Source organism: Marinobacter sp. C1S70 (genome assembly GCF_000475355.1).
Classification (GTDB): Bacteria; Pseudomonadota; Gammaproteobacteria; order Pseudomonadales; family Oleiphilaceae; genus Marinobacter; species Marinobacter nauticus.
This window is the reverse complement of sequence record NZ_AXBW01000028.1, coordinates 1-55957: the sequence shown is the minus strand read 5'-3', so window position 1 is coordinate 55957 and position 55957 is coordinate 1. Positions and strand designations below refer to the sequence as shown.

General features: G+C 56.2%; 64 protein-coding genes (1 of these 64 cut by a window edge). 9 read left to right on the top strand and 55 right to left on the bottom strand.

Features of this window, described 5'->3' with window-relative positions; genetic code table 11:
* The 3 genes in view from Q669_RS09455 to Q669_RS09445 are tightly spaced (each overlapping or abutting the next) and all read left to right on the top strand, a layout consistent with a single transcriptional unit that may run on beyond the window.
* Positions 1-981, top strand: the 3' portion of a protein-coding gene (locus Q669_RS09455) for a WavE lipopolysaccharide synthesis family protein (protein WP_049756919.1). It extends 27 nt beyond the left edge of the window; only the last 981 of its 1008 coding nucleotides appear in the window; its start codon lies beyond the left edge, outside the window; the stop codon is at positions 979-981.
* Positions 978-2225, top strand: a complete 1248-nt coding sequence (locus Q669_RS09450; RefSeq protein ID WP_011784299.1) for an O-antigen ligase family protein — start codon at positions 978-980, stop codon at positions 2223-2225. The genes Q669_RS09455 and Q669_RS09450 overlap by 4 nt, the downstream gene beginning before the upstream one ends.
* Entirely contained in the window at positions 2222-3328 is a 1107-nt protein-coding gene (locus Q669_RS09445; protein ID WP_011784298.1) for a glycosyltransferase family 4 protein, read from the top strand. The genes Q669_RS09450 and Q669_RS09445 overlap by 4 nt, the downstream gene beginning before the upstream one ends.
* Here the strand turns inward: Q669_RS09445 and Q669_RS19300 are convergent.
* The 3 genes from Q669_RS19300 to glnE all read right to left on the bottom strand — a co-directional run bounded on the left by Q669_RS19300 (position 3318) and on the right by glnE (position 8043).
* Entirely contained in the window at positions 3318-4064 is a 747-nt protein-coding gene (locus Q669_RS19300; protein WP_160170555.1) for a 3-deoxy-D-manno-octulosonic acid kinase, read from the bottom strand. The two genes, Q669_RS09445 and Q669_RS19300, sit on opposite strands and share 11 nt — an antisense overlap.
* 75 nt (positions 4065-4139) lie before the next feature.
* Positions 4140-5063 carry a branched-chain amino acid transaminase gene (locus tag Q669_RS09435; protein ID WP_022992054.1) on the bottom strand — a complete coding sequence of 308 codons (924 nt, stop codon included), beginning with the start codon at positions 5061-5063 and terminating at the stop codon, positions 4140-4142.
* A gap of 79 nt (positions 5064-5142) precedes the next feature.
* Positions 5143-8043, bottom strand: coding sequence for a bifunctional [glutamate--ammonia ligase]-adenylyl-L-tyrosine phosphorylase/[glutamate--ammonia-ligase] adenylyltransferase (glnE, locus tag Q669_RS09430; protein WP_022992053.1), 2901 nt, complete (start codon positions 8041-8043; stop codon positions 5143-5145).
* Positions 8044-8123: 80 nt separating this feature from the next.
* Between glnE and Q669_RS09425 the strand changes: the two genes are divergently transcribed.
* Positions 8124-9317: a potassium channel family protein gene (locus Q669_RS09425; protein ID WP_036149312.1), complete on the top strand. Its 1194-nt coding sequence runs from the start codon at positions 8124-8126 to the stop codon at positions 9315-9317.
* On the opposite strand, the gene Q669_RS09420 is transcribed toward Q669_RS09425, so the two are convergent.
* From Q669_RS09420 to typA, 5 genes are all read right to left on the bottom strand, one after another.
* The gene (locus Q669_RS09420; protein ID WP_022992051.1) at positions 9294-10154 is read right to left on the bottom strand and encodes a CYTH domain-containing protein; all 861 of its coding nucleotides are present in this window, start codon (positions 10152-10154) and stop codon (positions 9294-9296) included. The two genes, Q669_RS09425 and Q669_RS09420, sit on opposite strands and share 24 nt — an antisense overlap.
* Positions 10155-10249: 95 nt before the next feature.
* Entirely contained in the window at positions 10250-11257 is a 1008-nt protein-coding gene (locus Q669_RS09415) for a porin (protein WP_022992050.1), read from the bottom strand.
* Between the two features lie 463 nt (positions 11258-11720).
* Positions 11721-12191 carry a D-aminoacyl-tRNA deacylase gene (gene dtd / locus Q669_RS09410; protein WP_022992049.1) on the bottom strand — a complete coding sequence of 157 codons (471 nt, stop codon included), beginning with the start codon at positions 12189-12191 and terminating at the stop codon, positions 11721-11723.
* A 107-nt stretch (positions 12192-12298) separates the two neighbouring features.
* Positions 12299-13261 carry a prolyl aminopeptidase gene (gene pip / locus Q669_RS09405; protein WP_022992048.1) on the bottom strand — a complete coding sequence of 321 codons (963 nt, stop codon included), beginning with the start codon at positions 13259-13261 and terminating at the stop codon, positions 12299-12301.
* Positions 13262-13380: 119 nt separating this feature from the next.
* On the bottom strand, positions 13381-15192 hold the full coding sequence (gene typA, locus Q669_RS09400) for a translational GTPase TypA (protein ID WP_011784289.1): 1812 nt from the start codon (positions 15190-15192) through the stop codon (positions 13381-13383).
* 393 nt (positions 15193-15585) lie between these two features.
* Here typA and glnA point away from each other — a divergent pair, with 393 nt between their 5' ends.
* From glnA to ntrC, 4 genes are all read left to right on the top strand, one after another.
* Positions 15586-16989 carry a glutamate--ammonia ligase gene (glnA, locus tag Q669_RS09395; RefSeq protein ID WP_011784288.1) on the top strand — a complete coding sequence of 468 codons (1404 nt, stop codon included), beginning with the start codon at positions 15586-15588 and terminating at the stop codon, positions 16987-16989.
* Between the two features lie 196 nt (positions 16990-17185).
* The gene (locus Q669_RS09390) at positions 17186-17710 is read left to right on the top strand and encodes a DUF4124 domain-containing protein (RefSeq protein ID WP_031209479.1); all 525 of its coding nucleotides are present in this window, start codon (positions 17186-17188) and stop codon (positions 17708-17710) included.
* 243 nt (positions 17711-17953) lie between these two features.
* On the top strand, positions 17954-19054 hold the full coding sequence (gene glnL / locus Q669_RS09385; protein ID WP_022992046.1) for a nitrogen regulation protein NR(II): 1101 nt from the start codon (positions 17954-17956) through the stop codon (positions 19052-19054).
* A complete protein-coding gene (ntrC, locus tag Q669_RS09380) occupies positions 19051-20484 on the top strand; it encodes a nitrogen regulation protein NR(I) (protein ID WP_011784285.1) in 1434 nt (477 codons plus the stop codon). The genes glnL and ntrC overlap by 4 nt, the downstream gene beginning before the upstream one ends.
* Positions 20485-20503: 19 nt before the next feature.
* Here ntrC and Q669_RS09375 read toward each other — a convergent pair whose 3' ends face one another.
* The 19 genes from Q669_RS09375 to Q669_RS09285 all read right to left on the bottom strand — a co-directional run bounded on the left by Q669_RS09375 (position 20504) and on the right by Q669_RS09285 (position 39065).
* Positions 20504-23722 carry a DUF6701 domain-containing protein gene (locus Q669_RS09375; protein ID WP_264673059.1) on the bottom strand — a complete coding sequence of 1073 codons (3219 nt, stop codon included), beginning with the start codon at positions 23720-23722 and terminating at the stop codon, positions 20504-20506.
* 11 nt (positions 23723-23733) lie between these two features.
* Positions 23734-24147 (bottom strand): MSHA biogenesis protein MshP, encoded by a 414-nt coding sequence (locus Q669_RS09370; RefSeq protein ID WP_022992043.1) that lies wholly within the window; start codon positions 24145-24147, stop codon positions 23734-23736.
* The gene (locus Q669_RS09365; RefSeq protein ID WP_022992042.1) at positions 24137-24922 is read right to left on the bottom strand and encodes a type II secretion system protein J; all 786 of its coding nucleotides are present in this window, start codon (positions 24920-24922) and stop codon (positions 24137-24139) included. The genes Q669_RS09370 and Q669_RS09365 overlap by 11 nt, the downstream gene beginning before the upstream one ends.
* Complete coding sequence (locus Q669_RS09360) at positions 24922-25428, bottom strand: type II secretion system protein (protein WP_022992041.1); 507 nt, start codon at positions 25426-25428, stop codon at positions 24922-24924. The genes Q669_RS09365 and Q669_RS09360 overlap by 1 nt, the downstream gene beginning before the upstream one ends.
* Positions 25425-25868, bottom strand: coding sequence for a type II secretion system protein (locus Q669_RS09355; protein ID WP_022992040.1), 444 nt, complete (start codon positions 25866-25868; stop codon positions 25425-25427). The genes Q669_RS09360 and Q669_RS09355 overlap by 4 nt, the downstream gene beginning before the upstream one ends.
* 70 nt (positions 25869-25938) lie before the next feature.
* Complete coding sequence (locus tag Q669_RS20015; protein WP_022992039.1) at positions 25939-26433, bottom strand: type II secretion system protein; 495 nt, start codon at positions 26431-26433, stop codon at positions 25939-25941.
* Positions 26434-26488: 55 nt separating this feature from the next.
* Positions 26489-27007, bottom strand: a complete 519-nt coding sequence (locus Q669_RS20010) for a prepilin-type N-terminal cleavage/methylation domain-containing protein (RefSeq protein WP_022992038.1) — start codon at positions 27005-27007, stop codon at positions 26489-26491.
* A 36-nt stretch (positions 27008-27043) separates the two neighbouring features.
* Positions 27044-27625 (bottom strand): hypothetical protein, encoded by a 582-nt coding sequence (locus Q669_RS09340; RefSeq protein ID WP_036149308.1) that lies wholly within the window; start codon positions 27623-27625, stop codon positions 27044-27046.
* Complete coding sequence (locus Q669_RS09335) at positions 27626-28855, bottom strand: type II secretion system F family protein (protein ID WP_022992036.1); 1230 nt, start codon at positions 28853-28855, stop codon at positions 27626-27628.
* Positions 28855-30624 carry a GspE/PulE family protein gene (locus Q669_RS09330; protein WP_022992035.1) on the bottom strand — a complete coding sequence of 590 codons (1770 nt, stop codon included), beginning with the start codon at positions 30622-30624 and terminating at the stop codon, positions 28855-28857. The genes Q669_RS09335 and Q669_RS09330 overlap by 1 nt, the downstream gene beginning before the upstream one ends.
* Positions 30621-31772 carry a tetratricopeptide repeat protein gene (locus Q669_RS09325; protein ID WP_022992034.1) on the bottom strand — a complete coding sequence of 384 codons (1152 nt, stop codon included), beginning with the start codon at positions 31770-31772 and terminating at the stop codon, positions 30621-30623. Before Q669_RS09325 ends, Q669_RS09330 begins: the two co-directional genes overlap by 4 nt.
* Positions 31769-32608 (bottom strand): ExeA family protein, encoded by an 840-nt coding sequence (locus Q669_RS09320; protein WP_022992033.1) that lies wholly within the window; start codon positions 32606-32608, stop codon positions 31769-31771. Before Q669_RS09320 ends, Q669_RS09325 begins: the two co-directional genes overlap by 4 nt.
* Positions 32608-34323 (bottom strand): pilus (MSHA type) biogenesis protein MshL, encoded by a 1716-nt coding sequence (gene mshL / locus Q669_RS09315; protein WP_227501079.1) that lies wholly within the window; start codon positions 34321-34323, stop codon positions 32608-32610. Before mshL ends, Q669_RS09320 begins: the two co-directional genes overlap by 1 nt.
* A gap of 17 nt (positions 34324-34340) precedes the next feature.
* Positions 34341-34670, bottom strand: a complete 330-nt coding sequence (locus Q669_RS09310; RefSeq protein ID WP_022992031.1) for a hypothetical protein — start codon at positions 34668-34670, stop codon at positions 34341-34343.
* Between the two features lies 1 nt (position 34671).
* A complete protein-coding gene (locus Q669_RS09305; protein WP_022992030.1) occupies positions 34672-35361 on the bottom strand; it encodes a type II secretion system protein GspM in 690 nt (229 codons plus the stop codon).
* A complete protein-coding gene (locus Q669_RS09300) occupies positions 35358-35975 on the bottom strand; it encodes a PilN domain-containing protein (RefSeq protein WP_022992029.1) in 618 nt (205 codons plus the stop codon). The genes Q669_RS09305 and Q669_RS09300 overlap by 4 nt, the downstream gene beginning before the upstream one ends.
* On the bottom strand, positions 35975-36901 hold the full coding sequence (locus Q669_RS09295) for a hypothetical protein (protein ID WP_022992028.1): 927 nt from the start codon (positions 36899-36901) through the stop codon (positions 35975-35977). The genes Q669_RS09300 and Q669_RS09295 overlap by 1 nt, the downstream gene beginning before the upstream one ends.
* Before the next feature lie 211 nt (positions 36902-37112).
* Complete coding sequence (ssb, locus tag Q669_RS09290; protein WP_036149334.1) at positions 37113-37637, bottom strand: single-stranded DNA-binding protein; 525 nt, start codon at positions 37635-37637, stop codon at positions 37113-37115.
* A 57-nt stretch (positions 37638-37694) separates the two neighbouring features.
* Positions 37695-39065: an MFS transporter gene (locus tag Q669_RS09285; protein ID WP_022992026.1), complete on the bottom strand. Its 1371-nt coding sequence runs from the start codon at positions 39063-39065 to the stop codon at positions 37695-37697.
* 165 nt (positions 39066-39230) lie between these two features.
* On the opposite strand from Q669_RS09285, the gene uvrA reads away from it, so the two are divergent.
* Complete coding sequence (gene uvrA / locus Q669_RS09280; RefSeq protein ID WP_022992025.1) at positions 39231-42053, top strand: excinuclease ABC subunit UvrA; 2823 nt, start codon at positions 39231-39233, stop codon at positions 42051-42053.
* Positions 42054-42125: 72 nt separating this feature from the next.
* Here the strand turns inward: uvrA and rplQ are convergent, their stop codons facing one another.
* The 28 genes from rplQ to rpsJ all read right to left on the bottom strand — a co-directional run bounded on the left by rplQ (position 42126) and on the right by rpsJ (position 55752).
* On the bottom strand, positions 42126-42524 hold the full coding sequence (gene rplQ / locus Q669_RS09275; protein ID WP_022992024.1) for a 50S ribosomal protein L17: 399 nt from the start codon (positions 42522-42524) through the stop codon (positions 42126-42128).
* Between the two features lie 33 nt (positions 42525-42557).
* Positions 42558-43562, bottom strand: coding sequence for a DNA-directed RNA polymerase subunit alpha (locus Q669_RS09270; RefSeq protein ID WP_008174911.1), 1005 nt, complete (start codon positions 43560-43562; stop codon positions 42558-42560).
* 35 nt (positions 43563-43597) lie between these two features.
* Positions 43598-44218 carry a 30S ribosomal protein S4 gene (rpsD, locus tag Q669_RS09265; protein WP_014420494.1) on the bottom strand — a complete coding sequence of 207 codons (621 nt, stop codon included), beginning with the start codon at positions 44216-44218 and terminating at the stop codon, positions 43598-43600.
* An 18-nt stretch (positions 44219-44236) separates the two neighbouring features.
* Positions 44237-44626: a 30S ribosomal protein S11 gene (gene rpsK, locus Q669_RS09260; RefSeq protein ID WP_007153992.1), complete on the bottom strand. Its 390-nt coding sequence runs from the start codon at positions 44624-44626 to the stop codon at positions 44237-44239.
* Positions 44627-44639: 13 nt separating this feature from the next.
* A complete protein-coding gene (rpsM, locus tag Q669_RS09255; RefSeq protein WP_011784262.1) occupies positions 44640-44996 on the bottom strand; it encodes a 30S ribosomal protein S13 in 357 nt (118 codons plus the stop codon).
* 142 nt (positions 44997-45138) lie between these two features.
* Positions 45139-45252 carry a 50S ribosomal protein L36 gene (gene rpmJ, locus Q669_RS19295; protein WP_008174902.1) on the bottom strand — a complete coding sequence of 38 codons (114 nt, stop codon included), beginning with the start codon at positions 45250-45252 and terminating at the stop codon, positions 45139-45141.
* A gap of 33 nt (positions 45253-45285) precedes the next feature.
* The gene (gene secY / locus Q669_RS09250) at positions 45286-46608 is read right to left on the bottom strand and encodes a preprotein translocase subunit SecY (protein ID WP_011784261.1); all 1323 of its coding nucleotides are present in this window, start codon (positions 46606-46608) and stop codon (positions 45286-45288) included.
* Between the two features lie 17 nt (positions 46609-46625).
* Complete coding sequence (gene rplO, locus Q669_RS09245; protein WP_011784260.1) at positions 46626-47060, bottom strand: 50S ribosomal protein L15; 435 nt, start codon at positions 47058-47060, stop codon at positions 46626-46628.
* A gap of 1 nt (position 47061) precedes the next feature.
* The gene (gene rpmD, locus Q669_RS09240) at positions 47062-47250 is read right to left on the bottom strand and encodes a 50S ribosomal protein L30 (RefSeq protein WP_008174894.1); all 189 of its coding nucleotides are present in this window, start codon (positions 47248-47250) and stop codon (positions 47062-47064) included.
* Between the two features lie 4 nt (positions 47251-47254).
* A complete protein-coding gene (gene rpsE, locus Q669_RS09235) occupies positions 47255-47755 on the bottom strand; it encodes a 30S ribosomal protein S5 (RefSeq protein WP_011784259.1) in 501 nt (166 codons plus the stop codon).
* Between the two features lie 12 nt (positions 47756-47767).
* Positions 47768-48115, bottom strand: coding sequence for a 50S ribosomal protein L18 (gene rplR, locus Q669_RS09230; protein WP_011784258.1), 348 nt, complete (start codon positions 48113-48115; stop codon positions 47768-47770).
* A gap of 9 nt (positions 48116-48124) precedes the next feature.
* Positions 48125-48658 (bottom strand): 50S ribosomal protein L6, encoded by a 534-nt coding sequence (gene rplF, locus Q669_RS09225; protein WP_011784257.1) that lies wholly within the window; start codon positions 48656-48658, stop codon positions 48125-48127.
* Between the two features lie 9 nt (positions 48659-48667).
* Positions 48668-49060, bottom strand: a complete 393-nt coding sequence (gene rpsH / locus Q669_RS09220; protein WP_011784256.1) for a 30S ribosomal protein S8 — start codon at positions 49058-49060, stop codon at positions 48668-48670.
* Between the two features lie 88 nt (positions 49061-49148).
* A complete protein-coding gene (gene rpsN, locus Q669_RS09215; protein WP_011784255.1) occupies positions 49149-49454 on the bottom strand; it encodes a 30S ribosomal protein S14 in 306 nt (101 codons plus the stop codon).
* Positions 49455-49466: 12 nt separating this feature from the next.
* The gene (rplE, locus tag Q669_RS09210; protein ID WP_011784254.1) at positions 49467-50006 is read right to left on the bottom strand and encodes a 50S ribosomal protein L5; all 540 of its coding nucleotides are present in this window, start codon (positions 50004-50006) and stop codon (positions 49467-49469) included.
* A 15-nt stretch (positions 50007-50021) separates the two neighbouring features.
* Complete coding sequence (gene rplX / locus Q669_RS09205) at positions 50022-50342, bottom strand: 50S ribosomal protein L24 (protein WP_011784253.1); 321 nt, start codon at positions 50340-50342, stop codon at positions 50022-50024.
* Between the two features lie 17 nt (positions 50343-50359).
* Positions 50360-50728, bottom strand: coding sequence for a 50S ribosomal protein L14 (gene rplN, locus Q669_RS09200; RefSeq protein WP_011784252.1), 369 nt, complete (start codon positions 50726-50728; stop codon positions 50360-50362).
* An 18-nt stretch (positions 50729-50746) separates the two neighbouring features.
* Positions 50747-51013 carry a 30S ribosomal protein S17 gene (gene rpsQ / locus Q669_RS09195; RefSeq protein ID WP_011784251.1) on the bottom strand — a complete coding sequence of 89 codons (267 nt, stop codon included), beginning with the start codon at positions 51011-51013 and terminating at the stop codon, positions 50747-50749.
* A 1-nt stretch (position 51014) separates the two neighbouring features.
* On the bottom strand, positions 51015-51206 hold the full coding sequence (rpmC, locus tag Q669_RS09190; protein ID WP_008174877.1) for a 50S ribosomal protein L29: 192 nt from the start codon (positions 51204-51206) through the stop codon (positions 51015-51017).
* Positions 51206-51619 carry a 50S ribosomal protein L16 gene (gene rplP / locus Q669_RS09185; RefSeq protein WP_011784250.1) on the bottom strand — a complete coding sequence of 138 codons (414 nt, stop codon included), beginning with the start codon at positions 51617-51619 and terminating at the stop codon, positions 51206-51208. Before rplP ends, rpmC begins: the two co-directional genes overlap by 1 nt.
* Positions 51620-51631: 12 nt before the next feature.
* Positions 51632-52315 (bottom strand): 30S ribosomal protein S3, encoded by a 684-nt coding sequence (rpsC, locus tag Q669_RS09180; RefSeq protein ID WP_011784249.1) that lies wholly within the window; start codon positions 52313-52315, stop codon positions 51632-51634.
* A gap of 11 nt (positions 52316-52326) precedes the next feature.
* Positions 52327-52659, bottom strand: coding sequence for a 50S ribosomal protein L22 (rplV, locus tag Q669_RS09175; RefSeq protein WP_008940674.1), 333 nt, complete (start codon positions 52657-52659; stop codon positions 52327-52329).
* A 16-nt stretch (positions 52660-52675) separates the two neighbouring features.
* Positions 52676-52951, bottom strand: coding sequence for a 30S ribosomal protein S19 (gene rpsS, locus Q669_RS09170; protein WP_007154011.1), 276 nt, complete (start codon positions 52949-52951; stop codon positions 52676-52678).
* Positions 52952-52974: 23 nt separating this feature from the next.
* The gene (rplB, locus tag Q669_RS09165; protein WP_011784248.1) at positions 52975-53802 is read right to left on the bottom strand and encodes a 50S ribosomal protein L2; all 828 of its coding nucleotides are present in this window, start codon (positions 53800-53802) and stop codon (positions 52975-52977) included.
* A gap of 17 nt (positions 53803-53819) precedes the next feature.
* A complete protein-coding gene (gene rplW, locus Q669_RS09160) occupies positions 53820-54113 on the bottom strand; it encodes a 50S ribosomal protein L23 (protein WP_008174862.1) in 294 nt (97 codons plus the stop codon).
* Entirely contained in the window at positions 54110-54715 is a 606-nt protein-coding gene (rplD, locus tag Q669_RS09155) for a 50S ribosomal protein L4 (RefSeq protein WP_011784247.1), read from the bottom strand. Before rplD ends, rplW begins: the two co-directional genes overlap by 4 nt.
* 11 nt (positions 54716-54726) lie before the next feature.
* Positions 54727-55365: a 50S ribosomal protein L3 gene (gene rplC / locus Q669_RS09150; protein WP_011784246.1), complete on the bottom strand. Its 639-nt coding sequence runs from the start codon at positions 55363-55365 to the stop codon at positions 54727-54729.
* Positions 55366-55440: 75 nt separating this feature from the next.
* Complete coding sequence (gene rpsJ, locus Q669_RS09145; protein WP_004580743.1) at positions 55441-55752, bottom strand: 30S ribosomal protein S10; 312 nt, start codon at positions 55750-55752, stop codon at positions 55441-55443.
* Positions 55753-55957 lie beyond the last annotated feature (205 nt).

Below are 55957 nucleotides of genomic sequence, written 5' to 3'. Positions count from 1 at the left end.
GTTGTCCAGGGTCCTGTTCAAAGCTTTCAAGACCGCGAACAAGAACCAGGCATTACCCAAAAATGCCTGGAGTCAGTTCGACGGCATCTTCCTGGCAGCACCTTGATTCTCTCAACATGGCCCGGCCAGGAGCTCGCTGGACTCGATTTCGATCGGCTCGTTATTTCCGACGATCCAGGGTCTAATGTCAGGTTTTTTGGAAGGGACGGCGCACCACATCGTTTCAATAATAACAGGCAGATAGTTTCAACCCGTGAGGGCCTGAAAGAAGTCACCACAAAATACGCCGTCAAATTACGCAGTGACAACTATCTGACGGGAAATAACTTCGTAGCCCTGCAACGAGCATACCCCAAAAGAACCTCAACGCATTGCTTTCTGAAAGAGAGAGTTGTCGTCTCAAACGTGTTCACAAGACAGTATGCCAAAGGATTCCGGGTACCCTTCCACCTCTCCGACTTCTTCTATTTTGGCTTAACCGAAGATTTGAAAGCCCTTTGGGATCTTGCCCTTTTTGACGACGCCCAGGACCCGATTCGTGATAGCGAGGACACTCTATTTACAGATTATCCGCCCGATTGCACCCAGATGTTCTGGATAAAAGCCCTGAGGAAATTTGATTCATCATTAAGTATCAACGGCTTACTTGACAGATCGCCCCTCAAGATGAACCAGTCTGATCTGTGTTTCGCCAACAATCTGATAATTGCCTCCCCTCCAGAGCTCGGTTTGGGGCTTTGCCAGAAATTTCTCGGAACCGCCCGAATCTCACGTACCAAAGGGCAATGCGCCCAATGGCAACACTGGGAATGGCAAGAGATTTATCGCCGTTACTGTGACCCGGACTTCCCTAAAGCACCAGCTTCAGTGAAGGCAAACCTGTTTCTGAAACGCTTGGTCCATGTGCATCCTGTCAAGCTGGAGACCCTCTTCAAACTCCACAAAATCAGACGCATCAGTGAGTCAGGCAGCATAAAATGACCCCAGTTCAAAGTGGCCTGGCATCCACACTCAAATATTTACTGCTTATCGTCATTGGCACCTTCCCTGCACTCAGCGTCATCGTTGATGGGTACGGCAGTGCCCTTTGGTATCTTTTGGGTCTCGTGGGAATCGTCTCATTTGCGATCAGCGCCAATGTGCGAGAGAGACTCTGCTTTGAACCAAAAGCCCTGCTATTCGTTGCCACGCCTTTTCTCTTCTTTGTGTGGTCAATCATTATTTACTGGCTCGTTGATCCCAGCGATTTCGCGAAATCCCGTGTCGAGCGACATGCCCTGCTCTTGATCAGCATTCCTGTCATCGCACTCCTGTTTCATGCGCGGTTCCGGTCAAAAGATCTGTTACTGAGTTTTTCCCTGAGCGGTCTGGTGTTTCTGGGGTATTGGATTGTGCACGATGGCGAGGGCAGGTTAGACGGACTGGTTCATGCCATCCATTTTGGCAATATCGCCCTAATTACCTTGATACTCTGCGTTGGAGGATTACTCACCCAGAGCAAACGTCACTGGTATGTGATAGCCGCGGCGGGAAGTGTTGGCGCACTGATAGCCTTTATGGAGTCCGGATCCCGGGGCGGCCTCGTTGCACTATTTCTGGCACTCCTCGCTGTTGGGTTCTGGTTCAGCGTTACTCGAAACCAAATTCGCTACTTCGTCATTACGCTCGCGCTCGTCGCGTCTGCTGCCATCGTCTCAGTCAAGTATGTTGACCCTATCTCCGAACGATATGAGCTAACCCTGAGTGAGCTGGATAAATTTTCAGAAGGTCAGTTGTACACCTCCATGGGAATGCGCTTGCTCATGTGGGATGCAGCATTGAATGTGATTACCGAGGCACCTGTTATTGGTTCTGGTTTCTCTGGATACCGAACCGAAATCCTTACCCGGATTTCAGAAGGGCACCTAAAACCACTCATGTCCGATTTTTCTTCCGAGCCTCACAATCAATACCTGTATCAGCTTGCATCTCACGGCCTGATAGGTCTGTTTCTTTTGCTATTAATGCTGACTCTTCCCTTGTTCTACCTGGCCACACCTCGCCCTGGCAGCCATCGGAACCACCATATTCTCCGTGTTACGCTGGCTGTGATTTTTCTATCCTTCATCTTCTTTGGGCTTACAATCACCCTGTTTGATCAGAGGAGAGTTATTCAGAACTATGGTTTGTATTATGCTATTGCTGCGTGGTTCATCTGTAACACTCACAGGAAGAATCTAAATTGAAAGCCGTCATCGCTATCAGACAAATTCAGAGGTACACAGGTGCTGTTCGGAATGTTATTGAACACTGCCAGTACCTCAAGGCGTTGGGCTATGACATTACGATCATCGCAGAACGCTATAACCGAAAAATCCTGGATGAATGTGGAGCGGATTTCGTTCGCATCATGCGATGGCCAATCAAAGGAGCCTATCGCAGAACCTGGTTTGATACGCGAGTACAACGCTGGTTAAGAGCAAACTCTTTCGACCTCTTTTTCAGTCATGGTGACAGCCACAGCAACGACATCTTGGTGATGCACAACTGTGTCAGGTTGCATGAAGAAAAATGCGGCACTCCGGAGCTTGATGTAGCAGCCTTCCACGACTCCGTTATCTCCGATGGAGATTACCGGGTACTCATCACCAACTCCAAACTTATGGCCGATGATTTCCATCGCCGATATTCAGTACCCGAAGAGAAGCTACGTGTTTTCTACCAGGGCGTTGATACCAGTCTGTTCAGTACATCGGGCAAAGAGGAGCTACGGAGAATAGCTCGCCGAGAGTTGCAGATACCGGAAACCTCCACGGTTGTTGGGCTGATCACGTCCGGAGACTTTACCAAGCGAAACGTTCACTTCTTTCTGGAGATCGCCGGATTTCTCGCAGCAAACACATCTTTGCCTATTGAATTCCTTGTCGTGGGAAAATCAGACCGTACTCGTTTTGCCGAACAAATATCTGCACACGACTTGCAGTCCCGGATTCGATTTATTGACCCGGTACCAAACGTTCACGAATTGTTTCATGCCTTGGATTTACACATCTTCCCTGCCTTACTTGAAGAGTATGGCCGTGTAGTCCTGGAGGGATTGGCTTGTGGAGTACCGACGATCGCAAGTGACAACGTCGGCGTTGCTGAGTTGATGCGGGACAACTCAGTGCCAGAAGTAATAAGCGGATACAACCTGGAGGACTGGGGAAAAACCGCGCAGAACATTCTGACAGACCCCGGCGCCGGCAGGCGGGCCAGTCAGGCGGCGGCATGTCTTGCCCAAACGTATTCAATGGTGAATCAAAAACACGCTATGCAGGATCTCTTGAGTTCTCTCATTACACGTTAGTGGAGACGTTGTACCCCTCAAGGAAAAACTGCCATTGGCGCTCCAGTTCGTCACCATAAGCCTTGTTCAGGGAACGCTTCAACCGACCTACAGTATTGCCTTTCCAGGAGGTGCGATACGGTGATAGAGGCGCTCGAAGCTCACCTTTATCAAAATCGATCAGGTGGATTGAGGTCTCTCCGACCAGAATATTGAAACAGTTCAAATCCGCGTGATACACACCCGCATCATGGAATTGGCGAATCACTTGCCCGATTTCGCGCCAACGGTGCTTGTCCAAGGCTAGAGCAACATCCCCTAATGGGCGAACACCGTGAAGGCGTTCGATGATAATGGCCGAGGAATAAAACAATCTTCTGCGCTGGTACATAACAGCCACAGGCTCAGGTACAGGCAGTCCCAAAACACGAAGCTGGATTAACAGCCGGAATTCAGCGAACGAGCGAACGTGCGCCTCGCCTGCGTACAGGTACCGGTCATGTATCAGCTTTCCAGCCAGTCCTCCCCGACGATAATGACGAAGAACCCAATGCTCAGGGCTGCGCTCAACAAACCAGGCACTCCCACGCCCTCCCGACGAAACCGGCACCGCACGCTCACCCCAATAACCAGGGTCAAACCAATCAGGGTCGAACTGCCCTGCCCACCCAGGCACCACCAGTGCGTTGATGCCATCGCGTTTTATATGTACTTCCGTATCTGAGCCCACCACTGAACCTCTCACAAGGCCATTCACCAACAACTCTAATAAAAAAGCCGCCCCACGGGAAACTTGGGGCGGCTTCTACACTGATCGAACACGATTTCCGGGTTAGCGAACTGCCGTCAGCCACTCCTGATGCGCAGCCAACCTCCCCTTCACCGCATCAAAATACATGCTCTGCAGCTTCTCCGTAACCGGCCCGCGCTTACCTTCACCGATCTGGCGACCATCCAGTTCGCGGATAGGCAGCACTTCGGCAGCCGTGCCAGTAAAGAACGCTTCCTCAGCAACGTACACCTCATCGCGGGTAATGCGGCGCTCTTTGACCTGCAGACCAAGGTCTCGGGCAAAGTCAATGATAGTGGCACGGGTGATACCTTCCAGGCAGGAAGTCAGCTCGGGGGTGTGCAATACACCATCACGCACGATAAAGATGTTCTCACCGGAACCTTCCGCCACGTAGCCCTCGTTATCCAGCAGCAGCGCTTCCTCGGCACCACCAGAGATGGCTTCATTCAGGGCCAGCATGGAATTGATGTAGTTACCGTTGGCCTTCGCCTTGCACATGGTGATGTTTACATGGTGGCGAGTGTAGGACGAGGTGCGCACCTTGATGCCCAGCTCCTTCGCTTCCGGAGACATGTAAGACGGCCAGCTCCAGGCGGCAACCATCACGTGCACCTTCAGGTTATCGGCGCGCAGGCCCATACCTTCGGAGCCCAGAAATGCCATCGGGCGCAGATAAGCCTCATCGAGATTGTTTTCCCGCACCGCTGCTCGCTGGGCCTCGTTGATCTCGTCCTTGGAGAACGGCATTTTCATGTTCAGGATATGCGCTGAACGGAACAGACGATCGGTATGTTCTTTCAGGCGGAAAATCGCCGGGCCATTCGCGGTGTTGTAGGCACGCACACCTTCAAAGCAACCCAGGCCATAGTGCAGGGTGTGGGTGAGGACGTGGGTTTTGGCTTCCCGCCAGGGAACCATTTCACCATCCAGCCAGATAAGGCCATCGCGATCAGCCATCGACATTCTGTTCTGCTCCTGAGTAAGCGGTTTTCGGGGAACTGGCATTCTAGCAGCAAACGCCGCCTGAAATAAATTTAGCTTGCTACTCAACCATGACTTTTTTCCACATACTTTGGATGTAGTCACGCTCCTCTGTGAAGGCTCCGCCCTCGACCTGACTGTTGAGATTCTGCAAAGCTCTGCGGTGGATGGTGGAGCGCAGTGTGATGAACACCTCCCGCAGCCGCTCAGTGTCTTCTACTGGCAAAACGCCTGCGCGGCCTAATTCTTCCAGTTGGCGGATGTTATCACTCCACTGGGTCAGCTCCGGGTGTTCCGGGCACCAAGCCAGCATCAGGTACTGCACCATGAACTCGACATCTACGATGCCACCGTTGTCATGCTTGATGTGGAAAACGCCATTCTGCCGGGCCTCGGGCGTTCCGAGGTTGCTGCGCATTTTCTCACGCATATCAACCACCTCCTGCCGAAGAGACGCCTTATCCCGTTGTCGGCACAGTATCTGGTGGCGAATATCCTCGAACGCTTTGAGCGTATCGTCGCAACCAGCCACGCCCCTGGCGCGGGCCAGCGCCTGATGCTCCCAGGTCCAGGCGTCCTCCTGCTGGTATTTCTCAAACGCCTGCAAGGTACTCACCAGCAAGCCGGAGTTACCCGACGGGCGCAATCTCATATCCACTTCGTAGAGCTGCCCGGAGGGTGTCTGGGTACTGAGAATATGCACGATTCGCTGGCCAAGCCGGGTATAGAACACGGCGTTATCAATAGGCTTGTCGCCATCGGTGGCCAGTTGAGGGTCAGCCTGGTGCACAAACACCAGATCCAGATCTGAGGTGTAGCCCAGCTCGATACCACCGAGCTTGCCGTAACCGATGATGGCGAAATCGGTATCACAGGCGGAGCCATCGGCGCGCCGCGGGTAACCGTGCCGGCTGACCAGATTCGAGAATGCCACATCCACTACATGATCCAGCACCACCTCGGCAATCCAGGTCAGGTAATCACTCACTTTCATCAGCGGCAGCGTGCCCTTCAGCTCTGAGGCCGCCACCCTCAACACATGGGCCTTCTTGAAGTAACGCAGAGCCTCCATCTGCTCTTCCAGATCTTCATACGGAATCCGCAGCATTTGCTGACGCAAATCATCCTGCAACTCTTCCTTGGCCGGCGGACTGTATAGGCTCTCCGCATTCAAAAGTTCGTCCAGGAGCAAGGGCGTATCCGCCAGCAGGCGCGCAATCCAGGGGCTTTCACTACACAGCCGCACCAACTGCGTCATGGCTCCGGGATTTTCCATCAACAGAACCATATAGGCGGTTCTGCGCAAAATGGCTTCAACCAGTTGCAGCACACGGTCCAGCGTTTCCGAAGGATTCTCTACATCCATCAGGGCGTTAATCAGGAGCGGCACAAACTGATTGAGCCGCTTACGCCCCTGGGTCTGCAGAGTCTGCACGGTGCGACTGTCGCGCAGGCTGGTCAGGCGCTTATAACTGCCATCCGGGTCCTCAAACCCGCTTTGCTCCAGCCAGCCCAGGGCACTGGCTTCATCCATTTCCGCCAGCCACAGCTCGTAGCAGCCATCGTCGACACCACCCTCATCGGCGTCATCCTGTTCTTCCGTGGCGATGATATCCGCAAAATGACGAGCCACCCGGCTTCGATGCTCATCCAGCGCAGACAGGCAGTCTTCCCAGCTATCGAAGCCCATAATCCTCGCAACCCGAGCGCAGGAAAGCGCATCCTCAGGCAGAACCTGGGTCTGCTTGTCTTCCATACCCTGAAGGGCATGTTCGAGATTGCGAAGGAACACATAGGCGCCCCTCAGCTCACCGACCACCCGGGACGGAAGCAACTCCAGTTCCTCCAGCTCCTTCAAGATCTGCAGCAACTCACGCTGTTGCAGCTCCCGGTCACGCCCGCCGCGGATTAACTGGAACGCCTGCACCACAAACTCAATTTCCCGAATGCCGCCACTGCCGAGCTTGATATTGTTCTCCAGCCCCTTCCGGCGAACTTCCCGGCTGATCATTTCTTTCATGCTACGAAGAGACTCGAACGCACTGAAATCAATGTATTTGCGGTAAACGAAGGGTTTGAGGCTAGCCATCAGCACCTCACCGGCGCGCTGGTCGCCCGCCACGACGCGGGCCTTGACCATGGCATAACGCTCCCAGTCGCGCCCCTGATCCTGGTAATAGGTTTCCAGGGCGGCGAAGCTCAGGGCGAGCGCACCACTCTGGCCATATGGCCTCAAGCGCATATCCACCCGAAACACGAAACCATCGGCGGTAATCTGGTCCAGCGCCTGAATCAGCCTTTGGCCAAGCCGGATAAAGAACTGCTGATTATCCAGAGCACGCCGGCCGCCATGGGTTTCGCCTTTCGAGGGAAACGCAAAAATCAGATCGATATCCGAGGAAACGTTCAGCTCCCGGCCGCCAAGCTTGCCCATTCCAAGCACCACCATTTTCTGGGGTGCCTCTTGCCCTGTTACCGGATCATCGCCCATTGGAGTACCGAACTCTTCACAGGCTCGCTCGTAAAGCCAATTCAAGGCACCATCGATGGCGGTATCCGCAAAGGCACTGGTGGCCGTCATGGTTTCATGCAGATCGGCCCACTTCATGAGATCGCGCCAGATAATCCGGAACTGCACTTCCCGCCGGTACTGGCGAAGTGCCGCATGCAACGCCGGTTCAGAGTCAACGTTCTGGAGGTAATCGCGCCAGCGATCAGCCAGCCAGGCCTCGGTGGTTGGTTCGGCTAAAGGCCGGGCAGCAACGGCGGGCTGAATCTGCTCCGGATGTCGTTCAAGGGTTTGCCGGAGAAACAGGCTACGGGAAATAGCCTCTGCCGCATCGGCCTCGGAGACAGGGTCACCGGCCAGCCAGCCTGGCAGCCCCTCCGGGAATACCGATGGCCAGCATCCGGAAATCTCCTCCTTGAGTACGTCCGGCAGTGAAGCCCATGGCTCAGACATAACGCAACCCTCTGTCTCTCTGATATATTTCAGGTACTGTATAACGAACTCGCCAAGGACTGAACAGGCACCCGCTCTCCATGATGCGAAATAAACGCCCTCTGAATCCGGAACATACCCAATCCCACCTCCCTATGGGCGGACTTATAAGAAGTCGGATCAACCGGCTCTTTGCCATCCTCGGGGGACTGGTATCGGCGCAGATTCTTATCCTGTGGGCAGCAGAGCCACTCTCGTTCTTTGAAGCCGTATGGCTCACCATGACGACGCTGGTTACCGTGGGCTATGGCGACTACTCCCCGGTCACGCCCGTAGGCCGCATCAGTACCATCCTGCTGATGTTTATCTCCGCCATTACACTACTGACCCTGATCGTCAGTGATTACATCGAATACCGTTTCTACCGCAGAGAACGCATACTGACTGGACGTTGGATCTACAAAATGAAAGACCACATTGTCATCATCAACACTCCCCGAAGCGGCGGCGAGCAGTACTTCATGCGATTCGCCTCGCAGATTCGCTCGGTCCCCGAGTACCACACGGTGCCGATTATGCTGCTTACGCGGCAATTTCCAGGAGGGCTGCCTGCGGAACTGTCCGACTGCGGCGTCGTTCACTTTCACGGCGCAGGAAATGACCCGGAAGCCCTGAAATCCGTGCACGCTGGCAGCGCCAAGCACATCATCGTGTTGGCAGCCGACGAATCAGACCCGATGTCAGACAGCCTGACCTTCGATATCGCCCATCGACTGGCCGAATCCAATCTGGGCGGCAGAACCACGGTTGAATGTGTCGGCGACCACAACCGTGCAAGATTCAAAGCACTGGGCGTTCGCACCACCATTCGCCCCGTGCGCACCTACCCTGAAATCATGGTTCGCTCCGTGGTCGCCCCAGGTTCCGAAAAGGTTCTGGAAGACATGTTCAACTACGAGCGAGATCATCCGCATCGTTATGATCTCAAACTCGACGACCTTACCTGGGCGGATATTGTCAGTGCTCTGATCCGCCACGGTATTGGAACCGCTCTGGCCTACATCGATCACGACAATGAAGTCATCTGCCACCCGGATACCAACGCTGAGGTTGAGGGCAAGGGGCTGATTGTTCTGGTGCGTTCCAGCGAGACGCCGGAGGTTTCAGTGGTAGAGGAAGCGCTGGACCGGTACCGGGAGTTTCTCAAGCAGTGGCGCACCATGCATGAGCAAAACCAGAAAGCCGCCACCGAGAGCTCTGAAGAGCCCCCGTCAGCCGGCGGCAGCGAGCGCTAGTTGCAACTGACCGAACTCAGGAAATTGCTCAACCAGGGTCGGCACCGTAATTCCGGCTTGCAGCGCCTTGGCTACCGGCCTCCAAACGGGCAATAGTCCGGCCGCTTCCACCTGCGGCTCAATCTTCGCAAGCGCGCTTGCGGGCAGACATATCGTGTCACCGGTTAACCAGGCCTGACTCAGATAATGCAGAAAAGATACCGAGCTGACCCCGGAAGCAGGCAGCACCAGAGACGGGCAGTAGATTCCGGCAAGGTAATAACCTTGCTCGGCTTTGCTTACCAGGTTAAGAAAAACCGGAACCGTTTGCGCAAGAGCACGGGCGTTTTCAAGCAACGCTGCGGGCTCTCCCGCTTTCAGCTCAAATTCCACCTCATGAAGAGGCCTTGCCCGCGTTCCACCTACCACTTCGCCTGAGTCCAGAGCGACCTCAATTACAGACTCCGCTTGTTCCAGCATGATAATGCGCCGCTGGAAGTTGGTTTCGAATGCCAACGCCAACTCGTCAAGGTCGACCTGAGACCTCAACGGAGTCTGCTCCAAAAGCCCAAGATCCAGATCCGGCCCCGGCAGATCCCACTCCCACTCCTGGCGGCGATGGGCTCCGTTTACGAACTCGCCCTGGGTTTTCAAGGTCTGGATATAGCGATCACCAGCCTGACGGACTCGCAAAGCAGCACGGGCCTGGTTTAACCCGGCATTCGGGGTGTCGTAGTAGCGATTGACCAGTATTTTGACCGGACCTTCGCTTGCACCCGGTCGACCTTTGAGCCACTCGAAGGCCCGGGACTGCGCGGATTCTGAAAGGGTCAGCTTGACTTCAAGTTCCGTGGCCACTGAAACGCTCCTGATGATTTCTCTTCCTGTAAAAACAGAAAAGCCGGTGACAGAATCACCGGCTTTCGATACTACTTGACTAGCTTATTAGCTGATCAGAAGTAGTAAACAGCGCCGATAGCGGCGATGGACTGCTCGTCGCCAGAACCTGACGTGGGCTCATCTTCAATAGAATAGATTTCTTCGTCTGCGTTGCTCAGGTAGCCTTCAACATACACGTACATGTGGTCAGACACGTTGTGCAGCGCCTGCAGAATGATGGTGTCGTTCTTATCACCAGACTCATCGTCGTCATTCAGCTGATAGGACAGAGCGAACTGGTTTTTACCCATGGTGTAAACGCCCATCACACCGAAAATGTCAGCAACATCTTTACGGGTTTCGTATGAGCCTGTCAGACGCAGATTGTCCAGGTTATAGCTTGCACGAAGGCCATAGGTGTTTTCGTTGTTGCCATTGCCGTTATCGTTGGAGTCAATCGCGAATGCCAACTCGAGGGCGTCAACTTCATACATGGCAGCCAGCTGATACGGGAACGACTTGTCGCCATCTTTAGCATCGTTGTCGCCATTGAACTGCACAGCAGCACCGAAAGTCAGGCCACTGAAGCTCGGAGACAGATACTGAATCAAGTCACCTTCGCCAGTGTCGTAGTTGCCCTGAATATCTGAACCAACTTCGTGAAAGTTGTAGATTTCGTCAATGGCAGACTCGTACATGGAGTCGTCAGAACCCACCCAAACTTGACCAAAACTGTCGCCCTTAATACCGATGTAGGCTTCGTCAAGACCGTCGATACCGTTGCTGCCACTCTTATCATCAGCATTGATATCTTCGAGCTCCAGCTTGAAGAAGCCTGTGATTCCCGGAGCAACTTCGTGGTCATGCTTCACACCAAGAGTAGTGCCGTTGTCAAAGTGCTTGACCTCGGAGCCACCACCGTCAACGTTGGTGTGGGTGATCGCGTACTGAATGTTACCGTAAACAGTCGGCATGGAATCCATCTTTGCCGCCAGCTCAGAGGCAGACAGAGTAGACTGTGCCATGGCAGCGCCAGAGAAGGTTGCAGCTGCAATAGCAGAAGCAAGAATCGTTTTTTTCATGTTGCGTCTTCCTTTTTGAGTTAACTCAGGTTTTCGACGGGTCTAAATCCCGATTTTTATTGGCCGGCACAGCCCTGGGCTCTGCCTGCCGGGTATCTGACTGGCCCCGGTCATTCCTGTGGGAACAGCTTTTCTTCTTTTTATAAGACAAGCACGCTTGCCTTAGATCTCAACCACTTACACAGCTTTATTAAAGCTCTGCGTGATGAACCTGTTTTAATACAATGTGCCATTTTTTGCAAATTTTTAATGGCTATTTTTTAGCCCCATTTGCATTCGTAACCTTTGTCGTTAGATCAGCCTGGACTAACAACCTCTCCCATTTCCACAACAAATTCAGGGCCAGATAACCAAAAAAATCAGAAAAACAACCGGTTATCTTACGCTCAACGCTTCCTCAGCCGAGGGCCACAAAACAATACCTCAAATCACGCACTTTCGTGAGGCACTGCAGGCAACTGCGTCACATTTTTGTGCACAACCCTCTCTGGCCAGATTCCAACATAAAGGTAACCGGACCATCGTTGATCAGCGCCACTTTCATATCAGCACCAAACTCCCCCGTACCCACACGTCCAGCACCCAGCAGACCACTCGCTTCAGCCACAAAGTCACCGTAAAGCCGGTTCGCCAGCTCCGGTGCAGCAGCCAGGGAAAAACCCGGGCGCGTGCCAGATGACGTGTCAGCAGCAAGCGTAAACTGGGGGACAACAAGCAATGAGCCACCGGCATCCTGAACATTCACGTTCATCCGGCCCTGCTCATCGGGGAAAACCCGGTAGGAGAGGATTTTTCGGCACAGTTCCTTTGCCTCATTCAGTGTATCGTTCCTTTCTACGCCAAGGAGCAAGAGCAGCCCGGGACCAATACGGGCAATCGTTTCACCATCTACGGCTACACTGGCTTCCGAAACGCGCTGGATCAGTCCTTTCATTCAGTCCCTTGAGCGGTAACACCGAAGGTTAAATTTCTGAAACGCGAAAAGTGTATAGAGCCCGCAAGACCACCGCAACCCTGTCAGATCAATAAAAAGTCGCATTCTCAGCCAACTGAGGGAAGACTTCTGGCAACCACACTCTCAACGCCCCGCATCAGGGCATCTACAATCGCTGGCTCGGATGCCGAGTGGCCGGCATCACGAATGATCTGAAGCTCCGCCTCCGGCCAGGCCTTGCTCAGAGCCAGGGCATTATCCAGCGGGCAAACAATGTCATAGCGGCCGTGCACAATGACGCCCGGAATGTCCTTTAGCCGCGAGGCATCACGCACGATCTGGTCGGGCTCAAGGAACGAATTATTCATGAAATAGTGGCATTCAATCCGGGCCAGCGCTATGGCCACATGAGGATGCCCAAAATGCTCCACCACCTTGGGATTGGGATGCAGAGTGGCGCACCGCCCTTCCCAGACGGACCAGGCTTTCGCGGCCTGAATCTGTTCCAGCTCATTAGCGCTGGTCAGGCGCCGGTAGTAGGCCGCCACCATATCGTCGCGCTCCACCTCCGGAATCTGGGCAAGGTAATCCTGCCAGTAATCCGGGAATACCCGGCTGGCGCCGTCCTGATAAAACCAGTGAATATCCCGGGGCCGACACAGAAAGATACCCCGCAACACCAACCCCAGAACCCGGTCAGGGTGGGTCTCGGCATAAACCAGACTTAGCGTCGAGCCCCAGCTTCCCCCAAACAGCAACCAGCGATCGATGCCGAGAAAATGCCGAACCGCTTCAAGATCCTCAACCAGTTTGTCTGTCCTGTTACCCTCCAGCTCGGCCAACGGGGTCGATCGTCCGGCGCCCCTCTGATCCAGCAAAATAATCCGGAAACGTTCGGCATCGAAAAAGCGCCGGTGGTAGTCCTCACAACCGCCACCCGGCCCGCCATGAAAGACAATCACCGGAATTCCGTCCGGATTGCCGGATTCCTCGAGGTACAGCTCATGGGGATGATCCACCGCCAATCGGTGGCGGGCGTAGGGCTCGATTTCAGGATAGAGGGTCAGCATGAAAAACTCCGTTTCGGGGATAACGGCAGTCTAGCTGAGACAGGCGAGAAAAATACAGGGGCCAGGAAAACAGACGGAAGCGTTTACCGCCTCACAACGATGTCCCGGCCCCTGAGGGATTACTTCTTGTTAGCGCGCTTACGCTCGTTTTCGGTCAGGAGCTTCTTGCGCAGACGAATCGACTTGGGCGTCACCTCAACCAGTTCATCATCGTCGATAAACTCCAGCGCCTGCTCCAGAGTGAACTTGATGGGCGGCACCAGGCCGATCACTTCGTCCTTTCCAGAGGCACGCATGTTGTCCAGCTTCTTGCCCTTGGTGGGGTTAACCACCAGGTCGTTGTCACGGCTATGGATACCGCAGAGCTGGCCTTCATAGATTTCCTGGCCAGGGTCCAGGAACAGCTTACCCCGGCTCTGTAGAGTTTCGAGGGAGTAGGTCAGCGCAGTACCGGTGGCCATGGAAACGATGACACCGTTCTGACGGCTGGTTACGTCACCCATCTTCACCGGGCCGTAGTGGCTGAAGGTGGAGGTCAGGATGCCGGTACCGGAAGTCATGGTCAGGAAGGTGTTACGGAAACCGATCAGGCCACGGGCCGGAATGGTGTATTCCAGGCGGATACGGCCCTTGCCGTCCGGGATCATGTTAGTCATGTCACCTTTGCGCAGCCCCATCTGCTCCATAATCGGGCCCTGGTGCTGCTCTTCGATGTCGATGATCACGTTTTCGTACGGCTCTTGCTTCTGGCCGTCGACTTCCTTGATGACCACCACCGGCCGGCCCACGGCCAGCTCGAAGTTTTCGCGGCGCATGTTCTCGATCAGAACCGACAGGTGCAGCTCACCACGACCGGATACCTTGAACTTGTCGGCCGAGTCGCCTTCTTCAACCCGCAGCGCTACGTTGTGCAGTAGCTCTTTTTCCAGGCGCTCCTTGATGTTCCGGCTGGTCACATACTTGCCTTCTTTACCGGCAAACGGTGAATCATTTACCTGGAACGTCATGGATACGGTGGGCTCATCAACGGTCAGCGCCGGAAGGGCTTCTACGTTGGAGGGATCACAAAGAGTGTCAGATATGAACAGCTGGTCCAGACCACTCACGCACACAATGTCGCCAGCCTGGGCTTCCTCAACTTCCACACGCTGCAGGCCAGAGTGGCCCATGATCTTCAGGATACGACCGTTACGCTTCTTGCCGTCGGCACCGATAGCCACCACCGGGGTGTTGGTCTTCACTTTACCTCGCATAATGCGACCGATACCGATAACACCCAGGAAACTGTTGTAGTCCAACTGGGAGATCTGCATCTGGAACGGGCCATCCAGATCAACCGAAGGCGCTGGCACATGATCAACAATGGCCTGGAACACAGCGTCCATGTTGTCGTCCAGATTCTCATGATCCATGCCGGCGATGCCGTTCAGCGCACTGGCATAGACTATCGGGAAGTCGAGCTGTTCATCGGTGGCACCAAGGTTGTCGAACAGGTCAAACACCTGATCCACCACCCAATCCGGGCGGGCACCCGGACGGTCAATTTTGTTCACGACCACAATCGGGTTCAGGCCCGCTGCGAAAGCTTTCTGAGTCACGAAACGGGTTTGCGGCATGGGGCCGTCGATGGAATCCACCACCAGCAGCACACTGTCCACCATACTCATTACACGCTCTACTTCACCACCAAAGTCAGCGTGGCCCGGGGTGTCTACGATATTGATGTCGTAGTCTTTCCATTTTAGAGCAGTGTTTTTTGCCAGAATGGTAATGCCACGTTCTTTTTCCTGGTCGTTGGAGTCCATTACACGCTCGTTTTCGAGCTCTTTCCGATCCAGCGTGCCAGACTGGCGCAGCAGCTGGTCAACCAGGGTGGTCTTGCCATGGTCAACGTGGGCAATAATGGCAACGTTTCTAAGCTTATCAATCACAACGGGTATCCTGAAGAAATTAGCGGCGCGCAGTATATCGAAAAGTCCATGGCGATAATATGAAGATTAGTGCCTAATATGTAACCAATCGGGGCTTGCACCATAATTATGCGTTATCAGAGAACTTGCACCACCATGGTGCACTGCAGTGGTGCAATAAGCATGGTCTTCGGCCAGAAAGCTGCGCCACATTAGCCCGAAAGCCTTGTCGCTGCGCTGTTCTGGCGCAGCCGACAAAAACTGGCAAGCCGATTGCTTATGCCAAAGCAGCCGCATAGTGAAGGTAAGGACCACAAGCTTCTGGTAAGCTTCCCTGACCTGAAAAAAGATCGGGCCTCAGAACACTGAACGATCCGGCACAACGAACATGTAAAACCTTACGGAGCATGCACAATGTCCAAGACGATTGATTTGATCAAAGAACACGAAGTCAAGTGGATTGACCTGCGTTTCACCGACAGCCGTGGTAAAGAGCAGCACGTAACCCTGCCCGCCACCGAGGCGGACGAAGACTTTTTCGCTGACGGCAAGATGTTCGACGGCTCCTCCATTGCCGGCTGGAAAGGCATCAACGAATCCGACATGATCCTGATGCCGGACGACGAAACCGCCGTTCTGGACCCGTTCACCGAAGAAACCACCGTCAACATCACCTGCAACATTGTAGAGCCTTCTACCATGCAGGGTTATGAGCGCGATCCCCGTTCTGTTGCCCGTCGCGCCGAAGAATACCTGAAGTCCACCGGCATCGCTGATGGCGCTCTGTTCGGCCCGGAGCCTGAGTTCTTCGTGTTCGATTCCGTCAAATGGAACGTGGACATGCAAGGCGCTTCTTACCACATCCATTCTGAAGAAGCCGCGTGGGTTTCCGGTGAAGACTTTGACCGCAACAACATTGGCCACCGCCCGGGCGTAAAAGGCGGCTACTTCCCGGTTCCGCCGGTCGACAGCCTGCACGACCTGCGTGGTGCCATGTGTGCCGCCATGGAATCCATGGGCCTGGAAATTGAAGTTCACCACCACGAAGTGGGCACCGCTGGCCAGTGTGAAATCGGTGTTGGCGCCAACACCCTGACCCGCAAAGCAGACGAAGTTCAGATCCTGAAGTACTGCGTGCACAACGTAGCTCACGCCTACGGCAAGACCGCCACCTTCATGCCCAAGCCGGTTGTGGGTGACAACGGCTCCGGTATGCACGTTCATATGTCCCTGAGCAAAGACGGCAAGAACCTGTTTGCCGGCGACAGCTACGCGGGCCTGAGCGAAGCAGCCCTGTACTACATCGGCGGTGTGATCAAGCATGCCAAGGCCATCAACGCCTTCACCAACCCGGCCACCAACAGCTACAAGCGCCTGGTTCCGGGCTATGAAGCACCGGTTATGCTGGCCTACTCTGCCCGTAACCGTTCTGCCTCCATCCGTATTCCGTACGTGAACAGCCCGAAAGCTCGTCGTATTGAAGTGCGCTTCCCGGATCCGGCCGCTAACCCGTACCTGGCCTTTGCTGCCCTGATGATGGCCGGCCTGGACGGTATCCAGAACAAGATCCACCCTGGCGATGCCATGGACAAGGATCTGTATGACCTGCCGAAGGAAGAAGCCCTGAACATTCCGAAGGTTGCCGAGACTCTGTCCGAGGCCCTGGACTGCCTGCAAGCAGACCACGAGTTCCTGACCCGTGGCGGCGTGTTCACCGAAGACATGATCAAAGGCTACATCGACCTGAAGCGTGGCGAAGTCGAGCGTCTGAACATGACCACTCACCCGGTCGAGTTCGATCTGTACTACTCCTGCTAAAGCCCTGCACCAATTCGGTGCAGACTATGCAGACCAGAAGCCCCGCCCCGTGCGGGGCTTTTTTGTGGCCTCAATCCCAGTTCTTAACCAAGACCCACGCCCTTAACGATATGTAACCAAGGAAGCAGGCCACAACATTGAAATGACCTTGCCCGCAATCGATAATCAAAGCAGTTCATTACCACAGGTTATCGCCATGAAAGCACCGTTCGTACTCGCCGCTGGCCTGCTGATGCTGGCTTCGACCACAGCACATAGCGAGGTCTACCGCCACGTTGACGCCTATGGCAACGTCACCTTTTCCGACGAACCCATGGAAGGCGGTGAAGAGGTCCAGGTGAAGCCCGTGACCACCATCACCCTGCCCAAGCCGGAAGCGGTTCAGGAACCCGAACAACTCCGCGAGCGGGTGGAACGTGAGGGCGCAGCCTACCAGGCTGTCTCATTCCAGTATCCGGCCAATGAACAGGCCTTTCACAGCGGCAACGGCAACGTCACTTTCGAGGTTCAAAGTACACCACCGCTGAAGCGGGGCCATAAATTTGAAGTGACCCTGGATGGACAACCGGTCGGGCAAAGCAGCTCAGGCTCAGTAGCCGTCAGCAATATCGACCGGGGCACTCACAATGCGGGCGTTCATATTGTCGATGAAAACGGAGTACGCGTGAAATCCGGCAATTCAATTACCTTCACGATTCACCGCCCATCCGTTCTCAACTAAATCTTATCTGCACCACCATGGTGCAATTGCACCATGTTGTGACCATACTTTGGGCAGCCAAGGGGCAAAATCCGGGCTGCCTGTCGCCTGACCGTTCACTACTGCACCAAGCTACAGCAGCACGCACCGGCCGCTGCGCCCGCTCTGCCCGACCCTTGCCCATTGGCTACCCGACATCACAAAACTGGTTCGCTTTTTGCAGCCACAGGGATACAACCAATGAGTCGAGAACGGAAGCAACGCATGCCATCCCATCCAGTCACCACATCCGGAAGCAGTTACAAGAGCATTCTGGACAGTCTGACAACCGCAGTACTGGTACTTGGCGATGATCTGGCTATCCGTTACCTCAACCCCGCCGCCGAGAGCCTGTTTGAAACCAGTATGACCCGAAGCCATGGCCTCCCCTTACAGGAGGTTCTGGTGGATTCCGAAGATGCCTTGACCACTCTGCATGCCGCAGTGGAGAACGGCCAGTCCTACACCCGCCGGGAAGCTGAATTTGCCTTGATCAGCGGTGCCAGACTGACGGTGGATTACTCGGTGACTCCCATCAGCCTGGACCCGACCGAACTGCTGATCGAGATCCAGCCCCGAGACAGACTCATGCGTATCAGCCGGGAAGAAGACATCATCTCGCAACAGGAGACCACGCGTATCCTGGTGCGGGGCATGGCCCACGAGATCAAGAACCCGCTGGGCGGCATCCGTGGCGCGGCGCAACTGCTGGACCGTGAGCTTTCAGACGACGACCAGCGTGAGTATACCCGTGTGATTATCGACGAGGCGGACCGTCTGCGCAGCCTGGTGGATCGCATGCTCGGCCCGAACAAAGCCCTGAAGATTGCGCCCACCAATATCCACGAAATTCTGGAGCGGGTCCGCACCCTGATTGAAGCCGAAAGCAAAGGCCGGGTTCGCCTGAGACGCGACTACGATCCCAGTATCCCGGAGTTTCCCGGCGACAAAGAGCAACTGATCCAGGCTTTCCTGAACATCGCCCGCAACGCCATGGAGGCGGCGTTCGAAAACGAAGCCGCAAGCGGGCGTTCAGCAACGCCCACCATTACCTTTCGCAGCCGGGCCTTGCGGCAGTTCACCATCGGCCATCGTCGCCACCGGCTGGTGTGCCGGGTCGACATCATCGATAACGGCCCGGGCATCCCGCCGGAGCTGTTGCAGAACATCTTCTACCCCATGATCAGTGGTCGGGCCTTGGGTACCGGACTCGGCCTTTCCATTACCCAAAGCATCATCGGCCAGCATCGGGGGCTGGTGGAGTGCGAGAGTGAGCCCGGAAGAACCGATTTCATCATCTTCCTGCCTCTGGAGGACAGCAAATGAGCCAACCGGCAAACGTCTGGATTATCGACGATGACAGAAGTATTCGATGGGTGCTGGAACGCGCCCTGAGCCAGGCTGGCATGCAACCGCGCGTATTCGACAGCGGCGACAGCATCATGATGCGGCTGGAACACGAGCAGCCGGACGCCATCATCAGCGATATCCGGATGCCAGGCGTGGATGGCATTACCCTGCTCTCCCAGATCGTCGAACTGCATCAGGATGTGCCGGTTATCATCATGACCGCGCACTCGGATCTTGAAAGCGCGGTGACCAGCTACCAGACCGGCGCCTTCGAATACCTCCCCAAACCCTTTGATGTGGATGACGCCGTCGCACTGGTAAAGCGGGCCGTAGCCCACAGCCATGAGAAACGCGCCGCCAGCGAACCACAGGCCGATGCTACACCACGCAATACCGAAATTATCGGTGAAGCCCCGGCCATGCAGGAGGTTTTCCGGGCCATTGGCCGGCTGTCTCACTCCAACATCACCGTACTGATCAACGGTGAGAGCGGCACCGGTAAAGAACTGGTGGCCCAGGCCCTGCACAATCACAGCCCCAGGGCACGAAACCCGTTCATCGCCCTGAACATGGCGGCGATACCGAAAGACCTGATTGAATCCGAATTGTTCGGCCACGAAAAAGGCGCCTTCACCGGCGCCGGTGCCGCCCGCCAGGGCCGCTTTGAACAGGCCAACGGCGGCACCCTGTTTCTCGATGAAATCGGCGACATGCCCGCCGACACCCAGACGCGGCTGCTGCGGGTGCTGGCCGATGGTGAGTTCTACCGGGTGGGCGGCACCACCCCCATCAAGGTGGATGTGCGCATCATCGCCGCAACCCATCAAGACCTGGAAAAACTGGTACAGGCCGGCAACTTTCGGGAAGACCTGTTCCACCGCCTGAATGTGATTCGCGTGCACCTGCCCAAGCTGGCTGAACGCCGCGAAGACATTCCACGCCTGATGCAGCATTTCCTCAAGCGAGCAGCCAAAGAGCTGGCAGTAGAACCCAAGATCCTGCGCCCGGATGCCGAGGAATACCTCACCACCCTGCCCTGGCCCGGTAACGTCCGCCAGCTGGAAAACACCTGCCGCTGGCTGACGGTCATGGCCAGCGGCCGGGAAATCCACATTGATGACCTGCCCCCGGAACTGCTACACCAGGCCGACACCGAGCACGCCGCCACCGGCCTCACCTGGCAGGAAGGGCTGAGAAACTGGGCAGAACAAGAACTGAAGCGCGGCAAGAAAGGCATACTCGATACCGCGGTGCCCGAGTTCGAAAAGATCATGATTGAAACGGCATTGAAGCACACCGGTGGCCGCCGCCGGGATGCCTCCATTCTGCTGGGTTGGGGGCGGAATACGCTGACCCGGAAAATTAATGAGTTGGGGATGGATCAGCCGGAGGGGGAGGAGGATTAAGACCTCCCCTTGGGTTAACTCAGCGCTCTCTCCAATAGATCACTCGATCGTGGCCCCGGTAGACACCAAAAGTTGCAGTCGCAGTCGGGTCATCGAGACTGCCGTCGCCGTCCAGATCATCCTTTTTCCAGTCCTCGACGCCACCCCAGATAAGAGTATCGGTTCCCTCTGAGCCATTGGTCTCCAGCACCAGGGGCCCACCGAGGCCATCCGTAAAGGTGCCGTTGGCCGTCACAAGGTCATGGTGATTGGCGGAGTTGCTGGTAATGTTAGAGGTATTCCAAGGCGTACATCCTGGGCTGTCATCGCTGAGAACAAAGCGGGTACCGTTCCAGTATTCCATCTGCAGAGGCATTTGCAGCTTTTCGATATTCTCTGGCCCGTAGACATTCTGGGGCGACAAGCGACCATAGCGGACAGGAAAAGCGGCAATAGGTTTAATCGGCTCACCGCCAGCAGCAATGCCGGTGACAGGTACATTGTCCGCGTCGGTCATCGGCTGAAGCAGGAAAGTCAGATCTGGAGAAAACGGCGCAATCCGGCTGGCTGCGGATTTGGGGTATACAAACTTGTCAGCATCGTTAAACCGATAACGCACAATGCCATCCGTCTCACTGTCCCGATTACCTGAGCTGAGTTCTGAAGCGCCGGACTCTCGTCGAAAAGGCACAGGCGTACCTGCACCGTCGTCTAAGGTTTTCAGGTTATCCGTATTCGGAACCAGGACTTCAAAACGATTTGCCGGTAACTGCACGATAACATCCGGATGGGTGTAATTTCGGGTAAGTTGCCGCGGCACCTGTCCATTCAGCGCTTCAATACGAAGTTCGGGAATACCGGAAGCGTCCCAGCCAAACGTCTGGCCCGTGTATGCAAAGCCCCCACACTCTGGGCTCAACTCCCCCTCGCCTATCACCGTTAGCGAGAGCTGATCCGGTATCATTCGAGCAGTCATCGCCTGATCGGATGCAGGCACATCGCGGCCCAGGTAACCGCCTGACAAAGCTTGGGTGCCAATGGAAAAAATGCCCACTTCTGTCAGCGTCAGTGATTGAGCGCCATCACCGTAGTCAAGTGTGGCTTCCAGCAAGTTACCTTCAACACCTGCTGCCGGGAACTCCAGTTGGTGAGAGACGGGTACACTACCAAGGATAAAGGACGGCGCAGGCGGCTTATCAGCGCAACTGAAGCTCGCCACACCCGGCGCGTCCCTATAGGCCCGAGGCGTCACACTGAACGGCACACCGGCCGACAGAGTGTTGGAGCACCCGGGATCAGAGCTTGTGCACTGTCGCTCGGGAATCAGGCATAGACCCCGTGGCGCCATGACATAATTCGTGGCCCCTTCGATGACCAACGTGCCTCCATCGGGCTGGTTTGCCTCTGTATAACGGGCAAGCAAACTGTTGCGGCCAGCATCGTTGTAAAGGATAGAGACATTTCTCGCCACGCCGTCATCGTCAAAAGTAATGGGAACTGCCGTCTGGGGACTGCCATTCGCTGCCACCTCAATGCCACCGATTCTGGTGGGCCAAGTCACCACCCGATCTGCAACGCCCGGATTAAGGTAGCCAGTACCAAATTCGATCGTTTTGGTTTGTCCGGCAAACAAAGCTTTACACTGTCCGCTTTGCTCATCCGTTTCCAGCGCGGACATAGAGAAAGCCCGCCCTTGCTCACCGGCTATCAGATCCTGGGGCATTTCAAACACAAAACCCACATCCCGGAATGTGATATCACAACTGCCCGAACCATCAGGTGCCAGGCACACCACACCGTTGTCCGGTGCCGGAGATGCGCTGCTGATACTGAGAGTGACGGTTTCTTCAGTAGAACGCTGGAATTGCAGATTGGCAGCGCCCGTAAGCGTTACATTCTGAGCAGGCAACCACCCGGCAGGCTGCAGGGTGAGATCCACCGGGTCCGGGTACAGGCTGCTGCAATCGGCATTTGCGCAGGCCAGTAATTCCAAATCCGAGGCCTGACAGGTCAACCCTACGCCCGGATGGATGATACGAATATGATCGAGAACTATGGTTGGTTCTTCAGGTATGCAGGCACCGCCAAAATCGACGCTTCCAGCAGCCGTTTCATCATAGGTAAACTTGCTGTTACCTCCTCCGGTATCAATACTGCCTTTAGCCGCCAGAACACCTACGATCACCGAGTTATTTTTGAAGTCGATATTGCCAGTGACGTAGATCACGGCATTGATCTCTGCATTATTCTTGAACGTCAGGTCTCCATCGACAATCAAAAGCAGATCCCTAGCGTTACCGTCTTTGTTCATTGTGAAGTTTTGACCATCAATGATCAGGTCTCCATCAACCAGCACACGTGCTTGCCCATCCACAGTGATGTTAATTTTGTTGTTGTTAAAAGTTCTACCCTCATAGACGTGTGCGCCGGCAGGAATGACGCTGTCATCAGGCCAGGGTTGGGATTTGCGGGGATCGAAGATACTCAGATCCAGTCTTTCCTCTGGCAAAAGTTCCGGATTTTTGCCATTCTCAGAGTCAAAAGCGGCACTGCAACTGGGCACCGGCAAGGCCTGATACGTGAGTCGGATCTGACCATTAGCACCAGCTCCGCCACTTCCTAGTGTTCCACCACCACCACCGCCCCCACCCGGGGCTTCGCCAGGTTCGCCATCATCACTGAAAATTAACCAGAAGGTGCCACCTTCATCTCCTCCATCACCCCCTCCTGGCGGGGCGGTGCCTCCTTCACCGTCACTAGCATCAATACCGTTGCCATCTGGGCTCGCAGATGAACCACCACCGCCGCCCCGCGTCAAAAACACTCCACGATCACCAGCTCCGCCGCTATAACGAACTGAACCAACCCCCTGTTGAGCAGAACCACCAGAAGCTCCAGAGCGCCCGGACGCACTTTCACCTCCTCTTGCGAGAACCAATGAACGACTTCCAAACCAACTGTCACCACCAGGATTATCAGTCCATGAGGGAGCACCTTGTCCAACCTGATACAAAATGTCTGAACCAGGATCTACCTCCATCAACTGTCGCGAGTAGGCCCCACCACCACCTCCACCACGGTTGGCACCTTCACCACTGCCGCCCGCGCCCCAGAGCTCAACATTAATCTCATACACCCTCGCCGGAACGTTGAACGTATCTTCCCCAGGTTTAGTTATTGTCTGAACCGTTTCTGCACTTGAGCTGTCCGGATAGACAGACAGCACCAGCAATAAAAACTGACAGAACTTCAACAACACCCTCCGCCCGTTCATCGTACCCTCACCTCAATTCCTCGCTTGGTCCGGTACGGGTCGTTGCCGCAGCTCCCCGTACTGACGATCGTATAGACCGTATCACCACCGGGGCCGCTTATATCTGCCGTCAAAGCCTCACACGCCAGACTGGCACTACAGCCCGCCAGTCCGTCGGCACTGAAGTTCAGGGGGCTTGCTGAAAGCACGGCCGGACAGCCGCCATCCAGTGCTTTGCGAACGGCAGACTGGGCGCCGCTTTCCGCCGCAAAAAAAGCTCGCTGGGACTGAATCTGCAGGCTCACAGACTGGCCGCTCCCCTCCTGCAACTGGGACATGCCCAGAACCAGCAGTGAAAGTACAGTGACAATAAACAGCGCTATGGGCAGGCCCGCGCCGCACTGCGGAGTGATGACTTTGTCAGGGTACATTGCGGATCTGTACCTCCTGACTCAGGTCGGTAGTTTCGCCAGTGCCGGTATCTTCCAGAACCATGCGGAAGGACACCACAGCCCCGCGCTGCAGAGACTGGGGCTCTACCTCGAACTGCAGTGTGTTTTCCCGCAGATTGGCGGCCAGAACCTCACGGTCAGGCATGGTCACGGGTAAGTTGCTTGCCGGAGCCGTATGGATCCCGTAATTTTTGTATCGATACAGAAAACGCCCCTGCTGGCAGAAAGCCCGGGGACTGTCCACGATATAGAAACGTTTCTCGGGCGACTGGCTGGCGAACCGGTGGGTTGCTCCGCCATCAAACGTGACGGTAACCGGGCCGGAGCCCGATGGCATTGTGGCAGGGGGAGACACCGGCCCCGGATAGGTCAAGTTGTACACATTACTGCCATAGCCGTAGACCACCACACGACCGCTCGCTGAGCGCTCGTCCGGCAACGGTACTGCTGTAAACGAATTCGGCGTATTGCTAACCGGCAGGCTCAGGTAGTTGGAAGCGGCGATAATCGGCATCCACTCGATACAACTCTGATCAGAGTTGGTACGAATGGACGTCGGCAGTGCCGCCCGCAAGGAGCGGCTGATCTGTTCACTGATGACCACACTGGACAGGGCCCTCTGTTGCCGAGATCCCACGTCGATCGCACCCTGGGTGGACAGGGTGACGAACTGCACCGAGATGGTGGCGACAATGCCCAGCAGCACAATCACCATCACCAGTTCCACCAGTGTGAAGCCCGTAACCCTGCGCATCAGAAGTTCGCCTTGTAGGCAGTGAAACTGAAGTTCTGGTCGCCGGGAGCGGTGATCGTCAGATCGATACGCTTCGCCTGCCCCGCCGGCAGATCCAGCCCACCGGCATCGCAACTGACATCCACCGCCACAGTGAAGCCGTTATACCCATCCAGTGGACCCTCGGCATCCTCCGGAGGTGAATCCGCCAGCCCGTCGTAGTCATCCACATCGTTGAACTCGCGCCGGTTGCCGGCCCCTTCTTCTGTCGCGATACTGCATCCGCCACTGTATCGAGGCACCCCGCCCTGGGGCGCATTGTGATCGTATTTTCGGGTGATGATCTCATCCATATACAACTGTGCCAGCTCCACCGCCCGGGTCTGGTTCAGAGGGTCGGCACTGCGGCCGGTAATCAGGGCAAAGGCCCCCACCACACCGGCAATCGCAACGCTGATAATGACAATGGTCATCACCAGTTCAATCAGCGTTGCACCATTATGGTGTACCGACAGCCGCTGCATCATGGCTGGCACGCTCCGCTGTATACCGCCCCGAGGGAACTCACACAAATGTCATACCGGCTGTCACCGATAAAAGAAAGCTGAAGGTTATTGCCACTGATGGGCGCGCCGTCTTTATTGAACTGGATATCCAGTGGCAACCCCCCCGGTACCGTAAGTTCAGTACCTTCTTTTGGAATAGACCAGGAGCCGATACTCCCAACTGAGTAGGTAAACGAACTGCCACCATCAGAGACAGTGACAGTATCGTTTTCATTGCCGGCCATGGCGGCCTGGCGGGCCAGCAGCGCAGCGGAATTAAGTTGCTGCGCTGCCAGCAGGGGAGAGAAGGCGGAACGATTGGCAAAGAGGCCCACACCCAGAACGGACAGGACACCAATCAGGATGATGACCATGACCAGCTCAATAAGGGTGAACCCAGATTCCAGCTTCGCAACCGGCACTTAGGTTACTCCCGAATTCGTCCTACCCAAGTTCGACATCCAAGATACTCTCGGACTTTCCGTCACTGAATCAGCAGCCGCCATCATTGACCGTAACACTGTATGTGCTCGTAATCGGAGCTGTGTTATCAGTGGCCGCATTCGCAGCAGTGTACTGGACGGAACAATTCGCCTGAATCTCAAGGGTAATGGTATCCCCGCCGGCGGTACCACCAGTATCGGTCGTTGAAACGGTATAGTCGTTTGTTGTATCCACGTCGATAGCAGCGATAATGCCGGCGGTATCTGCCGTAGGATAGCCATTGACCATAGTGACCGCCTGGCCTTCCAGAGTCACACTCGTGCCGAGGGTACTACCGCTCGCAAGCTGGGCAGAGTGAGCAATCGATGCCGCGGACTTCATAGCACCCGCGAGCCCTTGAAGCGATGAAGAGCGTGCATCGCCCCCCAAATCCGCAAACCGCGGCAAAGCAAACGCCGCCAGAATGCCCAGGATCACAATTACCATAACCAGTTCAATCAGGGTGAAACCCTTCTGATTTCTTGCAGGAATCATATTCATCATTGCCGTTACCTCTTACGTTTGTCGTGAAGTTCTAATTGAAACTATCGCATCGTTCTTAGTTTATATTTGTGACCACAGAGCCATCAGCGGTGTCGTAGGTAATGGTGCTGCCCTGACCATCCAACTGATATTCATATTCGCAAGCTGTACCAACCACAGCCGCCCAATAGTCGGCGTCCGCATTGGCGGCTGTAGCGGTTGAGATTGTCGGGGCGTTAGCCTGCAGCAATCCCTGCCATACCTGCACACAACGATTCTCGTTCGGGGCACCCGTAATACCGTTGGTCGAAGTTGCCCAACCTTCATCGTTAACTGCCACGTCGTCATCGCCGAAACCATCAACGGCGGACACGGCGGCGGTCTGGCCATTCGACACCCACTGGGCTTTGACCAGCGCAACGCCCGCGCTCAGCGCCCCAGCAGTACCCTTGATACTCGACTGATGCGCCTGCTCAGAAAGCTGCGCAAACCGCGGCAGCGCAAATGCTGCCAATATGGCCAGGATGGCGATTACCACCACCAGCTCGATCAGGGTGAAACCTTTTTGCTTCTGTTTGCTGTTGTACTGCGTCATTCGTCAGCCTCTTGCCGGTTCAATCGTGTTGGCCATTCAGCGCCTGGCGTCCTGCCGGTTCACTGTGGTTTGCTGAAACGGTACCGGCTTTAGTGTCAGGCCGGTCAGCCGTTCGTCTTGCTCCCGCAGGTTATTCCTGTTGCGGTCAGCAAATTCGGTTGTCACTCGCCAGGCGATCGGCTGTTCGGGATGCACGCGCTTGCCTTCTATGGTTATCGGCTGCTTCGGTTTATAAATTAACCAACCCCTGGCCGTTTCGCCTGTTTCTTTTTGTTGCTGGTTTGCAAAACACCAGCTGCCGGAGTCCGGCTCGTTCTCGCCACAATCGCCCTTGTAGCTGGCCCATTGGTGGTCGAGCCAGTTGAAGGGATTACGCCCTTCCAGGCGGGCCAGGCTCTGATCCCGGCTCAACATGGCTTCCGCACCTTTAATCACCAGCGAGGAGCGAAGCTGCGTCAGCACCATGGCCACGCTTTGCTGTTCCACCTGCTGCAGCTCTCTTTCCAGCCTGCCCAGCAGCACCCACCAGAGCACAAATAACACCACCAGGGCCGTCAGCATCCTCATCCGCCGGGCATTGGCCAGGCTATCAGCCGAAGACCAGCGTGGCTCCTGCACCTAGCCCCGCCCCATGGCGGCCGCTCCCAGATCCCAGATAGGCAGGAAAACCCCCAGCGCCAGTATCAGTACCAGAATCCCCATGGCCACAATCAGGATCGGCTCGATGGATTCCGCCAACCGTTTCAGGCCATAGTCCACATCTTCGTCGTAAAAATCGGCGACGTTATTGAGCATGTCATCCACCGAACCGGTTTCCTCGCCTACAGCAATCATCTGCAGGATCAGGGGCGTGAACATCTCGCTGTGTCGCGCGGTTCGCAGCAGGCTTTCACCGCGTTCAATACCAAGCCGCATGTCTTTAATATGGCTGCCTATCCAGGCGTTGTCGGTGGCGTCGGCAACCACCGTAAGCGCATGGGTGACCGGCATCCCGGCCTTGAGCATGGTGGCAAAGTTTCGGGCAAAACGGCTGAGGGTAATCAGCTCCAACAGTGGGCCGATGATGGGCAGCTTTAGCTTGTAGCGATCCCACATCAGCCGGCCCCGATCGGTCTGCTTCCACTGGCGAATCAGCACAGCACCGGCAGCCACCGCAAACAACATCACCGGCCAGTACCCGAGCAGGAAATTCGACGTACCTACGAGCACCTGGGTCAGGAATGGCAAGTCTGCGCCCAGCTTGGCAAACACCGAGGCAAAACGCGGAATGACCAGGAAGTTCACCACCATCAACGCCGCCAGAAGTGCGATCACCACAAACGTCGGGTAGCGCAGTGCCTGTTTTACCCGTCGTTTGGTGTCGCGTTCCAGCTCCAGTATCTCCGACAGACGCTTGAACGAATCGTCCAGCATCCCGGTGTTCTCCCCCACGTGGATCATGGCGATGAACAGTTCGGAGAACACTTTCGGGTGCGCCTGCATGGCTGTGGCCATGGTGGTGCCACCTTCCAGGCGGTTGGTAATGTCCTCCAGCACCTCCGCCAGCACTGGCGAGCGCGTGGTTTCTGCCAGCCCGCGCATGGTGCGGATCAGCGGTATGCCGGCCTTGGTCAACGCGTGCATCTGGCGGCAGAACACAATCAGCTCATCCAGCGTGACCGCTTTGCGGAACAGGGGCAGCTGGTTCAGCTTGTCCAGTGCCGACGAGGTATCTTCCTGTTCGCGAATGGTCAGCGGGGTAATACCGCGGCGCATCAGTTCGCTGGCCGCCGCGTCCGGATTGGCGGCAGTCAGAGAACCTTGCTGGACAACACCCCGGTTGTCCTTGCCCCGGTAACTGAACTGCATCAGCTATCCACTCCTATGGCGGTATCGCCGCCCAGGTCATCGGCATCCACCGACATGCCGGCTTCCGATGTGGCCGCTACTCGTGCCACTTCCTGCAATGAGGTAACCCCCTGCAGGGCATAGTCCATGGCGCACTGCCCCAAAGGCCGATAGATGGGGCTTCGGCGGGCGGCCCGGGTAAAGTCAGAGACATCCTTGCGGCGCAGCGCATCCAGCATGTCCTCGTCCATTTCCAGCATTTCGTAGACGCCCAGCCGGCCCTTATAGCCGGTGTTGCTGCACTGGTAGCAGCCCTTGCCGTGAATAAACCCGGCCTCAATGTCGAGCGGATCCAGATCAAAGGCCTGCAGCCAGATCAGCTCCTGTTCGGTGGGCTGGTAGGGCTCTTTACAGTTGTCGCATACCCGCCGAACCAGGCGCTGAGCCACCACGCCCAACAGGGAACTCGCCACCAGGAAGGGCTCTGCCCCCATATCAATCAGGCGCATGGCACTGCTGATGGAATCGTTGGTGTGCAAAGTGGACAGCACCAGGTGGCCGGTCATGGCGGCACGCAAACCAATCTCGACGGTTTCGTGGTCGCGCATTTCACCCACCAGAATGATATCCGGGTCCTGGCGCAGAGAGGCGCGCAACACGTTGGCAAATTCCAGTCCGATTTTTGGATTCACCTGAACCTGGGTAATCCGTGGCAACCGGTATTCCACCGGGTCTTCAGCGGTAATGATCTTGACCTCGGGTTTGTTCAGCTCGGTTAACGCGCCATACAGGGTCGTGGTTTTACCGCTGCCGGTGGGGCCGGTTACCAGAATCATGCCGTGGGGCTTTTTGATCAGCTTACGGAAACGTTCCAGCAAGTGCGGTGGCATGCCGGTACCCTGAAGATCCAGCATACCCTGGCTCTGGTCCAGCAAACGCATCACCACCGATTCACCATATTGCACAGGCATGGTGGATACCCGCACATCGATACTGCGGCCTTTTACCCGCACGTTGAAACGGCCATCCTGCGGCAACCGCTTCTCGGAAATATTCAGGCCCGCCATCAGTTTCAGGCGCAGGACCAGCGCCGCGTTCACGCGCTTTTCCTTCATCACCTGTTCCTGAAGCACCCCGTCCACCCGCTGGCGGATACGCACCACCGACTCATCCGGCTCGATATGAATATCCGAACTCCGGGCCTGCACGGCGTCCTCAAACAGAGTCTGCAATAGTTTGACCACCGGAGCATCAGCGCTTTCGGATTCGGCAGACAGGTCCGCCAGGTCGAAGGCATCATCGCCCAGCTCGTCTTCCAGCTCCTCGGCCAGCGAGGCAATCTCGTCGGTACGGCGGTAGACCAGGTCCAACGTGTTGAGCAGTTCGCTTTCCCGAACAACCGCCTGTTTGATGGGCTGCTTGAGCACCCGCACCAGTTCATCGTAGGCAAAAATATCGAGCGGGTCGGCCATGCCCACCAGCAACTCGCCCCCCTGTTCCGCCAGCACAATCGCCCGGAACCGGCGCGCCAGGGCCTCAGGCAACTTCTTTACCAGTTCGTTGTTGAACTGGTAGTGGCGCAGTTGTACGAACGGCACCTCCAACTGGCGGGAGAGGATATTAAGCAGGTTATCCTCATCCACATAGCCCAGATCAATCAGGGTCCGGCCCAGTTTCCGGCCGGTGTTCTTCTGCTCCCGCAGCGCCGTCATCAGTTGCTGTTCGGTGATGACGTCGTTCTGGACCAGCAGGTCACCTATGCGAATTTTTTTCTTCGGTTCTGTGGTCATGATCCTGCCTGCAATGCATTCAAGCGTTCACGGGCGTAGTCCGCCAGCGCCGGAGACAGTCCCGGTAAGGCTGCAGCCTGGGCATAGGCCTGCACCGCACTGCGGCTGCGCCCTCCGGTTTCCAAAGCAATGGCCAGGCCCAGCCACCAGGCAGGGCGACTGTCGTCGTAGGCAATGAGTTCCGCCCAGTGGCCGGCAGAGGCCTCCGTCTGGCCCGCCTGTTGCAACAAGGTAGCCAGCGTGATGCGGTACTCTGGCTGGTCAGCCACAGCCGGCACCCGGGTAGACAACGTGGCCACCGCCTGCTCAAGCTGCCCCAGCTCCAGTAAAGCTCTGGCCCGGAGCAGGCGCAGGCCGGCGTAATCGTCAGTCACCTCAGTCGGCAGCCAGCCAAGCGCCCGTTCTGTTTTTCCCTGCACCAGCAGGTCACGGGTAACCACTTCCCGGCTGTTCGGTGCCGGTTGGCTTTCAGTCAGCGAGGCCAGCAACTGCTCGGCCTCAGCATTGCGCCCTGACGCCAACAGACTGGCCAGCTCACGGCTGGTGCGCAGGTCGATCGCTTCCGGTGTTTCGCGGGGTTGTTTCACGGATGTCCGGGCCGGCGTTGCCGCAGGTTCAGGCTCAGCAATGGCGACAGCCGGCTCAGGCTCCGCCGCGCTGGCTTTTTCTGCTACGGCCACCTCGGGTGTGGCTGGCTCCTGCTGTTCAGTCGGTTCTGCCAGGTGCCGGACCGGCTCCTCAACCGTTTCGATGGTGGCCGGCTCTGGGGCTACAGCAGGCTCAGCTGTCACCACCGCTTCAAGAACAGGTCTGGCTACTGATTCAGGCGGTGTAACCGCGGAAGATTTCGCCGCCTCCGTATTCGGCCGGAACTGCGCCACAGTCTGAGTTTCGAGAAGATCTTCGGGGACGGGGGCTGGCGCCACATTGGCTTCAGTAAGCGCTGGGGCAACCGTCTCGCCTTTCGAGATAAACCACCACACTACGCCAGCGCCGAACACCAGGAAGCTCACAAGAACGAGCAGCAAAGCGGCTTTTGCACCGGATCCCGTACCCGCTGTTGTGCTGTTACCGGTATACACCGCCGACACCTGTGGTTGTTGCTGCCGCTGTTCGGCCGCCCTCAGGGCATCGTTCAACAGGCTCATAACCACCTCCCGAACAGTCCGAGGGAACGGGCGCTTTCGGTATCCCTGACCGCAAGCAGCGCGTGCCTGCGATTGACTAATCGATCCCCCTGCCCCCAAGCCGCCAGCATGGCCTTGTGAGCCAGCACGTTCACCAGCCGTGGAATACCTCCCGACGCCCGCCAGATCACTCTAAGAGCAGCTGGCGCGAACAGGTCAGAGCCGTTATACCCCGCCTGGGAGAGCCGGTGCCGAAGATACTGGCTTACCGAATCCCGGTTCAGGGGTTGCAGCCGGGTCTGGAAGGTAATGCGCTGGCGCAACTGGCGCAGACTATCCTTGCTCAGGGTCGTATCCAGCTCCGGCTGACCGAACAGCACGATCTGCAGCAGCCGGGTGCTTTCGGTTTCCAGGTTGGTCAGCAGGCGCAGGGCTTCGATGGTTTCTTCCGGCATGGCCTGGGCTTCGTCAATCACCAGCACCACTGGCTTCTGGTCCATGGCCAGAGCAATCAGTTTCTCGTTCAGGGCCTTGAGGATCTGATGCACGTTGGCGCACACCGCCACGTCCACACCCAGCTCCTCCGCCACGGCCTCGTAGAGCGTATCCGGCGGAAGGTTCGGGTTGGGCACGTAGGCGGTGCAGGCTTCTTTATCGAGTTCATTCAGCAACAGGCGGCACAGCAGGGTCTTACCGGTGCCGACTTCCCCGGTCACCTTGATAAAGCCTTCCCGCTGCCGCAGCGCCACCAGCAAAAGCTCCAGGGCATCGGAATGACTGGGCGACCGCAGGAAGTAGCGGGTGTTGGGCGTCAATGCAAACGGTGCTTCCTGCAGTCCGAAGTGGCTCTGATACATCAGCGCGGCGCAGTCTCGGGTTGTGGCTTGACGGATTCAGACGAATTCAACAGCTCCCGTAATACATTCATGCGCTCACGGGAGGCACTGACATTGGCCTGCATCTGACCGGCATTGGCGACGACCGGACGCAACAGGATAACCAGCTCACTCTTGCGGGATTCGAAATTGCGCTGTTTGAACAGCTCTCCCAGTAACGGGATCTCGCTGAAGAAAGGCACCGCTGAATTGTTGTCCTCGCTGCTGTTCTGGATCAGACCGCCAATCACCACAATCTGGCCACTTTCGGCCCGGATGACGCTATCGGTTTCGCGAACAGTGCTTCGGGCCAGTGGCAGGGTGACATCCCGTTCCCCGATGGTAATCACCTTTTCCTGATCCGCCACTTCGCTCACGGATGGATGCACATGCAGGGTGATGGCGCCGTCTTCGGCGATCTGAGGAGTCACATCCAGAGAGATGCCGGAAAAGAACGGCGTCAGCTCGACGGAGGTTGATGTGCTGTCGGTAGCGGTAACGGCGGAATTGTTGTCATCAAAATCAATGTCGGTTACGAAGAACTCATCGGTACCCACTTTGATCACGGCCTTTTGGTTGTTGATCGTGGATATTCTCGGGCTGGAAAGGATCTGTACATTGCCCTGACGCCCCAACAATTCGATGACAGCGTTAAAGCTTCCTTCCCGAATAGTGGCAGAGAACAATCCGCCGATATCCGACGTTCTGATGATCTGACCGGTCACACTTTCAAAGGTAAATTCCGCAGGCAAGCCATCACTAGCGGTTACTGAAGAAGCGCTCTGAAGATCGGACCAGTTGATACCCTGCTGGTATCCCTCATTCAGCCCAACTTCCAGAATCTTGGCTTCCAGCACAACCTGGCGCTGCATAATCAGCTCAGTCTTGCGCAAATAGTTTTCCACCAGCCTCAGATCATCGGCACCAGCCCGGACCATAACCAGCCCGGCCCCGGGGTTTACCACAACCTGCCCTTTATCACCGCCCACAATCATGTTCAGGGCGTCGCGGATATCACTCCAGAAATCCGATTCGGTCTGAGTCGATATCGTGGTACCGACCAGATTGCGGGTTTCATTGTCTTCATTGTTATCGTTGCTGCCAGCCCCCTCTCTATTGCTTCGGGAACTGCTGACCTGCCCGGAACTAACACGGGTTTCCGAGCCGCCACGGCGCTTGAAGTGCAGATAATCGATGGGGAACAGGCGGGTCTGAACCTGATCGGCCGCCACCCGATATAGCCGACCAGCACGGGTAATATCCAGGCCATACAGGTCTGCCGCTATGTCCATGACTTCAGGAACGGTCACATCGCTCAGTCGAAGACTGACCGTCGTGGCCACATCCGGGCGAACCACCACGTTATAGCGGGTGCCGGCAACCAGTGCCTCAAAAAAACTACTGGCCGGAACATCCGAGGCGTTCACATCGAAGCGCTCATCCTGTTGCGGGCTGCTACTCAGAGGCGGCAACAACTGGCTGCTGATATCGGCAGCCGATGGCGCAGGCACCGCACTCACGTTACTGGCTATCCGCTGACTCTGTTCAGCCTGTTCCAGGGTTCGATCGATTTCGTCAGCCACATCCGAAGAGGTCGCCGCCGAGGTGCGCATTAATGGGTTATTACTGCAGGCCGCCATAAACAGTGACAGCGCAAGTACAAGCGCCGTTTGGGCCTTCGGTCTGAATGCGTTCATTGTTGTCCGCTTGTCTGTCATTGGGTTCTCCGCACCTGCGGAAGGGTTTCCGGGTACAGCACCCGTTGTTGGCCGTTATCCAGGATTTCAACCCGGTCGCGGTATATCCGGCGCACACGAATCCCGTCGTGGCTCTCTCCCTCGGTCAGGGCAACGCCTTCAATCACCGCCACTCTTCGATCCGCGCCATGCACAATGGAGCCAAGCTCCAGGGTTCGCGGCGGCGTTGCTTCCACAGCCCGGCTCTGAACACCCGGAGGCCTGGTGGGATCCTGCAACGCCTGCGCTGGAAGCGCCACAGCAGCGGCCATCACGATCACGGCAGTACCAACAATTTGCCAGCTCACATCACACCCCCAACCACGCAGGCTCCAGGCTTAGCGTGCGCACCCGAATAGTGGCCTGGCCGTCCGGCCAGGTGCCCGCATCATACTCAAGCCGCGACCAGCCCAGCCGTTCATCCATGGCTTCCAGGCGCTCAAGATAGTTCAACACGTCCAGATAGCCGCCGCGCACGGTCATTTCCACGTCGTGCGTGTACAACAACGGCTCGGGTTTTGGCTTGTCGTTACCGACGGCAGCATTCGCCGTGTCCGGTTCGTCATACACCGGCTCCGGAGCCAACAATTCCATGGAGTCCAGTTTCAGGCCCTGTTGCGCAGCAAGCATTTCTCTTAACAGAACCACCATGTCCCGGGGTGCAATCAACTGACCAGTGGTTTCAGCAATCTGCTCATTCAGGCTGCTTAGCCGGTTTTCCCGCGCTGCAAGCCTTTCCCGAAGCTCGGTGGAAGGATCACTGGCAAGCTGTCCATCAAGGCTTTCCTGCTGGCTCAGCAAAGCATCCCGTGTGGTTAGCGCTGCCTGAAACTGGCTTCTTAGCTGACTTTTCCGGGCTTCAGCAGGCGCAACCAGCAGTTCCCAGCCAACAACAAACACCACCACGCACACCGTTAGCAGTACCAGAACCCGCTCGCGAATCGGCCGGTCGTTATACCATTGGCAGCCGTCAGCCCATCGGGATTTCAACACGCTCATAAGCCTGCGTCCCCGTTGTTTTCGGTGGCAATCTGAAAGTTCACCCACTGGCGTGCTGCCTCTCCGTCCGGACGAGAGATCCGGAAGTCAGAGAAGGTTTCACCAATAAACGCCGGCTCTTCGCCCAGGCGCTCGAGATAGCGGGGCACCAAGTCGGCAGACCGGGTCTGGCCCCTAAGCGTCAGGGTAGCGGGGAAAGACTCCAGCCGAATCCCGGTCAGCCAGAGATTGTCTGGCACTTGCCGGGCCAACGCAGACAACCTTCCAGAAAATCCGGAATGACCATTTATGGCCAGGGTTTCGATTCGACCCAGCAGTCGTTGTCGGCGGCTGATCGTTTCCGTGACCCTTGCCAGAGCGGCTTCCAAATCCGGGTCCGGCTGACGAGCCCGAACCTCATCCTGAAGCCGGGCGACCACCTGCTCCAACTGGCTGTTCTGCCGCTCTACGGCCAGAGCCTGAGCCTCCAGTTGCTGGTTCTGGTAGCGAACCAGGCCGGCCAGCCCGGCAACAACCACAATCACCAGTGCCAGCGCCATCAGTGCCGACGTGGCATTCAGCTTTTGTTTGCTTGGCCGCAGCTCGGCGGTATAAAGATTGACCTGCTGCCGCATTAATGAGTCTCCCCGACGGCCAGGCCCGCACTCCAGGCAGGAAGACACCGGCTATCCAGATCCTGCTCCAGTCCAAACTCCGGCCAGGCGACAGTTTCAATCGAGGCGGCCACATAGGACGACAACATGGAGGTAAGCGGCAGCACCGAGTCTCTCGCCACCAGGCGGATCGTGGCGGGCGGCACCTGACCCAACTGGCTCTCGAAGTAATCCATGGAGCGCTGAATCTCCAGAGCGAGGGACTGCACCGCGTTTTCCTGTCGGCCGGCATCCCGCAGATCGTCGTAGGACACGTCCAGCCGCCGGGACAAATACAGCGTATCGCCGCGGCAGACAACCATCTGCCCATATCGTTCGCGCAGGTGGACCAGCGCCACACCACGGTTCGCGTTGTCCATACGGGAGGCCAGGTTTCGCAGTGCAAGTTCAGCAATATCCACTCGCACCAGTTCCAGGCCGGCTCCGTCAACCAGTGCCACCAGCTCCTGCACCAGTGACTTGCGAGCCGCAACTACGTTCACCAGGGGCCCACGCCCACGGGAGGCATCTTCCGGAAAGGCAAAAACATCAGAAACCGCATCGGAAGGGCCGAAATCCAGGAAGTCTTTCAACTTCCACTTCAGGGCATCTGCCAGTTCGTTGTCTTCAATACCCTCAGGGCGTTCCACCTGGAAAACCTGGTATTGATCGATGGGCAACACCACGACCGCCGGGGCTCCCGCCCAGCCCTGTTCGTTAACGAGAGACTCGAGGGCTTCGCGACGCTTGGCCGGCAAACAATCGACAAACCCTCTGCCGGCCGACACCCCATCGGAGCCCTTGGCCCAGGCGATGCCGTCAGGGCGGACCTCAAGACAGACCGGGGTTCTGCTGTCTGCCCGCGCAAACAAGCGGGAGACTCGGTTTACAACGGAGCTCAGGGTCATGACTTCCTTCAAGGCGAACGGTATTTGCCACGATAGCCAAGCGTAGAAACGCTCAAAATATCGCCGACTTTTTACACTGACTTACATAGTAGTTGAGAAACCGAACGTAACTCTACGGATTTTTGATTGATTTCACGGAGATTTTGCAAGTCCGTAACAAAAAAGCCCGCAAAAATCGCGGGCTTTTGATTCAGGACAAACTTGATATTTGTCAGAAAGGAATGTCGTCGTCGAAGTCATCAATCGGCTCGGGCATGCCACCGCCCTGCTGCTGGGGCGGTGGGTTGTTGTAGCCACCGGCCTGCCCACCCTGCTGGGGTGGTGCATTGTATTGCGGCTGTTGCTGCGGCCGCCCCTGGGGCGCCCCTTGATTCATGCCACCCTCGGAGCCGCGGCTGTCCAGCATCTGCATCTGGCCATTGATATCCACAACCACTTCGGTGGTGTACACATCCTGACCTTCCTTGTTCTGCCATTTCCGGGTCTGCAGCTTGCCCTCAATGTAGACCTTTGAGCCTTTGCGCAGGTATTGCCCAGCCACTTCAGCCACCTTGCCGAACAGCACAACCCGATGCCACTCGGTTTTCGGCACCAGCTGTCCGGTTTGGCGATCCTTGTAACTCTCGTCTGTGGCAAGGTTCAGGTTGACCACGGCATTGCCGTTGGGGGTATAGCGGGTGTCCGGGTCCTGCCCCAGGTTACCAATGAGAATTACCTTGTTTACGCCTCGTGCCATCGTATGCTCCTGATCGTGTTTTGCGGAGTGCCAGCCGTCCATGCCAGCATCCTGTGTTTAAGAACTCTTACCCTGCCGGACAAAGTCAAAGTCCGCAAGCTGATCTTCCCGAAAATGCTGACGGTCCACCTTCAGGTAGGCTGTGGATGCATCCTCAACAATCACAACATCCTGCACGCCCGGCAGCTTCCGTAGCTGACGGTCTACCTCGTCGAAAGTATTTTCCAGCGCATCTCTCAGCTCCACAACCAGGCTGGTCGTGTAGCTCGGGGCCGGCATGGTTAACGCTGCCAGCAGCCACACCAGGAGGCAGCCGGCCATCAACCAGAGCACCCCCTCCACGCCGGTATTCTGCAGCAGGTACCCTCCCAGGGCCCCGCCCAGAAAAGCACCAAAAAACTGGGAGGTGGAATAAACCCCCATGGCCGTTCCCTTACTGGCAGCCGGAGCCTCTTTACTGATTAACGAAGGCAGACTGGCTTCCAGAAGATTGAACGCCATAAAGAAGAAAAATAGCACACCCCAGGCCGCCCACAGGCTGGCATTCACCTGGGTCAGCGTTGCCGTTGCCGCTGTCAGCAAGGCAATGGCCATGCACAGTATCGGCTTCATTTTGCGTTTCTTTTCGCCAATGATGATAAAGGGCACCATGGCAAAGAAAGAAAGCACCATCACACTCAAATAGAACCACCAGTGGGAGCTGCTGGCCAAGCCCAACTGATCCTGAAGCATGGTCGGGAATACCAGGAACAGGGCTGTCAGAACAAGATGCAGCACAAAGATTCCGAGGTCGAGCCGGAGCAGACGGCCATCGGCCAGAACGCGCCCGACCATTTCGCGGGCAGGATGAGTATCGGCGCTGACTTTATGGGTATGCGGCGTAGGCACCACCCTGGCGACCACAACAAGGGCCAACAGGGCCATCACGGCAGTCACGTAGAAAATGCCCGACAAGCCCCAGGCCGCGCCCAACAACGGGCCCAGCACCAGCGATACCGAAAACGACAGGCCGATGGAAATACCCACCGTGGCCATGGCCTTGGTTCGCTCTTCCTCCCGGGTGAGATCTGACAGCAGTGCCATCAGCACACTGGCGATGGCACCGGCACCTTGAAGAATCCGACCGGCGATCACAACGTATATGGAATCGGTCGACGCGGCCAGCAGGCTCCCGCAGGCAAACAGGATCAAGCCCAGGTAGATCATCTTCTTGCGGCCAACCCGATCTGACAACAGGCCAAAGGGGATCTGCAGCAGCGCCTGGCTCAGCCCGTAGGCACCAATCGCCAGGCCCAGTAGCGCTGGCGTCGCGCCCTGCAGGTCCGTACCCAGCAGCACAAATACGGGCATGACCATAAACAGGCCCAGCATACGCATGGCGTATACCGAAGCCAGAGCCACAACTGAGCGTTTTTCGAGCGCGTTCATGCCTACCCGTGCGGTTTGAATGAATGGTGAGCGGCCGGTAACCGCAGGCGGCGCATTGTACCAGAACCACCCCGGCGACGGGACACCCGCACAGCGGTGCCGTACCCCACTTAGCCGGAACGACACGAAACCGATATACTGGCAGTTTTTACCAAGCGAGGTGTTATGGACCATATCCAGATCAAGGGCGCACGCACCCACAACCTGAAAAACATCGACCTGGATATGCCAAGGGACAAACTGATCGTCATTACCGGTCTGTCCGGCTCCGGCAAATCCTCACTGGCGTTCGATACACTCTACGCCGAAGGCCAGCGCCGGTATGTCGAGTCACTATCCACCTACGCCCGGCAGTTCCTCTCGATGATGGAAAAGCCCGATGTGGATCACATTGAAGGCCTGTCACCGGCCATCTCCATCGAGCAGAAATCCACCTCCCACAACCCCCGCTCCACCGTGGGAACCATTACTGAGATCTACGACTACCTGAGACTGTTGTTCGCCCGTGCTGGAGAACCACGCTGCCCGGACCACGGCCAGCCGCTGGAAGCCCAGACCGTCAGCCAGATGGTTGACCAGGTTCTCGCCATGCCGGAAGGCAGCAAGCTGATGATCCTGGCGCCGGTGATCCGGGATCGTAAAGGTGAGCACCTGCAGGTGATCGACACTATGCGCAGCCAGGGCTTCATCCGCCTGCGAGTGGACGGAACGGTCTACGACATCGACGACGTCCCTGCCCTGGACAAGAAACGCAAGCACCAGATTGACGTTGTGGTCGACCGATTCAAGGTCAAGGAAGGGCTGGAACAACGACTGGCCGAAAGCTTTGAAACCGCCCTGGAGCTGGCCGATGGCATTGCCCTGGTGGCGCCCATGAGTGGTGAAGGTGAGGAGCACACCTTCTCGGCACGCTATGCCTGCACCCAGTGCGGTTATTCCCTGAGCGAACTGGAACCTCGCCTGTTCTCATTCAACAACCCGGCCGGTGCCTGCCCCACCTGCGACGGCCTTGGAGTACGCCAGTTCTTTGATGCCGAAAAGGTAATCCAGAGCCCGGAAGCGACCCTGGCATCAGGCGCCATCAAGGGCTGGGACCGCCGCGCCGTCTACTACTTCCAGATGCTGACCAGTGTTGCCGAACACTACGGCATTGACCTGGAAACACCCTGGGAAGAGCTGCCTGAAAACTTCCAGGAAGTGCTCCTGTACGGCTCCGGCAACGAGGACATTCCCTTTCGCTATGTGAACTCTCGCGGTCATATCATGGAAAAGGCCCACCCCTTCGAGGGCATACTGCCGAATCTGGAACGCCGTTACCGCGAGACGGAATCTCAGAGCATGCGAGAGGAGCTGGCTCGCAACCTGAGCACACAGCCCTGTAAAGACTGCGGCGGTTCGCGCCTGCGTCGCAGTGCCCGTCACGTCTTTATCGAAGAGCGAAACCTCCCGGAAATAACCCACCTGCCCGTGGGTGATGCCCATCGCTACTTCAGCACTCTGGCATTGCCCGGGCGCAAAGGTGAGATCGCCGAAAAAATCCTGAAAGAGGTGCGGGAGCGCCTGCAGTTTCTGGTCAACGTGGGCCTCGAGTACCTCACCCTGGAACGCAGCGCAGACACCCTCTCGGGCGGCGAAGCCCAGCGCATCAGGCTGGCCAGCCAGATAGGGGCAGGCCTGGTGGGCGTGATGTACATTCTGGATGAGCCGTCCATTGGGCTGCACCAGCGGGACAACGACCGACTGCTTGCCACCCTCACCCACCTCCGGGACCTTGGCAATACGGTGATTGTGGTGGAACACGACGAAGATGCTATCCGGGCTGCCGACTACGTTATTGACATTGGCCCCGGCGCTGGCGTCCACGGCGGAGAGATTGTCGCGCGGGGAAACCCGAACGAGATTATCGCCAACCCGGCTTCAATGACTGGCCAGTACCTCAGTGGCGAGAAGGAGATCTCAGTACCTTCTGAGCGAAACACGGGCAATGGCAAGAAGCTGGTACTGACCGGCGCCTCTGGCAACAATCTTCAAGACGTAACGCTCACACTGCCGCTGGGCGTGATGACCTGCGTTACCGGGGTATCGGGCTCAGGCAAATCCACTCTGATTAACAGCACCCTCTATCCGGTCGCGGCCGCCAAACTCAACAAAGCGACCAGCCTCAATCATGCGCCCTACAAGAGCCTGAAAGGGCTTGATCAGCTCGACAAGGTGATCGACATTGACCAGAGCCCTATCGGACGGACACCCAGGTCTAACCCTGCCACTTACACCGGCCTGTTTACCCCCATCCGGGAACTCTTCGCCGGCACTCAGGAGGCACGTTCACGCGGTTACAAACCTGGCCGCTTCTCCTTCAACGTGAAGGGCGGCCGGTGCGAGGCCTGCCAGGGCGATGGTGTCATCAAAGTCGAAATGCACTTCCTGCCAGACGTCTATGTGCCCTGCGACATCTGTAAAGGCAAACGCTACAACCGGGAGACCCTCGAGGTTCGGTATAAAGGCAAAAACATTCATGAGGTTCTGGAAATGACCGTTGAGGAGGGCCGGGAGTTTTTCGACGCAGTCCCCTTCATTGCCAGAAAACTGCAAACGCTGATCGACGTGGGCCTGTCTTACATTCGTTTGGGCCAGAGCGCAGTGACCCTCTCGGGGGGCGAAGCACAGCGGGTCAAGCTGGCTAAGGAGTTGTCCAAACGGGACACAGGCAAAACCCTGTACATTCTGGACGAGCCCACGACCGGCCTGCACTTCTACGATATCCAGCAACTTTTGAACGTGCTGAAGCGCTTGCGCGATCACGGCAATACCATCGTTGTCATTGAGCACAACCTGGACGTCATCAAGACCGCAGACTGGATTGTCGACCTCGGCCCGGAAGGTGGGTCCGGTGGCGGACAGATTATTGCTGAAGGAACGCCCGAGGAAGTGGCCGCCAATCCGGCTTCGCACACCGGACGTTACCTCAAACCGATGCTCACCAAATAGCCCGCCCGAGCGACGGGCACAAAAAAACCGGGAACCTTGCGGAACCCGGTTTTTTTATGGACTCAGAAGAACTTACTCTTCGTCGTCGTCCATCTCTTCAGCTTCGATGTCCAGAGGACGGCCGACCAGCTCAACGAATGCCATCGGGGCATTGTCGCCAGCGCGGAAACCGCACTTCAGAATACGAAGATAACCACCCGGACGCTCGCTGTAACGGGGGCCCAGCTCATCAAACAGCTTGGCTACCGCAGCATCGTTACGCAGGCGAGAGAACGCCAGACGACGATTTGCTACCGAATCATTCTTTGCGAGCGTGATCAACGGCTCAGCTACCCGACGCAGCTCTTTGGCTTTCGGGAGCGTCGTTTTGATCAGCTCGTGCTCAACCAGTGACGCAGTCATGTTACGGAACATGGCCTTGCGATGCGCACTGGTCCTGTTGAACTTACGACCACTCTTACGATGACGCATTGCTCTGATTCCTTACCTTAAACTAATCGGCGATCAACCGCCCAGAACCCGGTCATCACCACGAAGGCTTGCCGGCGGCCAGTTATCAAGACGCATACCCAAAGACAGACCACGGGACGCAAGAACGTCCTTGATCTCGGTCAGCGACTTTTTGCCAAGATTAGGCGTCTTCAGCAGCTCCACTTCCGTGCGCTGGATCAGATCGCCGATATAGTAAATGTTTTCAGCCTTCAAGCAGTTAGCTGAACGCACAGTCAACTCCAGATCATCAACCGGGCGCAGCAGAATCGGATCGATTTCTTCCTCTTCCTCTACACGCTCAGGCTCTTTCTCATGATCGAAATCGACGAACACAGCCAGCTGCTGCTGGAGAATGGTAGCGGCCCGGCGAATTGCTTCTTCCGGATCGATGGTACCGTTGGTCTCCAGATCAATAACCAGCTTGTCCAGGTCTGTACGCTGCTCAACCCGAGCGCTCTCGACGGCATAGGCCACACGACGAACCGGGCTGAACGTTGCATCCAGCTGCAAGCGTCCGATGGCACGAGTTTCGTCCTCGTCCAGACCACGCTGATCAGCCGGCTCGTAGCCACGGCCCCGTGCCACGCGCAAGCGCATGTTCACTTCGCCGTTTTCGCTCAAGTGACAGATCACGTGCTCCGGGTTAGCGATTTCCACATCGTGGTCCAGCTTGATATCGCCGGCAGTCACCACGCCCGGACCTTTCTTGCTGAGGGTCAGCTCAGCATCGTCACGGCCGTTCATCTTTACGGCAACGCCCTTGAGATTCAGCAGAATCTCGATGACGTCTTCCTGGACACCTTCAATGGCACTGTACTCGTGCAGGACACCGTCGATCTGTGCTTCAGTCACGGCGCAGCCCGGCATCGAAGACAGAAGAATACGACGCAGCGCGCTGCCCAGGGTGTGCCCGAAACCGCGTTCGAGCGGTTCCAGGGTCACCTTGGCGCGCGTAGCGCTGGATTCTTTCACGTCAATGGTACGAGGTGTCAATAACTCATGTACTGAACGCTGCATAGACGCCCCTATCTGCTATCGTTGCTAACTGGGCTTTACTTGGAGTAAAGCTCGACGATGAGGTTCTCGTTGATGTCGGCCGGCAGTTCAGTACGCTCAGGTACTGACTTGTAAACGCCGGACATCTTGTTGGCGTCAACCTCTACCCAGCTTACCGGTGCACGGCTTGAAGCCAGATCCAGCGCGCCTTTAACACGCAGCTGATTCTTGGCCTTTTCGCGCACGCTCACAACGTCGCCCGGCTTGACCTGATAGGACGGGATGTTAACCGGCTTATCATTGACCAGGATCGCCTTGTGAGAGACGAGCTGACGGGCTTCTGCACGGGTAGAACCAAAGCCCATGCGATATACAACGTTATCGAGACGGCCTTCCAGCAGCTGCAGCAGGTTTTCACCAGTTGCACCTTTGCCTCGGGCGGCCTCTTTGTAATAGTTGCGGAACTGCTTCTCAAGAACGCCGTAGATACGACGGACTTTCTGTTTTTCACGAAGCTGAACGCCGTACTCGGACAGACGACCGCGACGCGCGCCGTGCATACCCGGCGGAGTCTCGATGTTGCACTTGGAATCGAGCGCGCGAACGCCGCTCTTCAGAAAAAGATCTGTCCCTTCACGACGAGACAGCTTGCACTTCGGGCCTATATAACGAGCCATATTTCACTGTCTCCTGTGTTAGACGCGGCGCTTCTTGGGCGGACGACAGCCGTTGTGGGGAATCGGCGTCACATCAGTGATGTTGGTGATCTTGTAGCCACACGCATTCAGCGCGCGAACTGCAGATTCACGTCCGGGCCCAGGACCCTTAACCTCTACGTCCAGGTTTTTAAGGCCGTATTCAGCAGCCGCATTACCGGCTCTTTCAGCTGCTACCTGCGCAGCAAAAGGTGTACTCTTACGTGAGCCGCGGAAACCGGAACCACCAGAAGTGGCCCAGGACAGGACGTTGCCCTGACGGTCCGAAATGGTCACGATGGTGTTGTTGAAGGACGCGTGAATGTGCGCGACGCCATCAACAACCGTCTTTTTCACCTTTTTACGGGTACGTGTACCTGGCTTTGCCATGTTTGCCTACCTGTTACTTACGAATAGGTTTGCGAGGACCTTTACGGGTGCGGGCGTTGGTCTTGGTGCGCTGGCCACGGACCGGAAGGCCATGACGATGACGCAGACCACGGAAGCAACCGAGATCCTTCAAACGCTTGATGTTCATCTGTACTTCACGACGCAGATCGCCTTCGACGGTAAACTTGCCCACTTCAGTACGAAGTGCTTCAAGTTGCTCGTCGCTCAGGTCTTTGACCTTGGCGTCCGGCTTAACGCCGGTTGCATCGCAAAGCTTCTGGGCTGTTGTCTTGCCAACACCGAAGATGTAGGTCAGCGAGATAACAGCATGTTTGTTATCGGGTATATTGACACCGGCTATACGTGCCATCCAAATTACTCCGCGTTCAAAGCTTTGCTGTGTGAATTTTCCGCCACAAAAAGGGCGCGAAATAATAGCGCCTGACCCACCTGTGAGTCAAGCGCCACTATTCCGAACCCCTTTTACAATGTCAGCGCTTATCCGAAACGGATTAGCCCTGGCGCTGCTTGTGACGAGGCTCCGAGCAGATGACTCGAACTGAGCCATTGCGTCGAATTACTTTGCAGTTACGGCAAATTTTCTTTACCGAAGCGCGTACTTTCATTGTCGACTCCAGTTTTCAAGGGGAACGGCCTGTTCAGCCGTTCCGTCCATAGCCCTTGAGATTGGATTTCTTCATCAGCGATTCATACTGGTGAGACATCAGGTGCGACTGAACCTGAGCCATGAAATCCATCACCACGACTACAACAATCAGCAGAGAGGTGCCCCCAAGATAGAAAGGCACATTCCCGGCCACCATCAGGAACTGAGGGAACAGGGATACTGCTGCAATATACATAGCACCGAACAGAGTCAAACGGGTCAGTACACCATCGATGTACTTGGCCGTCTGTTCGCCGGGGCGAATACCGGGGATAAACGCGCCGGAACGCTTGAGGTTATCCGCAACTTCCTTGGGGTTGTACATCAGCGCTGTGTAGAAGTAGCAGAAGAAGATAACTGCTGCTGCGAACAGGATAATATACAACGGCTGGCTCGGTGCCAATGCCTGGGAGATATCGCTCAGCCACTCCATGCCCTCGCCCTGACCGAACCACTGCCCCAGAGAGGCCGGGAACAGTAGAATCGAAGAGGCAAAGATCGGCGGAATCACGCCGGCCATATTCACCTTCAGCGGCAGGTGGCTGGACTGCTGGGCAAATACCCGACGCCCCTGCTGCCGCTTGGCATAGTTGATGGTCAAACGCCGCTGCCCACGCTCCATGAAGACCACGAAACCGACAACAGCAATCGCCAGAACACCAATCCCGAGAACAACCAGCAAGCTCATTTCACCGTTACGAGCCTGCTCCAGAGTCTGGCCAATAGCGCCAGGAAGACCGGCAACAATACCCGCGAAGATCAGCAGCGAAATACCGTTACCAATACCTCTTTCGGTGATCTGCTCACCGAGCCACATCATGAAGACCGCACCGCAGACAAATGAAACAACCGCCACAAAGTGGAAGCTGAAGCTGTCATTAAAGGTAACGCCCTGTGATGCCAGACCCACAGAAATACCAAAGCCCTGAACCAGGGCCAGGATAACCGTACCATACCGCGTATACTGGCTGATCTTGCGACGACCAGCTTCGCCTTCTTTTTTCAGCTGCTCAAGCTGCGGACTAACCGCAGTCATGAGCTGCATGATAATAGAAGCCGAAATGTACGGCATGATACCGAGTGCGAAGATACTCATGCGCTCAAGCGCACCACCGGAGAACATGTTGAACAGACTCAGGATGGTCCCCTGGTTCTGATCAAACAGTGCCGCCAGCCGATCCGGGTTGATACCGGGAACCGGAATGTGGGCACCGATCCGGTACACCAGCAGCGCCAGAAACACGAACCAGAGCCGCGAGCGCAGCTCTGCAAATCCTTTTCCGGCGCCCGCAGGCAATGATGCTGTCTTGGCCATTTAGTCCTCGACTCGTCTTAGTCTTCGACTTTACCACCCGCGGCGGTAATCGCTTCGCGTGCGCCCTTGGTGACTCGAAGGCCTTTCACGGTTACCGCACGGTCCAGCTCGCCGGACAGGATAACCTTGGCCTCGCGAATTTCTTCGCGAATGATGTCAGCCTTTTTCAGGGCCGCCAGATCCACCACGTCGCCTTCAACCTTGGCCAGCTCGTTCAGGCGGATTTCCGCCACGTAACGCTGCTGACGCGAGGTGAAACCGAACTTAGGCAGACGACGGGCCAGAGGCTGCTGACCACCCTCGAAACCAGGAGCAACGGAGCCACCGGAACGGGATTTCAGACCTTTATGACCACGACCGCCGGTTTTGCCGAGACCGCTACCGATACCACGGCCGACACGCTTGGCGGACGGACGTGAACCGGGTTCCGGAGCAAGTTCGTTCAGACGCATCTTAGTTCTCCTCAACCCGAACCAGGTAATTTACCCGGTTGATCATGCCGCGAATGGAAGGAGTGTCCTCCACTTCCACGGTGTGACCGATTTTACGAAGACCCAGGCCCTTGACGCACAGCTTGTGCTTGGGCTGACAGCCGATCGGGCTGCGGGTCAGAGTTACTTTGATCGTTTTTGCGTTCGCCATGACTTCAACCCAGAATATCTTCCACGGATTTACCGCGCTTGGCTGCAACGTCTTCAGGCGCCTTCATGGCCTGCAGACCCTTGATGGTGGAACGTACTACGTTCACCGGGTTGGTGGACCCGTAACACTTGGACAGTACGTTCTGCACACCGGCCACCTCGAGTACGGCGCGCATCGCACCGCCGGCAATGATACCGGTACCCTCAGAAGCAGGCTGCATGAAGACCTTGGAACCACCGTGCTGCGCCCGAACCGGGTACTGCAGGGTAGTGCCGTCCAACGCTACGTCTACCATGTTTTTGCGTGCAGCTTCCATGGCCTTCTGGATGGCAACCGGAACTTCCCGGGCCTTGCCACGACCGAAACCAACGCGACCTTTACCATCACCCACTACAGTCAGTGCAGTGAAGGCAAAGATACGGCCGCCTTTAACTACCTTGGCGACACGATTGACCTGAACCAGCTTTTCCTGGAGCTCAGGCGCCTTCTGTTCGTTAACGCTCATCTTCTCCACCTCTTAGAATTGCAAGCCAGCTTCACGGGCAGCGTCGGCAAGAGCCTGAACACGACCGTGATAACGGTAACCTGAGCGGTCAAAAGCGACCTTCTCAATGCCTGCTGCCTTGGCGCGCTCAGCAATCAGCTGACCGACCTTCTTGGCAGCGTCCACGTTACCGGTTGCACCCTGGCGCAGTTCCTTATCCAACGTGGAGGCAGTGGCAAGCACTTTGCTGCCATCTGCAGTCGTAACCTGGGCGTACATATGACGCGGTGTACGGTGCACGCACAGACGGTCAGTACCCAGCTCACGGATCTTCATGCGCACTTTGCGCGCGCGACGCAGTCTTTCGTTATTTGCGCTCATAGTCCCGCCTTATTTCTTCTTGGCTTCTTTGCGTCTGACCTGCTCATCCGCATAACGCACACCCTTGCCTTTATACGGCTCGGGCGGACGGAACGCGCGGATTTCCGCAGCGACCTGGCCAACCTGTTGCTTGTCGATACCGCGAATCACAACTTCCGTATTGGACGGAGTTTCAGCGGTAACACCCTCGGGCAGCTCATACTCGACCGGGTGGGAAAAACCCAGTGTCAGGTTGAGCTTCTTACCTTGCGCCTGCGCACGGTAACCTACGCCCGTCAGCTGCAGCTTACGCTCCCAGCCTGTGGATACGCCGGTAACCATATTGTTAACCAGCGCACGAGTAGTACCAGCAAGAGCGCGGGACTGTTTTGCACCATCGCGGGCCGCAAAACGCAGGACATTTTCTTCCTGCTTTACTTCAACCGCCTGGTGAATGGTGAACTGAAGCGCTCCTTTGGAACCCTTCACATTGATTTCCTGTCCGTTCAGCTTAACCTCAACACCGGAAGGCAGCACGACAGGATTATTGGCAACCCTGGACATGTGTATCTCCTAGAATACGGTGCAGATGACTTCGCCACCCACGCCTGCAGCTCGTGCGGCGCGGTCTGTCATAACGCCCCTGGACGTTGAGACAATCGCGACTCCCAGACCACCGGCTACTTTCGGCAGTTCCCCGGCGCCTTTGTACTGGCGCAGACTCGGACGGCTGACCCGCTGAATCTCTTCAATAACCGGCTTGCCACCGAAGTATTTCAGAGTGATGGTCAGTTCGGGCTTCGCGTCAGCTGAAACAGAAAAATCTGCTACGTAGCCTTCGTCCTTGAGGACCTGGGCTACTGAGACCTTCATTTTTGAAGATGGCATCGTTACGTCAGCTTTTGACGCCATCTGGGCATTACGGATACGGGTAAACATATCCGCAAGCGTGTCTTGCATACTCATTGGTATGAGGCTCCTGATCTTTTTAGTTGTGCAGCGGCTTGCCGCACCGCTTACCAACAGGCACCTGACCGAAGTCAGGCGGCCTATCTTACCAGCTTGCCTTGGTCAGGCCCGGAACGTCACCGCGCATGCCGTATTCACGGAGTTTGATCCGTGACAGCTCGAACTTGCGCAGAACGCCGTGGGGACGACCAGTCACCTGGCAACGATTCCGAAGACGCGAAGGAGATGAATCACGCGGAAGCTGCTGGAGCTTCATCTGTGCATCCCACCGGTCATCATCGCTGGTATTCGGGTTTTTGATAATCGCCTTGAGCTCGGCGCGCTTGGCAGCATACTTTGCTACCAATTTCTCGCGCTTTTGCTCACGGTTTTTCATTGAAACCTTCGCCATGTCACTCGTTCCTTATTTCTTGAACGGAAAGCCAAAGGCTTTCAACAGTTCGCGACCTTCGTCGTCGGTACCGGCAGTGGTGGTGATGGTGATATCCAGCCCGCGGATCTTGTCGACTTTGTCGTACTCGATCTCCGGGAAGATGATCTGCTCACGCACACCCATGCTGTAGTTACCGCGACCGTCGAAGGATTTCGGGTTCAGACCGCGGAAGTCACGAATGCGGGGAACCGCAATGTGTACCAGACGATCAAAGAAATCCCACATGCGCTCACCGCGCAGGGTCACTTTACAGCCAATCGGCCAACCTTCACGGATTTTGAAGCCCGCGACGGATTTACGCGCTTTGGTAACAACCACTTTTTGACCTGCCAGGCGCTCAAGATCTGCCACGGCATTTTCAATCAGTTTCTTGTCACCAACCGCTTCGCCAACACCCATGTTCAGGGTGATTTTCTCGATACGCGGCACCTGCATCACGTTCTTGTAACCGAACTCTTTCTGCAGGGCGGGTACCACTTCCTTAGTGTACTGCTCTTTCATGTTAAGCATCGTAACCACCACCGCTTACTGGTTATCGACAGCTTCGTTCGTGGACTTGAAGATCCGCACTTTGGTGCCGTCTTCCTTGATCTGGAAGCCAACACGATCGGCTTTGCCGGTCTGCGGATTAAAAATAGCCACGTTGGAAGCCTGGATAGGCGCTTCTTTTTCGACGATACCGCCCGGGGTGCCAAGCATCGGGTTCGGCTTTGTGTGCTTCTTCATCATATTGATGCCAGAAACAAGCACGCGACCGTCGTCCAGAACTTTCAGGACTTTACCACGTTTGTCTTTGTCTTTCCCCGTGGTGACGATTACTTCGTCATCTCGTTTGATCTTTTTCATAACCGGCCTCTGGTCCTTTAAAGTACTTCGGGTGCCAGTGAGATAATCTTCATGAACTTCTCGTTACGCAGTTCACGGGTAACCGGTCCGAAGATACGGGTACCAATGGGAGCGTCCTGATTGTTCAGAAGTACCGCCGCGTTACCGTCAAAACGGATCAGAGAACCGTCCGGACGACGCACACCCTTACGGGTACGTACTACAACAGCCTTCAGGACCTGGCCTTTTTTCACCTTGCCGCGGGGGATGGCTTCCTTGACGGTTACCTTGATGATATCCCCAACGGTTGCATAACGCCGGTGAGATCCGCCCAGGACCTTGATGCACATAACCTGACGTGCACCACTGTTATCCGCGACTTCAAGCATTGTTTGAGTCTGAATCATGGTTGTTCTCCGGGCGAATTACACCTTGGCAGCGCGTTCGGTAACTTCCACCAGGGCCCAGCTCTTGGTCTTGGAGACCGGACGGGTTTCCTGGATGGTTACGGTGTCACCAATGTTGCACTGATTGCTTTCATCGTGTGCATGAATCTTGGTTGAACGCTTCATGTACTTACCGTACAGCGGGTGTTTAACCTGACGCTCAACCAGGACCACGATGGACTTGTCCATCTTGTTGCTCACGACCTTGCCGCTCAGAGTTCTGGCAGTTTGGGTAGCTTCGGTCATGTCACTGTCCTGCCTTTTCGTTCAATACTGTTTTCACGCGAGCGATATCGCGCTTCACCTTGCCGAGAAGGTGAGACTGATTCAGCTGACCTGTCGCCTTGCGCATGCGCAGGTTGAACTGCTCCTTCAGGAGGTCGATCAGCTCTTTGTTCAGCTCCTCGACTGACTTTTCACGCAGCTCTGTTGCTTTCATCACATCACCGTCCTCTTAACAAAGGTGGTCTGTACCGGCAGTTTGGCGGCAGCCAGAGTGAAAGCTTCGCGTGCGATTTCTTCCGCGACACCTTCCATCTCGTACAACATGCGGCCTGGCTGAATCTCAGCCACCCAATACTCGACAGAACCTTTACCTTTACCCATACGTACTTCCAGCGGCTTACCGGTGATCGGCTTATCCGGGAATACCCGGATCCAGATCTTACCGCCCCGCTTGATGCGGCGAGTCATGGTACGACGCGCTGCCTCAATCTGGCGCGCAGTTATACGCCCACGGCTGGTCGCCTTCAATCCGTATTCACCGAAGCTCACCTTGTTTGCGCGCTGAGCAAGACCGGTGTTACGGCCTTTCATTACCTTGCGGAATTTGGTGCGTTTTGGTTGCAGCATAAGAGTGCCCCTTTACTTAGAACCTTTCTTCCCAGAGGCTTTCTTGTCAGCACGGACCTGCTCCATACCACCAAGAATCTCACCTTTGAAGATCCATACCTTTACGCCGATAACGCCGTAAGTGGTGTGCGCTTCATAGGTTGCATAATCAATATCTGCACGCAGTGTGTGCAGAGGTACACGACCTTCGCGATACCACTCGGAACGTGCGATTTCAGCACCCCCAAGACGACCGCCAACCTGAATCTTGATACCCTTGGCTCCCTGACGCATGGCGTTTTGAACCGCACGCTTCATAGCGCGACGGAACATCACACGACGCTCCAGCTGGCCGGCAACGTTTTGCGCTACCAGGCGGGCATCCAGATCCGGCTTGCGGACTTCTTCGATGTTGATGTGCACAGGCACACCCATCATGTCGCTGACTTCGCGACGCAGACGGTCAACATCTTCACCCTTCTTACCGATAACAATACCGGGGCGGGCGGTATGGATCGTGATCCGGGCGTTCTGAGCAGGGCGCTCGATCACGATCTTGCTGACAGACGCCTTAACCAGACGCTTGTCCAGGAATTCGCGAACCTGAATATCATTCAGAAGATTCTTCGCGTAGTCCTTTTTGTCGGCGTACCACACTGAGTTGTGCTCTTTGATCACACCCAGGCGAATGCCGGTTGGATTTACTTTATGACCCATCTGAGCATCTCCTACTTGTCGGCGACCTTGACGGTGATATGACAGGTGCGCTTGAAAATACGGTCAGCGCGCCCCTTGGCTCGAGCTTTGATTCGCTTGAGCGTTGGGCCCTCATCCACCATCACGGTGGAAACCCGCAGATCATCTACGTCCAGACCTTCGTTGTGCTCAGCGTTGGCAATGGCGGATTCAAGAGCTTTCTTGATCACAACCGCTGCCTTCTTAGGGCTGAAAGTCAGAATGTTCAGGGCGTCCTCAACAGCCTTGCCGCGTACTTGGTCAGCGACAAGACGTGCTTTCTGAGCTGAGAGGCGAGCGCCCTTGTACTTGGCTGCTACTTCCATTTCTATTACCTCAGAATCAGCGTTTAGCTTTCTTGTCGGCCGCATGACCACGATAAGTACGCGTTGCCGCGAACTCACCCAGCTTATGTCCAACCATATCTTCGGTGACATAAACCGGCACGTGCTGCTTGCCGTTGTGGACTGCAATGGTCAGGCCTACCATCTCCGGGAAGACTGTTGACCGGCGGGACCAGGTTTTAATGGGCCGCTTGTCATTTGCTTCCAGAGCTGCCTCGACCTTCTTCAACAGATGCAGGTCTATAAAAGGACCTTTCTTCAAAGAACGTGGCACAGCAATTACCTCTATGTAGTCGTTTACTTGGCCGAACGACGACGTACTATCATCTTGTCAGTACGCTTGTTCTTACGAGTCTTATGCCCTTTGGTCGGAACACCCCACGGAGTAACCGGGTGACGTCCGCCAGAGGTACGCCCTTCACCACCACCATGCGGGTGGTCAACTGGGTTCATAGCAACACCACGTACTGTTGGCCGTTTGCCGCGCCAACGTGATGCACCCGCTTTACCAAGCTGCTTGAGGCTATGCTCACTGTTGGACACTTCGCCCAGAGTGGCACGGCAATCTACAAGCACCTTACGCATTTCACCTGAACGCAGGCGGATGGTGGCATACGCCCCTTCCCGAGCAACCAGCTGTACGGATGCGCCCGCAGAGCGAGCCAGCTGTGCACCTTTGCCAGGCTTGAGTTCGACGCAGTGGATTACGGAACCGACCGGAATGTTCCGGAGCGGCAGCGTGGAGCCCACCTTGATCGGCGCGTCGACGCCGGAGCGCACAGGATCACCAGCCTTCATACCTTTGGGAGCGATAATGTAACGACGCTCGCCATCGGCATATTTGACCAGTGCAATGTGCGCAGAGCGGTTAGGATCGTATTCCAGGCGCTCAATGACCGCCGGGATACCATCTTTGGTCCGCTTGAAGTCGATAACACGGTAGTGCTGCTTATGACCACCACCAATGTGACGAGTAGTAATGCGGCCAACATTGTTACGGCCACCAGACTTACTCTTTGTTTCTACCAACGGCTCGTAAGGACGTCCTTTGTGCAGATCCGGGTTGTAAAGTTTTACAACGTGACGGCGTCCGGCAGATGTTGGCTTGGTTTTGACGATCGGCATATTACGACCCCTTTACCTTATTCCACATCCAGAAAATCGATGTCCTGACCTTCTGCCAGCTTGACGTAAGCCTTACGAATGTCATTACGCTTGCCGAACCCGCGGATAGTGCGCTTGAGCTTACCCTTACGGTTCAGAACCTGAACACCTTCGACGGTGACGTTGAACAGTTGCTCAACGGCTTTCTTGATCTCGGGCTTGGTCGCATCAGGCGCTACACGAAACACCACCTGACCACGCTCTGCCGCCAGAGACGCTTTTTCTGATACGTGCGGCCCTAACAGGACCTTGTAAATACGTTCCTGATTCATCCCAGCATCTCCTCGATCTTCTTCAGAGCGGGAACAGTCACCACGACTTTCTCGAAGGCAACCAGGCTGACCGGATCCAGACCTGCCACATCGCGAACGTCCACATGAGGAACGTTGCGGGAAGCCAGGTGCAGATTCTGCTCAACATTCTCAGACAGGATCAGGGCGTTGGACACACCCAGATCGCTCAGCTTGGCAGTGAAGGCCTTGGTCTTGGGTGTATCGACATTCATGTCGTCAACCACAACCAGACGCTCCTGGCGTACCAGCTCGGAGAAAATGGAACGCATCGCCGCACGGTACATCTTGCGGTTAACCTTTTGCTCGAAGTCACGGGGCTTGGCAGCAAAGGTTACGCCGCCTGAACGCCAGATCGGGCTACGAATGGTACCAGCACGGGCACGACCAGTACCCTTCTGACGCCATGGCTTCTTGCCACCACCACTGACTTCGGAACGTGTCTTCTGGGCCTTGGTACCCTGACGGCCAGCTGCCATGTAAGCAGTAACCACCTGATGCACCAGAGCTTCGTTAAAATCTTTGGCAAACGCAGCGTCGGAAACAGAAATCCCCTTGCCGCTACCAGTAATTGTCAATTCCATCGCACCGCTCCTCAGGCTTTAACTGCAGGCTTGATGACAACGTCGCCGCCAGTTGCGCCAGGTACGGCACCACTTACCAGCAGCAGGTTGCGCTCGGCATCGACACGGACGATTTTCAGGTTCTGCACAGTAACCTGCGCATTACCCATCTGACCGGCCATCTTCTTGCCCTTGAACACCTTACCCGGAGTCTGGTTCTGACCAATGGAACCCGGAGCACGATGAGACAGGGAGTTACCGTGAGTAGCGTCCTGCATGGAGAAGTTCCAGCGCTTAACACCGCCCTGGAAGCCCTTACCCTTGGACTGACCTACTGCGTCAACCACCTGACCGTCTTCAAACACGGAAACGGTCAGCTCGCCACCGGCGGCCAGGTCTTCACCTTCGCCATCAGCCAGACGGAATTCCCAAACGCCACGACCAGCTTCAACACCTGCTTTTGCAAAGTGCCCGGCAGCCGCCTTGTTTACACGGGAGGAACGACGAGAACCTACGGTTACCTGCACTGCACGGTAGCCGTCGCTTTCGAGGGTCTTGAGTTGGGTAATGCGGTTGGGCTCAACCTCAATTACCGTGACAGGCAGCGCCTGCCCTTCATCCGTAAAAATACGGGTCATACCGGCCTTACGACCGACAACACCAATTGCCATGTTTCACCTCTTAAGTGTACGGGGCTTGCACCCTCTATGGCCTATGACAGTTACACAGACTAATACCGGGCGGTATTAGCCGAGGCTGATCTGAACGTCTACACCTGCTGCCAGGTCCAGTTTCATCAGAGCATCTACTGTCTTTTCCGTCGGCTCAACAATGTCGAGCAAACGCTTATGCGTACGAATTTCATACTGATCACGCGCGTCTTTGTTGACGTGCGGAGAGATCAATACCGTGTACTTTTCCTTCCGCGTCGGCAGAGGAATGGGACCACGCACCTGAGCGCCGGTCCGCTTGGCGGTATCGACAATCTCCTGCGTGGACTGGTCGATCAGGCGATAATCAAACGCCTTCAACCGGATTCGAATTTTTTGGCTTTGCATGATGCACCAAACTCCACTCGTAGCAGCTACTAGTTAGCCGACCTTCAAAAAAAGGAGCCGCATTGTATGCATAATACCCAACCCTGTCAACAGCATTGCCATTGACAGGGTTGAGCGACATTTGCGACCTAAACAGAAAAAGGGGCTGAACGCTCAGCCCCTTTTTCCTGATCAATCGAATAAATTACTCGATGATCTTGGCGAC

Excerpts from the sequence above, each read along its gene's own strand:
- rpsM (WP_011784262.1), bottom strand. The coding sequence starts at position 44,996 with ATGGCACGTATAGCCGGTGTCAATATACCCGATAACAAACATGCTGTT.
- Q669_RS09325 (WP_022992034.1), bottom strand. The coding sequence starts at position 31,772 with ATGAGCCTGTTGAACGATGCCCTGAGGGCGGCCGAACAGCGGCAGCAA.
- Q669_RS20010 (WP_022992038.1), bottom strand. The coding sequence starts at position 27,007 with ATGACGCAGTACAACAGCAAACAGAAGCAAAAAGGTTTCACCCTGATC.
- rplE (WP_011784254.1), bottom strand. The coding sequence starts at position 50,006 with ATGCTTAACATGAAAGAGCAGTACACTAAGGAAGTGGTACCCGCCCTG.
- glnE (WP_022992053.1), bottom strand. The coding sequence starts at position 8,043 with ATGTCTGAGCCATGGGCTTCACTGCCGGACGTACTCAAGGAGGAGATT.
- rplF (WP_011784257.1), bottom strand. The coding sequence starts at position 48,658 with ATGTCCAGGGTTGCCAATAATCCTGTCGTGCTGCCTTCCGGTGTTGAG.
- rpsC (WP_011784249.1), bottom strand. The coding sequence starts at position 52,315 with ATGGGTCATAAAGTAAATCCAACCGGCATTCGCCTGGGTGTGATCAAA.
- mshL (WP_227501079.1), bottom strand. The coding sequence starts at position 34,323 with ATGAACGCATTCAGACCGAAGGCCCAAACGGCGCTTGTACTTGCGCTG.
- rplD (WP_011784247.1), bottom strand. The coding sequence starts at position 54,715 with ATGGAATTGACAATTACTGGTAGCGGCAAGGGGATTTCTGTTTCCGAC.
- pip (WP_022992048.1), bottom strand. The coding sequence starts at position 13,261 with ATGCTGACCCTCTATCCTGAAATCGAGCCCTACGCCCGCCACCGATTG.
- Q669_RS09320 (WP_022992033.1), bottom strand. The coding sequence starts at position 32,608 with ATGTATCAGAGCCACTTCGGACTGCAGGAAGCACCGTTTGCATTGACG.
- Q669_RS09450 (WP_011784299.1), top strand. The coding sequence starts at position 978 with ATGACCCCAGTTCAAAGTGGCCTGGCATCCACACTCAAATATTTACTG.
- rpsK (WP_007153992.1), bottom strand. The coding sequence starts at position 44,626 with ATGGCAAAGCCAGGTACACGTACCCGTAAAAAGGTGAAAAAGACGGTT.
- rplQ (WP_022992024.1), bottom strand. The coding sequence starts at position 42,524 with ATGCGTCATCGTAAGAGTGGTCGTAAGTTCAACAGGACCAGTGCGCAT.
- rplO (WP_011784260.1), bottom strand. The coding sequence starts at position 47,060 with ATGCGTCTGAACGAACTTGCTCCGGAACCCGGTTCACGTCCGTCCGCC.
- Q669_RS09300 (WP_022992029.1), bottom strand. The coding sequence starts at position 35,975 with ATGCGGCAGCAGGTCAATCTTTATACCGCCGAGCTGCGGCCAAGCAAA.
- Q669_RS20015 (WP_022992039.1), bottom strand. The coding sequence starts at position 26,433 with ATGATGAATATGATTCCTGCAAGAAATCAGAAGGGTTTCACCCTGATT.
- rpsQ (WP_011784251.1), bottom strand. The coding sequence starts at position 51,013 with ATGACCGAAGCTACCCAAACTGCCAGAACTCTGAGCGGCAAGGTCGTG.
- glnL (WP_022992046.1), top strand. The coding sequence starts at position 17,954 with ATGCCATCCCATCCAGTCACCACATCCGGAAGCAGTTACAAGAGCATT.
- Q669_RS09335 (WP_022992036.1), bottom strand. The coding sequence starts at position 28,855 with ATGCAGTTCAGTTACCGGGGCAAGGACAACCGGGGTGTTGTCCAGCAA.
- rpsJ (WP_004580743.1), bottom strand. The coding sequence starts at position 55,752 with ATGCAAAGCCAAAAAATTCGAATCCGGTTGAAGGCGTTTGATTATCGC.
- Q669_RS09330 (WP_022992035.1), bottom strand. The coding sequence starts at position 30,624 with ATGACCACAGAACCGAAGAAAAAAATTCGCATAGGTGACCTGCTGGTC.
- Q669_RS09360 (WP_022992041.1), bottom strand. The coding sequence starts at position 25,428 with ATGATGCAGCGGCTGTCGGTACACCATAATGGTGCAACGCTGATTGAA.
- rplB (WP_011784248.1), bottom strand. The coding sequence starts at position 53,802 with ATGCCGATCGTCAAAACCAAGCCAACATCTGCCGGACGCCGTCACGTT.
- rplX (WP_011784253.1), bottom strand. The coding sequence starts at position 50,342 with ATGAAAAAGATCAAACGAGATGACGAAGTAATCGTCACCACGGGGAAA.
- Q669_RS09425 (WP_036149312.1), top strand. The coding sequence starts at position 8,124 with ATGATGCGAAATAAACGCCCTCTGAATCCGGAACATACCCAATCCCAC.
- rplR (WP_011784258.1), bottom strand. The coding sequence starts at position 48,115 with ATGAGCGCAAATAACGAAAGACTGCGTCGCGCGCGCAAAGTGCGCATG.
- ssb (WP_036149334.1), bottom strand. The coding sequence starts at position 37,637 with ATGGCACGAGGCGTAAACAAGGTAATTCTCATTGGTAACCTGGGGCAG.
- rpsE (WP_011784259.1), bottom strand. The coding sequence starts at position 47,755 with ATGAGCGTTAACGAACAGAAGGCGCCTGAGCTCCAGGAAAAGCTGGTT.
- rplN (WP_011784252.1), bottom strand. The coding sequence starts at position 50,728 with ATGATTCAGACTCAAACAATGCTTGAAGTCGCGGATAACAGTGGTGCA.
- rplP (WP_011784250.1), bottom strand. The coding sequence starts at position 51,619 with ATGCTGCAACCAAAACGCACCAAATTCCGCAAGGTAATGAAAGGCCGT.
- rpsN (WP_011784255.1), bottom strand. The coding sequence starts at position 49,454 with ATGGCGAAGGTTTCAATGAAAAACCGTGAGCAAAAGCGCGAGAAATTG.
- Q669_RS09390 (WP_031209479.1), top strand. The coding sequence starts at position 17,186 with ATGAAAGCACCGTTCGTACTCGCCGCTGGCCTGCTGATGCTGGCTTCG.
- Q669_RS09435 (WP_022992054.1), bottom strand. The coding sequence starts at position 5,063 with ATGTCGATGGCTGATCGCGATGGCCTTATCTGGCTGGATGGTGAAATG.
- Q669_RS09285 (WP_022992026.1), bottom strand. The coding sequence starts at position 39,065 with ATGAACGCGCTCGAAAAACGCTCAGTTGTGGCTCTGGCTTCGGTATAC.
- rplC (WP_011784246.1), bottom strand. The coding sequence starts at position 55,365 with ATGGCAATTGGTGTTGTCGGTCGTAAGGCCGGTATGACCCGTATTTTT.
- glnA (WP_011784288.1), top strand. The coding sequence starts at position 15,586 with ATGTCCAAGACGATTGATTTGATCAAAGAACACGAAGTCAAGTGGATT.
- rplV (WP_008940674.1), bottom strand. The coding sequence starts at position 52,659 with ATGGAAGTAGCAGCCAAGTACAAGGGCGCTCGCCTCTCAGCTCAGAAA.
- dtd (WP_022992049.1), bottom strand. The coding sequence starts at position 12,191 with ATGAAAGGACTGATCCAGCGCGTTTCGGAAGCCAGTGTAGCCGTAGAT.
- rplW (WP_008174862.1), bottom strand. The coding sequence starts at position 54,113 with ATGAATCAGGAACGTATTTACAAGGTCCTGTTAGGGCCGCACGTATCA.
- Q669_RS09415 (WP_022992050.1), bottom strand. The coding sequence starts at position 11,257 with ATGAAAAAAACGATTCTTGCTTCTGCTATTGCAGCTGCAACCTTCTCT.
- uvrA (WP_022992025.1), top strand. The coding sequence starts at position 39,231 with ATGGACCATATCCAGATCAAGGGCGCACGCACCCACAACCTGAAAAAC.
- rpmJ (WP_008174902.1), bottom strand. The coding sequence starts at position 45,252 with ATGAAAGTACGCGCTTCGGTAAAGAAAATTTGCCGTAACTGCAAAGTA.
- Q669_RS09365 (WP_022992042.1), bottom strand. The coding sequence starts at position 24,922 with ATGCGCAGGGTTACGGGCTTCACACTGGTGGAACTGGTGATGGTGATT.
- Q669_RS09295 (WP_022992028.1), bottom strand. The coding sequence starts at position 36,901 with ATGACCCTGAGCTCCGTTGTAAACCGAGTCTCCCGCTTGTTTGCGCGG.
- ntrC (WP_011784285.1), top strand. The coding sequence starts at position 19,051 with ATGAGCCAACCGGCAAACGTCTGGATTATCGACGATGACAGAAGTATT.
- Q669_RS09370 (WP_022992043.1), bottom strand. The coding sequence starts at position 24,147 with ATGTACCCTGACAAAGTCATCACTCCGCAGTGCGGCGCGGGCCTGCCC.
- rpsD (WP_014420494.1), bottom strand. The coding sequence starts at position 44,218 with ATGGCTCGTTATATAGGCCCGAAGTGCAAGCTGTCTCGTCGTGAAGGG.
- Q669_RS09305 (WP_022992030.1), bottom strand. The coding sequence starts at position 35,361 with ATGAGCGTGTTGAAATCCCGATGGGCTGACGGCTGCCAATGGTATAAC.
- Q669_RS09270 (WP_008174911.1), bottom strand. The coding sequence starts at position 43,562 with ATGCAGCGTTCAGTACATGAGTTATTGACACCTCGTACCATTGACGTG.
- secY (WP_011784261.1), bottom strand. The coding sequence starts at position 46,608 with ATGGCCAAGACAGCATCATTGCCTGCGGGCGCCGGAAAAGGATTTGCA.
- rpmD (WP_008174894.1), bottom strand. The coding sequence starts at position 47,250 with ATGGCGAACGCAAAAACGATCAAAGTAACTCTGACCCGCAGCCCGATC.
- rpmC (WP_008174877.1), bottom strand. The coding sequence starts at position 51,206 with ATGAAAGCAACAGAGCTGCGTGAAAAGTCAGTCGAGGAGCTGAACAAA.
- rpsH (WP_011784256.1), bottom strand. The coding sequence starts at position 49,060 with ATGAGTATGCAAGACACGCTTGCGGATATGTTTACCCGTATCCGTAAT.